This is a genomic window from Bacillus sp. C30 (genome assembly GCF_040838255.1).
Classification (GTDB): Bacteria; Bacillota; Bacilli; order Bacillales; family Bacillaceae_G; genus Bacillus_A; species Bacillus_A mycoides.
Window position 1 is genome coordinate 1 of sequence record NZ_JBFPJH010000009.1, and the last position, 42,206, is coordinate 42,206.

The window sequence follows — 42,206 nt, forward strand, 5'->3', positions numbered from 1 at the left end:
CAATAGGTAATTGTTGGGTTTCTCTCGAAGATAGGGATACGTAACGAATAAATAGGATTAAGGAATGTGAGTATATGAAAAAATTAAGTAAAGTAATGTCATTTTGCTTGGTAGTTAGTATGTTTGTTCTAGCAGGTTGTGAAAAAAGTGAAAACAAAGTTCAAGTAAATGAAAAGATTGAACAGCTTGATGAAGCACCAGAAGTGACAGGAAAAGAAGCGAAAAAGATTGTACGAAAGAGCGTAGATAGGATAGCAAACGCTTTTAGTGAGATGGAAAAAGAAAATGGATGGAGCCGAAATAATCCTGGAGATATGGAGACAGTGAAAAAAGGAGTTAAGGGATTAGTTACAGATAAGTTTGTAGAAAATCAGCTTCCTAAGTCGCTTGACACATTTAATAGGTCTAGAGAGACGGATATGTTGCCATTCCCAATTCATATTGAGCCAGACGTGAGAATAACTTGTTCACAGAAAAATGATGTTTTAAAGATTGAGACGCTTATCCTTGCAAATGATATGGGGAATGAAGCGGAGACGTGGGAATTTGTTTTAGTTTATACCGATGGAAAATGGTTAATGGATAAATGGTCATCAAATACGCCAGTAGATTTAAAGTTAACTAAAGAAGAAGCTAACGAAATTCTTAGAGTTCAAGGTTTCAAGAATGTCTCTTTCGTTAGAGAAGAGAATAGTGGAAATAAGAAATATATTTTTCAAGAAAGTAACGGAGTAGTTGCTGTGGATGCCCAAACATCTGTTATTACTCACAATGTAGATGATGAAGAGCAAGAAAAGGTAACGAAACAAGATTTTATTCAAGAGCAAGAAACAGCTAAGGGAAATGATTCCAGTACGTATACTAGTTCAAAAGAAGAGAAGCAGCCAAAAAAAGAATCTTCTTCAGTATTAGGTAAAACTAAGGCTCTAAATGAGTTAGTTGCTCTAGAAAACGAAGAAAAACATACAAATGTTATGTCAACAAATGACATAGTAAATGAAATAGAAGGAAATTATCAACTATGGGATAATAAACTAAATGAAATTTACAGTACATTAAAAAATACGATGTCAGCTGATGCATTTCAGTCATTAAAAACAAAACAGATTGCATGGGTTAAAGAAAAAGAAAGTAAAGTTACAGCGATTGGTACAGATCCAAATAATGGAACGATGAGACGTATAGAGGCTTCGGAAGAGAAATATAAGATGACAAAAGAAAGATGTTACGAATTAGTTAATGGATATATGAACTAAATTAAAGAATGCGTTGCTAGCAAGCAACGCATTTTTTAATTTACGCTTTTAATTTCATTACTGTATCAGCATCTGGTGTTACATATAATGTTTGTTGATTGTCATATGTAACAAATCCAAGTTTTGCACCGCTCGTTTTTTTGACATGGCGTACCTTTGTGAAATCTACAGGAACAGAACTAGAATCTTTTGCTTTACTGTAATAAGCAGCGATTTTAGCGGCCTCTTGTAAAGTCTCTTCCGTAGGTTCAAGAGAACGAATGACAACGTGGGACCCAGGTATGTCTTTCGTATGTAACCAAATTTCATCACGACGGGAGAATTTCGTTGTTAAATAATCATTTTGCTTATTGTTTTTACCGACGAAAATTTCTGTGCCATCACTAGCTAAATATTTGTCCAATACTGGTTTTGTCGGTTTTTTCTTTGTGTTTTTCTTCTTACGATTACGTACATAACCTTCTTCGGTCAGTTCTTCACGAATCTCTTCAATATCTTTTGAAGAAGCAACCTCCATTTGTTGAAGTAAGCTATCGAAATAAAGAATTTCTTCATTTGTTTTTACGATTTGTTCTTCTACAATAGCAACTGAATTTTTCGCTTTTTGGTACTTTTGGAAATAGCGTTGTGCATTTTCAGATGGTGTTTTTAAAGGATTTAATGTGATTTTTACAGTCCCACCATTTTCGTCGTAATAGTTAACGACTTCTATCTCTTTATCACCTTTTTTCAAAGCGTACATATTGGCTGTAAGTAGCTCTCCAAATAGTTGATATTTATCTGCTTTTCCGGCATCTTGTAATGTTTTTTCTAGTTTAATTAGCTTCTTTTCGTTTTTTGTTTTTTCATTTTGCATAAAGCGTTCTAAATCGTGAGCTTGTTGTTTTACACGATCGCGCTCTGCTTTACCAAAGAAGAAACGATCTAATAATTCACTAACAGATGAAAATGTTTTTTCGTTTCCTTGTAAGTGAGAAAGAGGGAATAGGTAAAAGAACTCTTTTCCATTTGCTGTTATCATGGCAGGCACGTACTGATGTGTTAGCAAAGGTTTTTGCAAGCTGAAGAAAGCTTCAGATAATGCTTTTTCATTTGCCATACCTGCTTTATTTACAACTTCTTTTGCAAATAATGGGGAAATTCCCATGAATGCTCCGACAAGTTGTTTGTCCATGTTGCCAGATAAAAAGTCTAGCGGTTTAATAAAATCATCTTCTGTTTCGATAAGAAGCGGATTAACTTTATGTTGTGCCGGTGGGGCAACATATTCAGCTCCAGCATATACAGTACGATGTCGGTTTACCGCTAAAGAAACGTGTTTTAAGCTATCTAAAATAACATTTGTTTTCGTATCTACTAAGATAATATTACTGTGTCGTCCCATTATTTCGATTACTAATGTTTTTACTGATTCGTCACCGATTTCATTGCGACTGCGGACTGTAATTTGAATAATACGTTCTAAGTCAATTTGTTCGATTTTTTCAATAAATCCACCTTCTAAATGTTTGCGAAGAAGCATACAAAACATCGGCGGTAGCGCTGGTGAATTGTAGTTTTGATTTGTTAAGTGCATACGCGCATATGTAGGGTGAGATGAAAGAATTAGCTTTTGGTTTTTTCCGTTTGCTCGAATATGTAATAAAACTTCATATTTTGAGGGTTGATATATTTTTGAAATTCTTCCTGTTTGAAGAGAATTTGCAATTTCATGTGTAATTGCTCTTGTAAATAATCCATCGAATGCCATGAATGAACACTCCTTTCTAACTAAAAGTTAATTATAGCATTTTTTTGGACGAGGCTGAATAAGCTTTCATTAGAGTATGTCTGGAATCAGGAGGTCGATGGCAGGATGAACTGGTATGAAATGCGAGCACATGAAGTGGAGGAAAGAACGAATACGAATGTGGAGGTAGGTCTTACAGAGCAAGAAGCAGAGGGCCGATTAAAGAAATTTGGTACAAATGAATTGCAAGAAGCAAAGCGGCCTTCTGCGCTTATGGTGTTTTTAGCGCAATTTAAAGATTTTATGGTACTTGTTTTATTTGGTGCTACAATTATTTCAGCTTTTTTAGGAGAGTATATTGATTCGATTGCAATTGTTGCAATTGTTATTATTAATGGTGTCCTCGGTTTCTTCCAAGAGAGGAAAGCTGAAAAATCGTTGGAAGCTTTAAAAGAATTGGCAGCTCCTCAAGTTACTGTACTAAGAAATGGGAAGTGGATAAAAGCGCCGTCAAAAGCGCTTGTACTAGGTGATATTATTAAATTTTCTAGTGGTGACCGTATTGGCGCGGATGTTCGCCTTGTGGAATCTTCAAGTTTATATATTGAAGAATCGGCTCTTACAGGAGAGTCATTGCCTGTACAAAAGAAGGTAGATGCGTTACAAGGTCAAGATGTTTCAATTGGTGATCAAAAAAACATGGCATTTATGGGGACGATGATAACGAGAGGTGCTGGAACAGGGGTAGTCGTAGCAACTGGAATGAATACAGCTATGGGGCAAATTGCAAATATGTTGCAAAATGCTGAGCAAATGGAAACGCCATTACAAAGAAGATTAGAACAGCTTGGAAAAATTTTAATTATTGTTGCTCTTATTTTGACGGCTCTTGTTGTACTAGCTGGTGTATATCAAGGGAATGAAGTGTATCACATGTTTTTGGCTGGGGTTTCGCTTGCTGTTGCAGCTATTCCAGAAGGATTGCCAGCTATCGTTACTGTTGCGCTATCACTTGGCGTACAGCGTATGATTAAAAAGAGGGCAATTGTGCGAAAGTTGCCAGCTGTAGAAACGTTAGGCTGTGCTTCTGTTATTTGCTCAGATAAAACAGGAACAATGACACAAAATAAAATGATGGTAACACATATGTGGTCAGGCGGAGAATTGTGGAAAGTAACAGGTCAAGGCTATGAGCCAACAGGTTCGTTTATGAAAGGTGAAGAAGTAATTGACCCTACTAAGACGAAATCACTGTATCAACTACTTACATTTGGCTGTTTATGTAATAATGCGAATGTTATTCAAAAGAAAAAGACGTATGTGTTAGATGGAGATCCAACAGAGGGAGCTCTCGTTGCTGCTGCAATGAAGGCGGGAATATCACGTGAAGCTCTTAAAGGAAAGTTTGAAGTCATTCGTGAATTTCCTTTTGATTCAACTAGAAAAATGATGAGTGTTATTGTTCGTGATCGTGAAGGTAAAAAATTTGTTATTACAAAAGGAGCACCAGATGTTCTTTTGCAAATGAGCCAAACAATTTTGTGGGGAAATAAGCAGCAGCCTTTAAGTGAAATGTATCGAAAAGAAGTGCAGGCAGCGATTCATAGTTTAGGAAGTCAAGCTTTACGAACGATTGCGGTGGCATTTAAAACGTTAAAAGCTACAGATTCAATTGAACATGAAAGAGAAGTCGAGCAGGATTTTATGCTTGTTGGAATACAAGGAATGATAGATCCACCAAGACTAGAAGTGGCGCAAGCGGTGAAAGAGTGTAAGGAAGCTGGTATTAGAACGGTAATGATTACGGGAGATCATAAAGTGACGGCAATGGCAATTGCGGAACAGCTAGGGGTTTTACCGGCGGGTGGACGCGTTGTTGAAGGTGTAGAACTTGCGAATATGGATGTAGAGGCATTAGAAGATATTGTAGAAGATACGTATGTATTCGCTCGTGTGTCTCCTGAGCATAAATTGAAAATCGTTAAGGCGCTGCAAAATAAGGGACATATAGTAGCTATGACAGGTGATGGAGTGAACGATGCTCCAGCTATTAAAACAGCTGATATAGGGATTGCGATGGGAATTACAGGGACAGATGTTGCAAAAGAAGCTTCGTCACTTGTGTTGTTAGATGATAACTTTGCTACGATTAAATCGGCGATTAAAGAAGGTAGAAACATATATGAAAATATTCGGAAGTTTATTCGGTATTTGTTAGCATCTAACGTTGGTGAAATTTTAGTTATGTTATTTGCGATGTTACTTGCACTGCCATTGCCGATGGTTCCAATTCAAATTTTATGGGTGAACTTAGTTACTGACGGTTTACCAGCGATGGCATTAGGTTTGGATAAGGCTGAAGGAGATGTGATGAAGAGAACACCACGCCATCCGAAAGAAGGGGTGTTCGCTAGAGGGCTTGCGTGGAAAATTATAAGTCGTGGTTTTCTAATCGGAGCAGTGACATTAGTAGCGTTTATTATTGCATTTAACCAGCATCCGAATGAATTGAAGTATGCACAAACGGTAGCCTTCGCAACATTAGTACTGGCTCAGCTTATTCATGTATTTGATTGTCGTAGTGAACATTCTATATTCCACCGCAACCCGTTTGGAAATATATATTTAGTAGGGGCGGTTATTATTTCTTTACTGTTAATGCTTGTAGTTATATATTATCCACCATTACAGCCGATTTTTAGCACAATGCCGATACAAGCACGAGATTGGTTGTTAATTGGAGGATTATCATCTATTCCGACCTTCTTATTAGTAGGATCCTTATTAACAAGAAAAAAGGAGAAAAAGAAAAAGCCGCTGTTATATAAGAAGGGATTAAACTTGAAATAGTCAATGATATGAAAATATGATATAATTTACAGAAGGTAGTAGAGTCGCATCTCTATTGCCTTTTTCATTGAGTTATTTCATGGCTTGGATGTGATAAAGATGATTTGTAGTATGACAGGATTTGGAAGATCGAAGGTAGAAAACGATACTTTTCAAATAACAGTAGAAATGAAGTCGGTGAACCATCGTTTTTTAGAAATGAGTATTCGGTTTCCGAAGCAAATGATGGCGTTTGAAGACAAGATTCGTAAAATAATTGCAAAGCAAGTTCGCCGTGGACGTATTGAAGTGTCTATTAGTATAACAGGTGAAGGGCTTGTTGAAAGAAAATTAACTGTGAATTGGGAACTTCTCAAGCAGTACCAATCCATTATGGAAGATATAAAAGGGAAATTTCAATTACAAGATTCTATTACACTCGGGCAACTAATGGGAATGCCAGAAGTAACGGCAGTTGAAGAAATAGAAAATGTAAATGAACAATTTGAAACCGGTTTATATGAAGCTGTTCGCCAAGCTGCTCATATGTTGAAAACGATGAGAGATGGCGAAGGAGAACGATTACATAAAGATATAGCATATCGTTTGCAAGAGATTAATAATTGTGTAAATGCAATTATTCCACATGCACCAATTGTTACACAAAAATATCGTGAACGATTAGAAAATCGCTTAAAAGAATTACATAATCAAGATTTAGATGAACAACGATTGTTGACAGAAGTAGCAATATTTGCAGAGCGTTCAGATATTCACGAAGAATTAGTTCGATTACAAAGTCATTTAGATCAATTTCGTGAAGCACTGCAAATTACAGAGCCTGTTGGAAGGAAAATGGACTTCATCGTGCAAGAGATGCATAGGGAAGTTAATACGATAGGCTCTAAGGCAAATGACTTAACAATTTCAAAATATGTCGTAGAAATGAAAAATAACCTTGAAAAAATTCGTGAACAAGTACAAAATATTGAGTAGCTTTCAAAAAATATATAAAGTTATACGTGGTGGAGAAATCGGATAGACTTACTAGGAGGCGCAAACTATGGCCATGCGGTTTTTAAATATTGGATACGGAAATATTGTATCTGCTCATCGAATTATTGCTATTGTAAGTCCGGAGTCAGCTCCTATTAAACGGACAGTACAGGAAGCGCGTGAACATAATGCTTTGCTTGATGCTACGTATGGGAGAAAAACAAGGGCGGTTATTGTTATGGATGATGGGCATGTAGTATTAAGTCCAATTCAGCCAGAGACGATTGCACATCGTTTGAATAATAAAGAAGATCTAAGTGAGGAAGGGTAGGTTTTACATATTTATGAGAAGTAGAAGAGGATTGCTCATCGTTCTTTCGGGACCTTCTGGTGTCGGGAAAGGAACGGTTCGAAAAGAGCTGTTTAGCCATGAAGACACACGTTTTCAGTACTCTATTTCAGTAACGACACGTAAACCGCGTGAAGGTGAAGTAGATGGTGTGGATTATTTCTTTAAAGAGAGAGAAGAATTTGAAGAAATGATTCGTAATGAAAAGTTACTTGAATGGGCTGAGTTCGTTGGTAATTATTACGGAACACCGATTGATTATGTTGAAAAAACGTTACAAGAAGGAAAAGATGTGTTCTTAGAAATTGAAGTGCAAGGAGCAATTCAAGTTAAGAAAGCCTTCCCAGCAGGTGTATTTATTTTCTTAGCACCTCCAAGTTTATCTGAACTAAAGAACCGAATTGTCGGCCGTGGTACAGAAACTGAAGATGTTATTGAAAATCGTTTAACTGTAGCGAAAGAAGAAATCGAAATGATGGACGCTTATGACTATGTTGTAGAAAACGATCAAGTTGAATTAGCTTGCGACCGAATTAAAGCAATTGTGGTTGGTGAACATTGCCGCCGCGAAAGAGTGGCAAAATACTATAAAGAAATGACGGAGGGTCTATAATTATGTTAAATCCATCAATTGACTCATTATTAACAAAAATCGATTCTAAATATACACTTGTAACAGTAGCTGCAAAGCGTGCACGTGAAATGCAAATTGCTGACAATTGTGTTATTGAAAAGCCTGTTTCTTATAAATGTGTAGGTAAAGCGTTAGAAGAAATCGATTTAGAAGTATTAAAATATGTACCAAGCGATGACACAATAATTGATTAAGACATTCTTTTCGACAAATTAAAACATAGACTTTATAATTTTCTATGTAACGGTAACAACCTATTTACAAGTAGGTTGTTATTTTTTTACGATAGGGATGAAAAGGAATCGAAAAAGACGGAACGAAATACTGGTACTGACGAGCTGGAAATTCTATTTCAGTAGAATAAGTTTGAAAAAGAAAGAGGACGAGTCATATGCTAAAAGGGAAAAAGATACTTCTATGTGTAACAGGAGGCATTGCAGTTTTTAAAGCGGCTGCGTTAACAAGTAAATTGACACAAGCTGGCGCTCTTGTAAAAGTAATGATGAGTGAGTCGGCAATGAAGTTTGTTACGCCTCTTACATTTCAAGCACTTTCTCGCCATGATGTATATACGGATACGTTTGATGAGAGAGACTCGGCTGTTATTGCTCATATTGATTTAGCGGATTGGGCAGATGTTGTACTTGTTGCACCTGCTACAGCTAATTGCATTGGAAAGTTAGCTGGCGGTATTGCTGATGATATGATTACAACTACTTTGTTAGCTACTACAGCTCCAGTGTGGATTGCACCTGCTATGAATGTGCATATGTATGAAAATAAAATTGTTCAAAAAAACATGATGACGTTAAAAACATTAGGATATACATTTATTGAGCCTGGGGAAGGTTTTTTAGCATGTGGTTATGTAGCAAAAGGAAGACTGGAAGAACCTGAAGCAATTATTGGACGATTAGAAGAGGCTTTCTGGGAACAACAACCATTGCAAGGAAAACGAATATTAATAACAGCTGGACCGACACGTGAAAAGATTGATCCGGTTCGTTTTATGACGAATTTTTCTTCTGGAAAGATGGGGTATGCGATCGCAGAAGTTGCAGCAGGCTTAGGTGCTGATGTCATACTTGTGTCAGGACCGACAGCATTAGAGTCACCATTACATGTCACAACAATACAAGTAGAATCTGCACAAGATATGTTAGAGGCAGTCCTTCAGCATTATCAGAGTGTGGATGTTGTCATCAAAACAGCAGCCGTTGCAGATTACCGTCCGAAATATGTTCATGATAATAAAATGAAAAAGAAAAATGGCGATGCTGTAATTGAATTAGAAAGAACAGTGGATATTTTAAAAACGTTAGGTGAGAAGAAGGACCGACAGTTACTTATCGGTTTTGCAGCTGAAACGACAAACATAGAGGAATACGCAACGAGAAAATTACGTGAGAAAAATGCAAATATGATTGTTGCGAATGACGTGAAAGCGCAAGGAGCTGGGTTTGGTACGGATACAAATATTGTGACAATGTATAGAAAAGATGGAGAAATCATTGAGCTGCCACTTTTAACGAAGAAAGAAGTGGCTCGTGAAATATTAAAGCAAATAGAAATGATGTTAGAAGATGATTATGTATGAAGTTTGCAAGTGTAATTGTTGATGTACCTGCACGTCAAACAGATCGACCGTTTGATTATATTATCCCTAAAAAATGGGAAGATATCGTGCAAACAGGAATGCGTGTAGTAGTCCCATTCGGTCCGAGGAAATTGCAAGGTTTTATTATTGGCATAAAGGATTCGGTTGAACTAGAAAGTAAAAAGTTAAAAGCGTTGTATGAAATATTAGATGTCACTCCGGTTTTAAATGATGAATTATTAAAACTTGGGTATTGGCTTACAAGTGAAACGTTATGTTATATGATTTCAGCTTTTCAGGTGATGCTTCCGACGGCGATTAAAGCAACATATAAAAAGCGTCTGCAACTTCGTAACCGAGAAGAAGTAGCACCAGAAATTCTTTCTTTATTTCAAGGGAAGGAAACGATAGATTGGGAAGTTATCGAAGCACAGCCGCACCTATATCGCACTATTCAACAAGAAATTAAAAATGGTACGACTGAAGTGGTTTATCAAGTAAAGGATAAAGTGCAGAAGAAGAAACAAAGAGTAGTTCAACCGGAGTTGCCGGCAGATAAATTGGAATTAGCAGCATTTGAACTGAAAAGTAAAAAACAACAAGATGTACTCTATTATTTTGTAGAAAACTACAAAAGTGTACCGTTAAAAAATTTAACAGAAGAATTACAAATAACAGATGCTCCAATAAAAGCACTTGTTAAAAAGGGTCTAATCTCAGAAAAGTATGTAGAGGTATACCGGAGTCCGTATGACGATGATGATTTTGAACAAACGAAACCATTTCCGCTTACTGAGGAACAAAAACAAGTAATTACACCGATTTTGTCATCAATTACAAATGAAACTTACAATCCATTTTTACTATATGGTGTTACAGGAAGTGGTAAGACTGAAGTGTATTTACAATCTATAGCAGCGGTGCTCGAGAAAGGAAAAGAAGCAATTGTGCTTGTTCCTGAAATTGCGCTAACGCCCCAGATGGTAGATCGCTTTAAAGGTAGGTTCGGTTCGCAAGTTGCAGTTCTTCACAGTGCGCTTTCTGTTGGCGAGAAATATGATGAATGGCGAAAGATATTAAGAAAAGAAGTGAAAGTTGTAGTTGGTGCGCGTTCAGCTATCTTTGCTCCATTCGAAAATTTAGGAATCATTATTATTGATGAAGAGCATGAATCAAGTTATAAGCAAGAGGATAACCCAAAGTATCATGCAAGAGATGTAGCAGTGTGGAGAGGACAATACCATAAGTGTCCAATCGTTCTCGGAAGTGCAACGCCGACACTTGAATCGTTTGCTAGAGCGAAAAAAGGTGTCTATGGGTTGCTTACAATGGAAAAACGTATGAACAAACAAGCTTTGCCGACTGTAGAAATTGTTGATATGCGTGAAGAGCTTCGTGATGGAAATCGCTCAATGTTTTCAAAGGCACTGCATGAAAAAATAGCAGATCGATTAGAAAAGAAAGAACAAATGGTTCTCTTTTTAAATAGAAGGGGTCATTCTACGTTTGTGATGTGTCGTGATTGTGGGTATGTCGTACAATGTCCGCATTGTGATATTTCGTTGACATATCACAAAATGAACCATCGTTTAAAATGTCATTATTGTAGTCATGAGGAAAATATGCCAACGGAGTGTCCCTCTTGTAATAGTACGTATATTCGTTTCTTTGGTACAGGGACGCAAAAGGTTGAAGAAGAAATCACAAAACTATTCCCTGAGGCGCGGGTCATTCGAATGGATGTGGATACAACAAGCCGTAAAGGAATGCATGAAAAATTATTAAAGGCGTTTGGTGAAGAGAAAGCAGATATATTACTTGGAACACAAATGATTGCAAAAGGGCTTGATTTTCCGAAGGTGACGCTTGTTGGCGTTTTAACGGCGGATACGATGCTTCATCTACCTGATTTTCGGGCGAGTGAAAAGACGTATCAGCTATTGACACAAGTAAGTGGACGTGCAGGAAGACATGAATTGCCAGGTGAAGTTGTAATTCAAACGTATACGCCGGAACATTACAGTGTAGAATTAGCAAAGAATCAACAATATGATGTATTTTATGAGCACGAAATGCAAATGAGGCAAATGAGACAATATCCGCCATATTACTACGTTGTACTTGTAACTGTATCGCATCCAGAATTATTAAAGGCAGTCCAAGTGACGGAAAAAATTGTCGGTCATTTACGAACGCATTGTTCAAGGCAAACAATGGTGTTAGGGCCGGTTGCTTCAGCAATTCCAAGGATAAAAGATAGATATCGTTACCAATGCATGATAAAATACAAACGGGAACCAAACTTAAAGAACGTGCTCAAAATGGTAAATGAACATTATCAAGCAGAAATGCAAAAAGAGCTACAAATCTCAATTGATTTTAATCCAACAATGTTAATGTAGCGGAGGGAAATATGGCAGTTTTAGAAATTGTAAAGCATCCAAATGAAGTGTTAGAAACACCATGCGAAAGAGTAATTAACTTTGATAAAAAGTTAGTGAAATTGTTAAAAGATATGCATGAAACAATGTTAATTGCAGACGGAGTTGGTCTAGCTGCGCCACAAGTGGGTGTAAGCTTACAAGTTGCTGTTGTTGATATAGGTGATGATACGGGTAAAATTGAATTAATTAATCCTGTTATTTTAGAAAAACGTGGTGAACAAGTAGGTCCCGAAGGCTGCTTAAGCTTTCCGGGACTTTATGGTGAAGTGGAGCGTGCAGATTACATTAAAGTACGTGCACAAAATCGTCGCGGTAAAATATTTTTATTAGAAGCGGATGACTTCTTAGCGCGTGCAATTCAGCATGAAATCGATCATTTACACGGTGTTTTATTTACATCTAAAGTGAAAAGGTATTATGAAGCAGGCGAATTAGAATAGGTTTAAAAGGAGCGGTTTTTGAATGATGAAAGTAGTATTTATGGGGACACCGGACTTTTCTGTGCCGGTGCTTCGTCGTCTTATCGAGGACGGATATGACGTAGTTGGTGTTGTAACGCAACCTGATCGTCCAGTTGGTAGAAAAAAGGTTTTAACACCTACTCCTGTTAAAGTAGAAGCGGAGAAATATGGTATTCCAGTAGTACAGCCGTTAAAAATTCGCGAAAAAGACGAATATGAAAAAGTATTAGCACTAGAGCCAGACTTAATTGTAACAGCAGCATTTGGACAAATCGTACCGAATGAAATTTTAGAAGCGCCAAAGTATGGATGTATTAATGTCCACGCATCATTACTTCCAGAACTTCGCGGTGGTGCACCAATTCATTATGCGATCATGGAAGGTAAAGAGAAAACAGGTATTACAATTATGTATATGGTAGAAAAATTAGATGCTGGCGATATATTAACGCAAGTAGAAGTAGAAATTGAAGAGCGTGAAACAACAGGTTCATTATTTGATAAGTTAAGCGAAGCAGGAGCACACCTTTTATCTAAAACGGTTCCTTTACTAATTCAGGGTAAACTAGAACCAATTAAACAAAGTGAAGCTGAAGTGACGTTTGCATATAATATAAAACGTGAGCAAGAGATAATTGATTGGACAAAATCAGGTGAAGAAGTATACAATCACATTCGCGGATTGAATCCATGGCCAGTTGCTTATACGACTTTGGCAGGACAAGTTATTAAAGTATGGTGGGGAGAGAAGGTCTCTATTACAGAGAAAGCTGAACCAGGTACAATAGTAGCTCTTGAAGAAGATGGATTTGTTGTTGCAACAGGGAACGAGACAGGCGTAAAAATCACTGAATTGCAACCATCTGGTAAAAAGCGTATGAGTTGTTCACAATTTTTACGTGGAACAAAACCTGAAATTGGTACGAAGTTAGGAGAAAATGCATGAGACAAAATGTTCGTGAGTTAGCTCTGGATGGCTTAATTCAAGTAGAAAAAAGTGGTGCATATAGCAACTTACTTTTAAATAATTTGATTGAAAAAAATACAATTGACAGAAAAGATATTGGTTTATTAACTGAAATGGTATATGGAACAATTCAACGTCGTGACACACTAGATTATTATTTACAACCATTTTTAAGAAAAAAGGTTGAAGCGTGGGTAAGAGTGTTGCTTCGCCTATCTCTATATCAAATGCTATATTTAGACCGAGTTCCAGAAAGAGCGGCTATTCATGAAGCAGTTGAGATTGCAAAGCGTCGTGGGCATAAAGGGATTTCAGGCATGGTGAACGGAGTATTGCGTTCAATTCAGCGAGAAGGTGTACCTTCGTTAGAAGAAATCGAAAATCCAGTAGAACGACTTGCGATTGCAACGAGTCATCCAATGTGGCTTGTACAAGAATGGGCATCCGAATATGGTTTAGAGACAGCAGAGAAAATGTGTGAAGTAAATATGTTGCCACCTGTACCAACAGCACGTGTAAATGTTGATAAAGTAACGGTAGAAGAAGCGGTTGCGTTATTAGCTGATGAGGGTATAGAAGCAAAACGTGGCGAATTGTCAGAGGATGCAATTCAAATTGAAAGAGGAAATGTCGCACATACAGAAGCGTTCAAAAAAGGTTTCCTTTCTATTCAAGATGAAAGCTCAATGCTTGTAGCACGTGCTTTAGAACCGAATAAAGGAGATACAGTTCTAGATAGTTGTGCTGCTCCTGGCGGAAAAACAACTCATATTGCAGAGCGTTTGGACGGAACTGGTAAGGTAATGTCGCTTGATTTACACGCACATAAAGTACGTTTAATTGAACAACAGGCGAAGAGACTTGGTTTAGAAAATGTAGAAACGATGGCTTTAGATGCTAGAAAAGTTCAAGAGCATTTTGCAAATGAATCTTTTGACAAAATATTAGTAGATGCACCATGTTCTGGATTTGGTGTTATTAGACGTAAACCTGATATTAAGTTAGGTAAAGATAAGGGCGATAGTGAAAGGTTATCAACGATTCAACTTGCGATACTAGAAAAAATAGCACCATTGTTAAAACAAGGTGGTCGCCTTGTTTATAGTACGTGCACAATTGAAAAAATAGAAAATGAACAAGTAATAAAGCAATTTTTACAAGAGCATCCTGAATTTGAATGGGATACTACGATAAAAGATCGCATGCCAGAAAAGTTAAATCCGTATATTGATGAAGGTCAAGTGCGAATTTTACCGCATTATTTTGCAACAGATGGCTTTTATATTGCTTGTTTAAGAAAGAAGGTGTAGCATCATGGAAACGACTGTAAAAAAACAAAAGAAAAATCTAGAAACAAAGAAACCATCAATTTATTCTTTACAACTTCATGAAATGCAAGATTGGTTAAAGGAACAAGGAGAACCTAAGTTCCGTGCAGGACAAATTTTTGATTGGCTATATAAAAAACGTGTAAAAAATTATGAGGATATGTCAAACCTTGCTAAAGGATTGCGCGATAAATTGTCGAATTCCTTTGATATTACTACTTTAAACACTTTAGTAAAACAAACGTCTTCGGATGGAACGATTAAATTCCTATTCCAGTTATACGATGGATACTCTATTGAAACTGTACTAATGCGACATGAATATGGAAATTCCATTTGTGTAACAACACAGGTGGGTTGCCGCATTGGCTGTACGTTCTGTGCTTCTACACTTGGTGGGTTAAAACGAAACTTAGAGGCTGGAGAAATTGTAGCGCAAGTAGTAGAAGTTCAGCGTGCGCTTGATGAAACAGAAGAACGTGTAAGTTCTCTTGTTGTTATGGGAATTGGAGAACCATTTGATAATTATGATAACTTAATGTCATTCTTACGCATTGTAAATCATGAAAAAGGAATTCATATTGGTGCAAGACATATGACAGTTTCAACAAGTGGAATTGTTCCAAAAATTTATAAGTTCGCTGAAGAAGATATGCAAATTAATTTTGCGATTTCATTGCATGCTGCAAATACAGAGATACGTTCAAAATTAATGCCGATCAACCGTGCTTATAAGCTACCTGATTTAATGGAAGCTGTTAAATACTATGTAAATAGAACAGGGCGTCGTATTACATTTGAATATGGCTTATTTGGAGGAGAAAATGACCAAGTTGAGCACGCTGAAGAACTTGCTGCGCTCTTAAAAGGTGTAAAATGTCATGTAAACTTAATTCCGGTAAACTACGTGCCAGAACGTGATTATGTACGTACGCCACGAGAGCAAATTTTCTTATTTGAAAAGACGCTAAAAGATCGTGGAGTGAATGTAACCATTCGCCGTGAACAAGGTCATGATATTGATGCAGCCTGCGGTCAGTTGCGTGCAAAGGAGCGCAAAGAAGAGACGAGGTGACTAGATGAAAGCCGTGTTTCTATCGGATAAAGGAAAAGTTCGTCAACATAATGAAGATAGTGCAGGAGTTTTTCGCAATTTAGATGGAAATATTTTAGCGGTAGTAGCAGATGGAATGGGAGGTCATCGAGCTGGCGATGTAGCTAGCTCGATGGCTATTCAATTATTCCATGATTATTGGAAGCAAACGCATAATATGAATGAGCCTAAAAAGGTAGAAAAGTGGTTACATACTAACGTTGGAATTATTAATGAGCGCATATATGCTTACTCTAAGCAGCATGCAGAATGTAATGGCATGGGAACAACACTTATAATAGCCATTTGTACATCGAATTTTGTGACGATAGGTCATATAGGAGATAGTCGGTGTTATATGGTATCAGAGGGGAAAATGACGCTTGTAACGGAAGATCATTCGCTTGTAAATGAACTTGTGAGACATGGCGAAATTTCAAAGGAAGATGCAGAATATCACCCGAAAAAGAATGTTTTGTTAAGAGCATTAGGAAATGAAGAAACAGTTGGATTAGATGTTAAAACATTGGTGCTTGAAGAAGATGATCAATTACTTCTTTGCTCGGATGGATTGTCTAACAAAGTTTCTATTGCTGATATGCAACAAATTTTACAATTGAATGAACAGCTCGAGGCGAAGGGAGAGCATCTCATTCAATTAGCAAATGATCGTGGTGGAGAAGATAATATTACCCTCGTTATTATTGATTATACGGATTCGACAAACGAAAGTAGGTGAAGTGCAACGTGCTGATTGGAAAACGCTTAAATGACCGTTATAAGCTGCTGAAAATGATTGGTGGTGGAGGAATGGCCAATGTATATTTAGCTCATGATGATATACTCGGCCGAGATGTAGCGGTAAAAATATTAAGACTCGACTATTCAAATAATGAAGAGTTTATTAAACGTTTCCATCGAGAAGCGCAATCTGTTACAACGTTGTCGCATCCAAATATTGTGAATATGTATGATGTTGGGGAAGAGGATGATATATATTATCTTGTAATGGAATATGTACCTGGACGAACATTGAAGCAATACATAATTGATCGAGGGATGTTACCGATAGGAGAGGCTCTTGATATAATGGAGCAGTTAACGTCCGCTATGGCACACGCCCATCATTTTGAGATTGTACATCGTGATATTAAACCGCACAATATTTTGATTCGAGATGACGGAGTGGTCAAAGTAACAGACTTTGGAATTGCGACAGCTACAAGTGCAGCAACGATTACACATACAAATTCGGTGCTCGGTTCGGTGCATTATTTATCACCAGAACAAGCGCGCGGCGGTATAGCGAATAAACAATCAGATATTTATTCACTTGGGATTGTTATGTTTGAATTGTTAACAGGAAGACAACCGTTTTCTGGTGAATCTGCTGTTGCAATTGCGTTAAAACATTTACAAAATGAAATGCCATCTCCAAAAAGATGGAATGAAAATATTCCACAAAGTGTTGAAAATATTATATTAAAGGCAACTGCGAAAGATCCGTTCCATCGATATCAATCTGCTAACGCGATGAAACGAGATATTGAAACAGCACTATACCCAGAACGAATAAATGAACAACCATTTTACATACCAGAAGATATGGAAGCAACGAAAGCGATTCCAATTATTCAACAAGAACAACTATTTCAAAATGTAAGTGATGAAACGATTGTATTAAAAGGAAGTAAAGTGGATGAACAAGTAAGAAAAGAAGAGACCAAATCAGGTAAGAAGAAAAAGCGAAATAATAAATGGCTGAAAGTTTTAATTACAACATTTTTACTTTTAGCGATAGGGATAACATTAGCACTTACTGTTATTCCAGGCTTCTTTATTCCGAAAGATGTGAAGGTTCCTGATGTGGCTGATATGAAATATACGACAGCTGTAAATACATTAGTTGAAAAAGGTTTTGAAGTTACTGAACCTAATCTTGTATATACAGATGATGTTGAAGCCGGAAACGTGATAAAAACAGATCCTATAGCAGGAAGAGTAGTGAAAGAAAACTCTAAAATTACTATCTATCAATCAGGTGGGAAAAAGAAAAGTAAGATGCGTGATTTGACAGGAAAAGATTTCGAGAGTATAAGAGCTGAGTTAGAAGAAAAATATAAACAAGTTACAATAAATTATATTGAAAATGATAAGCCGAAAGGTGAAATTGTAGAGCAAATACCAACGCCTGATCAAATGGTTATAGAGACAGAACAAGAGCTGAAAATTTGGGTAAGTAAAGGACCTTATCAAATAAGACCAGGTGATTTTTCAGGATGGACTGAAAATAGTGTAAAAGGTTATTTAAATGAAAGAAAGCTTGTTTCTGATATACAAAGAGAGTATTCAGATAAGGTTGATAAAGGTCTTGTTATTTCACAGTTACCAAAGCCTGGGACACCTTTAAAAGAAGGAGATAAAGTATCGATTGTTATCTCCGATGGTCCGAAGCCTAAAGTGACGAAAACGGTAAAAGTGGATAACATTTCTATCCCATATGAAGCTTCTGCAACAGGTGAGAAAAAGCCGCAAACAATAGAAATTTATAAAGAAGATATGCAGCAAAAAATGGATAAACCAGTTGAAACGAGAACAATTACTGAGTCAGCGATTATTTCTTTAGAATTTGTAATTCAAGAAGGTGCAAAGGGACACTATAAAATTGTCCGAGATGGAGTAACGATTATGGACAAGGAAGTACCATATCCAGCTCAATAATAGTGAATTCCATCGTCCTTATATAGAAGATGGAATTTATTACTCTTGCCTGTTATGCTGTCTACATCGTGGACTGTATAACAGGCAAAAATATATGATTCAAAAAGCTGTAAAAGTGATACTGTTGTAAATAATATTTCAAATTTGATGATAGATTAAATATATGAACCTGGATATATATTTGGTGGGCTTTGAACTAATTGTTTAAAGAACGCTAGTCTATTCATATTTAATTGCAGTTTCATTTTATACAAAATAAAGGAGAATTATATGCCAGAAGGAAAAATTGTAAAAGCTCTAAGTGGGTTTTATTATGTGCAGAATGAGGAAGGGATTACACAATGTCGCGGGCGTGGTGTATTTAGAAAGAATAAAATTACGCCACTTGTAGGAGACCAAGTTGTTTTTCAAGCGGATAATCCGAATGAAGGTTATGTGTTAGAAGTATTTGATCGGAAAAATGAACTTGTTAGACCTCCTATTGCTAATGTTGATCAAGCTATTCTTGTTTTCTCTGCGGTAGAACCAGATTTTAATCCAGGACTGTTAGATCGATTTTTAGTATTAATTGAATATCATAACATTAAACCAATTATTTGTATTAGTAAGATGGATTTAGTAGATGAAAAAATGAGAGAAACTGTTGAATCTTATGCAAATGATTATCGTGAAATGGGTTATGATGTGTTGTTTACTTCTATAAATACATCGGAAAGTATTGATATTCTGAAACCATTCTTAGAAGGTTGTATTTCCGTCGTTGCAGGCCAATCTGGTGTTGGGAAATCTTCAATGCTAAACGTATTACGTCCAGATTTAGAATTGAAAACTAATGATATTTCTTCACATTTAGGACGTGGAAAGCATACGACAAGACACGTAGAATTAATTACAGTTGGAAGCGGACTTGTTGCGGATACACCTGGTTTTAGTTCGCTTGATTTCATAGATATAGAGGTAGAAGATCTTACATATTGTTTTCCAGAGTTGAAAGAAGCGAGCCAATACTGTAAATTTAGAGGGTGTACACACCTTGCTGAACCGAAATGTGCGGTGAAAGCTGCGGTTGAAGAAGGAAAGATTACCGAATATCGTTATAAGAATTACAAACAATTCGTAGAAGAAATTAGAGAGAGAAAGCCGAGGTATTAGTCATGATTAAAATTGCACCATCGATTTTATCAGCAGATTTTTCAAGATTAGGGGAAGAGATTAAAGATGTAGAAAAAGGCGGAGCTGACTACATTCACGTCGATGTAATGGATGGGCATTTCGTACCAAATATTACGATTGGACCATTAATTGTAGAAGCAATCCGTCCGATTACATCATTACCGTTAGATGTACATTTAATGATTGAAAATCCTGATAACTATATCCCAACTTTCGCAAAAGCGGGAGCGGATATTATTACTGTTCATGTAGAAGCGTGTCCTCATTTACATCGTACAATTCAGTTAATTAAATCTCATGACATTAAAGCAGGGGTTGTATTAAATCCGCATACTCCAGTTTCAACGATTGAGCATGTATTAGAAGATATAGACATGGTATTACTTATGACAGTAAATCCTGGATTTGGCGGGCAGAAGTTTATTCATTCTGTATTACCGAAAATCAAACAAGTTGCAGAAATGGTTAAAGAGCGAAATCTAGAAGTGGAAATTGAAGTTGATGGTGGTGTCAACGCTGAAACGGCAAGACTTTGTATTGAAGCAGGAGCGAATGTTCTTGTAGCGGGATCAGCAGTATACAATCAAAAAGACCGCGGTGAAGCAATTCGTGTAATTCGCGGATAAAGAATGAACGAACCTTTATCCTAGTGAAGCTTCTAGTTCATTAAGACTTCACTATTTATACATGTTAGAGTGGCAAATAAGGAGAAAGGCAATCTACCGAATGGCAGATTGCCTTTTTACAATAGAAGGGGAAGGAAAAATGATTATTCATATTTTAGCGGGAGGACCTGCAGAATACTGCGCAGATTTTTCGCGGTATGAAAATGAAGAAGTAGTTTGGGCGGCCGTTGATAGAGGAGTGTACCGTTTGTTGAAAAGAGGAATCACTCCGGCTGTTGCGTTTGGGGATTATGATTCAGTTACTGATGAGGAATTAGCATGGATGAGGCAGCAAACAAATGAATTACATATCGTCCCGCGAGAAAAAGATCAAACAGATTTAGAAATTGCAATTAGCTGGGCTTTAGAACAGAAACCAAAATTAATTCGTATTTTTGGTGCTACTGGTGGAAGACTTGATCATGGTTTAGCAAATATTCAGATGCTTTTAAAGGGATTAGAAGTAAATATAGAAATGTGTATTGTGGACAATAAAAATGAAATAATGGTGAAAAAGTTTGGTATGTATATAATTGAAGGAAACGAACATTTTCCATACGTATCATTTGTACCAGTTACTGAAAGGGTAGAAGGTATTACACTTCACGGTTTTAAGTATCCCCTTACTAATAAAACAATAGAGTGGGGATCGACACTTTGTATTAGTAATGAACTCGTTGAGGAAAAAGGTACTTTTTCATTCACTTCTGGCATATTAATGATGATAAGAAGCACTGATTGAAGAAACAATTTTGCTCCTTGCATCATATAGTGAACAAGTGGAGTAATGGGGATTAGGAGGGAAACCATGAGATTTTATACAATTAAGTTACCTAAATTTCTTGGTGGAATTGTTCGTGCGATGTTAAATACCTTCAAAAAAGACTAAAAAAAGCACCTATTACGGTGCTTTTTCCAATGGTATAATAAAAAAAGAGCCTAGCGGCTCTTTTTTTTATTATTAAACACGTTCGATTTTGCCAGATTTTAATGCTCTAGCAGAAACGTAAACACGTTGAACTTTTCCGTCGATGCGTACGCGAACTTTTTGAAGGTTAGCGCCCCATTTACGTTTTGTAGCGTTCATTGCGTGAGAACGAGAGTTACCAGAACGAGCTTTTCTTCCAGTGATAGCACAAACACGAGCCATTTATATTTCCCTCCCTTAACTACCGTAACATACGTAATTTTTCAATATTAGTCTTTTATGCGATGCTAAAAACACTACTATAATTTAACACAACTAAAAAGAGAATGCAACACCGTAGGAAAAAGAAATCAAGAAAAAATACTTGACACTATATGTCAATGAAGAAAAGGTGAAATCAAGAAAAATTGCTTGACATATTATAGTGGTACATGTTGTATAATAACAATGGACTATTTTGCTCATCATAAAAAAATGTAATTTAAAACATAAAATATGAGAGTGAAAAAGAAAGAACGATGGAATTTTCTTTAAAAAGATTATATGATAGTAACTAAAGTAGTCTAGCTCACTTTCACCATTTATGAAGGGGGAAACGAGATGTCAATTGAAATTAAAACGAAGTACGGTCAAATTGATATTAGTACAGATGTAATTGCAACAATTGCTGGAGGTGCCGCAGTAGATTGCTACGGTATCGTAGGTATGGCATCAAAAAATCAGTTAAAAGATGGATTAACAGAAATTTTACGAAAAGAAAACTTCACTAGAGGCGTTATTGTTCGTGAAAATGAAGATGAAGTACATATTGATATGTATATTATTGTGAGCTATGGTACGAAAATTTCAGAAGTAGCACATAACGTGCAGACTAAAGTGAAATATACATTAGATCAAACTGTAGGACTAGCAGTAGATTCTGTAAACATCTACGTACAAGGAGTTAAAGTAATAAACTTGTAATGTGCATTAAGGAGGAAAATCTGTGTCAATTCAAAAAATTGATGGAAAACGTTTATCACAAATGATCATTCAAGGAGCCAATAATTTAACAAATAATGTTCAGCTTGTTGATGCATTAAACGTATTCCCAGTTCCAGATGGCGATACCGGTACAAACATGAACTTATCAATGACTTCAGGCGCACGTGAAGTGAAAGCAAATCCTTCGCAGCATGCTGGTAAAGTCGGTGTAAGTTTAGCCAAAGGATTATTAATGGGAGCTCGTGGTAACTCTGGGGTTATTTTATCTCAGTTATTCCGTGGTTTCTCTAAATCCATTGAACAAAAAGAAGAATTAACGACAGTTGATTTTGCTGCAGCTTTAGAAGCTGGAGTAGAGGCAGCTTACAAAGCGGTTATGAAACCAATTGAAGGAACGATTTTAACGGTTGCAAGAGAAACGGGTAAATATGCAGTGACAGTTGCGAAAAAACAGCGCGACTTTGTTTTGTTTATGGAAGACGTTGTAAAAGAAGCAAACGCATCGTTAAATCGTACGCCAGATTTATTACCTGTATTAAAACAAGTTGGCGTTGTAGATAGCGGTGGTAAAGGTCTTGTTGTTGTATATGAAGGATTTTTAGCTGACTTAAAAGGAGAAACGATTTCTTCTGATATGCCTGCCCAACCATCTATGAATGACATGGTACGTGCAGAACATCACCGTAGTGTACAAAGCCAATTGAGTACAGAAGATATTAAGTATGGATATTGTACGGAGTTCATGGTGAAATTAGAGCCTGGAAAAATGAAGAAACATAATTTCTCTGAACAAAAATTCCGTGAAGATATTAGTGTGTACGGAGATTCACTACTTGTTGTATCGGATGATGAGGTTGTAAAGGTTCATATTCATGCGGAACATCCTGGAGATCCTATGAACTATGGACAACGTTACGGTAGTCTAATTAAGATCAAAGTAGAAAATATGCGTGAACAGCATACTGCTTTATTAGATGAACCTAGCATGGTACCTGAACAAACGAATCAGCCAATAGAGAAACAACCGTATGGTATTGTAACTGTAGCTATGGGATCGGGTATTAAAACTCTATTTGAGAGCATTGGTGCAACGAAAGTTATCGAAGGTGGCCAAACGATGAATCCGAGTACGGAGGATATTGTGAAGGCGATTGAAGAGGCGAATGCTGAAAAAATCATCATCTTACCAAATAACGGGAATATCGTGATGGCAGCAGAACAAGCAGCGTCAGTTGTAGAACAAGAAGTTATTGTTATTCGTTCAAAAACAGTTCCTCAAGGTATGGCTGCAATGTTAGCATTTAATCCAGTTGGAACGCTAGAAGAGAATGAAGAAAACATGAAAGAAGCTTTAGCTCATGTGAAAACAGGTCAGATTACGTATGCTGTTCGTGATACGGAAATTGACGGTGTAGCGATTCAAAAAGATGATTTCATGTGTATTGCAGATGGGGAAATTGTATCTACAAATGTTGAGAAAGTAGGAGCTGCAAAGCAATTACTAGAAGCGCTAATTGATGAGGATTCTGAAATCGTAACGATTCTACAAGGTGAAGATGCAACAGATGAAGAAGTGGCTAAATTAGTTGCGTTTGTAGAAGAGAACTTTGAAGATGCAGAAGTAGAAGTACATGCAGGGAACCAACCGGTGTATTCTTTCATCTTCTCTGTAGAATAAGAAAAGATTCGATTTGAAAATAAATGGGTTACTTACTTGCTAATGGATAAGAAATAGTGATATGAAGTTTATTACTAGTTTTTATTCAAAAGGCTAGCATATTGATGATAGAAAAGAGCCTTGCTGCTAATAGTGAGGCTCTTTTCTTACGTATTGTACAACTTTGTTTTATCCCGCTATTTGTGGGCAGTAAAACTTCCACCCCCTATATTCGGCTGGAGCAAAGAAGTTAAGTGGGAGATTAATTGCCCGTAAACGCCCACTGATTATAGTTTCACTTTATATAGAGGGATTAGAGTAGTTTCTCTTAGAATGCCTATGATAGAATATATAAGGTGAAAGAGAGCGATTACAGATGTCAATGATAATAATGGATAATCAATAGAATGAATCAAAGAAAATAATGTGACGGAGCGTGAGAATCTTGAATGAAGTTGTACAAGTTCCTGTTACGGATGTAAAGGGAATCGGAGGAGAAACATCTGAGTTGTTACACGAGATGGGAATTTATACAGTTTCTCATCTATTAGAACATTTTCCGTACCGCTATGAAGACTATGCGATGAAAGATCTTGCTGAAGTAAAGCATGACGAGCGTGTAACGGTTGAGGGGAAAGTTCATAGTGCTCCTTTACTGCAATATTATGGGAAGAAGAAGTCACGTCTTACAGTTCGTGTTCTCGTCGGTCGTTATTTAATTACAGCTGTATGTTTTAATAGACCATACTATAAACAAAAGTTAAATTTAGATGAAACGGTAACGATTACTGGTAAATGGGATCAGCATCGCCAAACAATTGCTGTATCAGAACTGAATTTTGGACCGGTTGTACGACAACAAGAAGTAGAACCTGTATATTCAGTGAAAGGAAAACTGACAGTAAAACAGATGCGCCGGTTTGTTGCACAAGCATTTAAGGAGTATGGAGATTCTATAGTCGAAGTGTTACCAGATGGTTTGTTAAGTCGATATAAATTATTATCACGCTATGAAGCGCTCAGAGGGTTACATTTTCCAGTGGGACAGGAAGACTTAAAGCAAGCGCGTCGCCGTTTTGTATATGAGGAGTTTTTCTTGTTTCAGTTGAAAATGCAAACATTACGGAAAATGGAAAGGGAAAACTCGAAAGGGACGAAAAAGGAAATTTCATTAGTAGAATTGCAAGAGTTTACTGATGCGCTTCCGTTTCCATTAACTGGTGCACAACGCCGGGTTGTAGATGAAATAATGAAAGATATGATATCTCCGTACCGAATGAATCGATTATTGCAAGGGGATGTAGGTTCTGGGAAAACAGTTGTTGCTGCGATTGCTCTTTATGCGGCGAAATTGGCTCATTATCAAGGTGCTTTGATGGTTCCTACAGAAATTTTAGCCGAGCAACATTATCAGTCGCTCGCGGAGACGTTTTCACATTTCGGTATGAAGGTTGAATTGCTAACAAGTTCTGTTAAAGGTGCGAGACGTCGAGAAATTTTGTCGAGATTAGAACAGGGAGAAGTAGACATCCTTGTTGGAACGCACGCTTTAATTCAAGACGAAGTTATATTTCATAGGTTAGGTCTCGTTATTACCGATGAACAGCATCGATTTGGTGTGGCGCAGCGCCGGGTTTTACGTGAGAAAGGTGAAAGTCCAGATGTATTGTTTATGACGGCGACCCCAATCCCGCGTACGTTAGCTATCACTGCATTTGGAGAGATGGACGTTTCTATTATCGACGAAATGCCAGCTGGTAGAAAGGTAATCGAAACGTACTGGGCAAAACATGATATGTTAGATCGTGTCCTCGGCTTTGTGGAGAAAGAGATAAAAAAAGGAAGACAGGCATATGTTATTTGCCCTCTTATTGAAGAGTCTGAGAAGCTGGATGTACAAAATGCTATCGACTTACATAGTATGCTGACTCATCATTATCAAGGGAAATGCCAAGTTGGATTAATGCATGGGAGACTATCATCTCAAGAAAAAGAAGAGATAATGGGACAGTTTAGTGAAAATAAAGTGCAAATTCTTGTGTCGACAACAGTTGTTGAAGTAGGCGTGAATGTACCAAATGCGACTGTTATGGTTATTTATGACGCGGAACGTTTTGGTTTATCACAGCTCCATCAGCTGAGGGGGCGTGTTGGGCGTGGTAGTGAACAATCATATTGTTTATTAATTGCGGACCCGAAATCAGAAACGGGAAAAGAAAGAATGCGCATTATGACTGAAACAAATGATGGATTTGTATTGTCAGAAAAAGATTTAGAGTTACGAGGTCCTGGGGATTTCTTTGGAAGTAAGCAAAGTGGTCTACCAGAATTTAAGGTTGCTGATATGGTACATGATTATCGGGCGTTAGAAACAGCAAGACAAGATGCAGCGATACTAGTTGATTCAGAAGTGTTTTGGCATAATGATCAGTATGCTTCGCTGCGTACTTATCTTGATGGGACAGGTGTGTTCCAGGGAGAGAAGCTCGATTAAAAGTAGTCTGCAAAAGTTTTTGTTGCATTCTACTTTTAATGATTATATACTACTTTTAGTACCTAGTCATAAAAATGGATGGTGCGGTATGAAAAAAAGAAGAAGTAAAAAAGAAAGACAAGAATTATTACAACAAACAATAGAAACGAATCCTTTTATAACGGATGAAGATTTAGCGGAAAAATTTCAAGTGAGCATACAAACTGTTCGTCTTGATCGTATGGAATTATCTATTCCTGAATTAAGAGAACGAATTAAGCATGTGGCTACAAAACAACATGAAGAAGATGTGAAATCTTTACCGTTAGAAGAGGTTGTCGGAGAAATTATTGATATAGAATTAGATAGACATGCGATTTCTATCTTTGAAGTAAAGGTAGAACATGTATTTAAAAGAAATCAAATTGCTCGTGGGCATCATTTGTTTGCACAAGCAAACTCACTAGCTGTTGCGGTTATTGATGAAGAATTAGCTTTAACTGCAAAGTCCACCATTCGATATATTCGTCCTGTAAAATTAGGAGAGCGTGTTGTTGCAAAAGTACGTGTTGAAGATGTAGAGAATGATAAAGGACGGACGGTTGTCAAAGTGCGTAGTTTTGTTGGAGAAGAACTTGTCTTTACAGGCACTTTTGAAATGTATCGATCTAGTAATTATAGTGAGGAAGGTAACAACTTATGAAAATCGCAATAGATGCAATGGGCGGCGATCATGCACCAAAGGCTGTAGTATTAGGAGCAATGAAAGCTATTAAGGAATACTCAGATTTACATATTACGTTAGTAGGGAAAGAAGAGAGGATTCGTCAATATTTAACGAGTGAAGAGCAAATTACTATACTTCATACGGACGAAAAAATTGAATCAACAGACGAACCAGTAAGAGCGGTTCGTCGAAAAAAACAAGCTTCAATGGTACTAGCGGCGCAGCAAGTAAAAGACGGCGTAGCGGATGCTTGTATATCAGCAGGTAGTACAGGAGCTTTGATGGCGGCTGGATTGTTTGTTGTTGGTCGTATGGAAGGAATTGAACGACCAGCTTTATCACCTACAATGCCAACTGTTGATGGAGAAGGTTTTGTTATGTTAGATGTTGGAGCCAACGTTGATGCAAAACCAATTCATTTATATCAATATGCAGTAATGGGCTCTGTTTACGCAGAGAAGGTAAGAGGAATTAAAAATCCACGCGTTGGACTTTTAAACGTTGGAACAGAGGATGGTAAAGGAAACGAGCTTTCAAAACAAGTCTTTGCTATGCTCAAGGATGCACCAATTAATTTCGTTGGAAACGTTGAATCAAGAGATTTATTGCAAGGTGTAGCAGACGTTGTTGTATGTGATGGTTTTACGGGTAATGTAGCGCTAAAATCATTAGAAGGAACAGCACTTGCGTTATTCTCTATGTTAAAAGAACAATTAATGAGTTCGTTTACGAGCAAATTAGCAGCAGCGGTATTAAAACCAAAACTTATGGTATTGAAAGATAAAATGGATTATTCGGAGTATGGGGGAGCGGCGTTGTTTGGATTGAAAGCTCCTGTCATTAAGGCTCACGGTTCTTCTAATGACCAATCGATATTTAGTGCGATTCGTCAAACGAGAGAAATGGTAGCGAAAGAAGTAATTCCTACAATCTCAAGTGTAATGGAGAAGGAGCCGCTTCAATAAGAGGAGGATTTGAAATGGGAAAAATAGCATTTCTTTTTCCGGGCCAAGGTTCACAGGCAGTTGGAATGGGTAGACAGTTAGCGGAGAATAATAAAGAGGTTGCGAAAGTGTTTGCAAAAGCGGATGAGGTTTTGCATGATTCTCTTTCAGAAGTGATTTTTGAAGGACCGCAAGAAAAGTTAACATTAACAACAAATGCGCAGCCGGCACTATTAACAACGAGCTTTGCAATTTTAACAGCTTTGAAGGAGTATGATATTACACCTGATTTTGTCGCAGGACATAGTTTAGGTGAATATAGCGCTCTTGTAGCTGCTGGTGCATTAACATTCGAAGACGCTGTATATGCTGTAAGGAAACGCGGGGAATATATGGAAGAAGCTGTTCCAGGCGGGGAAGGTGCAATGGCAGCTATTTTAGGTGCGGATCCGGATATGCTGAAACGAGTTACAGAAGAAGTAACAAGTGAAGGATATGCAGTACAAATTGCTAATATGAATAGTACGAAGCAAATTGTTATTTCTGGAACAAAGCAAGGAGTAGAACTTGCTTCTCAAAGCGCGAAAGAAAATGGTGCTAAAAGAGCAATTCCGCTCAAAGTAAGTGGACCGTTTCATTCCTCGCTTATGAAACCAGCTGCTGAGAAATTCCAAAGTGTTTTAAATGAAATTACAATTCAAGACACGAATATTCCTGTTATTGCAAATGTTACGGCAGATGTTATTACGCGTGGTACAGATATTCAAGCAAAGCTAATTGAACAGCTCTATTCGCCTGTATTATGGTACCCATCTATTGAGTATATGGTGAATCAAGGGGTAGATACATTTATTGAAATCGGACCTGGAAAAGTACTTGCTGGTCTTATGAAGTCGATTGATTCTTCAGTGAAAGCATATGCGGTATATGATGAAGAGACATTAAAAGATACCATTTCAAATTTGAGAGGAGAAAGCTGATGTTAAAAGGGAAAGTAGCATTAGTAACTGGTGCTTCACGTGGGATTGGTCGTGCGATTGCTATTGATTTAGCGAAACAAGGGGCAAATGTTGTAGTAAATTATGCTGGTAATGAGCAAAAGGCGAATGAAGTAGTTGATGAAATAAAGAAATTAGGTTCAGATGCCATTGCAGTAAGAGCAGATGTTGCAAATGCTGATGATGTTACTGCAATGGTGAAACAAACTGTAGATACGTTTGGACAAGTTGATATTCTTGTAAATAACGCTGGTGTAACAAAAGATAATTTATTAATGCGTATGAAAGAAGAAGAATGGGATACAGTTATTAATACAAACTTAAAAGGTGTTTTCTTATGTACGAAAGCAGTATCGCGCTATATGATGCGTCAACGTCATGGACGTATTATTAATATCGCTTCTGTTGTTGGTGTAACAGGAAACCCAGGACAAGCAAATTATGTTGCTGCTAAAGCTGGTGTAATTGGATTAACAAAAACATCAGCAAAAGAATTAGCGAGCCGAAATATTACTGTAAATGCAATTGCTCCAGGGTTTATTGCAACTGATATGACGGATGTATTAGATGAAAATATAAAAGCTGAAATGTTAAAATTAATTCCTGCAGCTCAGTTTGGAGAAGCACAAGATATCGCAAATACTGTAACGTTTTTTGCTTCTGATCAAAGTAAATATGTTACAGGTCAAACGTTAAATGTTGATGGCGGTATGGTAATGTAATAAAAGAATCGATTTCACCTAGTTTTTTTGGACAATATTTTATATAATATTTGAGGGGAGGTGAATAGAATGGCAGATGTTTTAGAGCGTGTAACCAAAATTGTCGTTGATCGTTTAGGAGTAGAAGAAACTGAAGTAGTACCAGCTGCAAGCTTCAAAGAAGATTTAGGCGCAGACTCCCTAGATGTAGTAGAACTTGTAATGCAATTAGAAGATGAATTCGAAATGGAAATTTCTGATGAAGATGCTGAAAAGATTGCTACTGTTGGCGATGCTGTGACTTACATAGAGAGTCATCTATAATGCTTAAGTGAAGTCCCGTTTTTTAACGGGGCTTCTCGGCTTATATCTGGAGGGACCTATGCCGTACCGAAAACATAGAGAAAAAAAATACGAAGCAAAATATCGTGAAGCTTTTAAAGTATTTCAAGAAGAGATAGGTATTACGTTTACAGATGAAAAATTATTGATTCAAGCGTTTACGCATTCATCGTATGTGAATGAGCATCGAAAAAAACCGCATGAGGACAATGAGCGTCTTGAGTTTCTTGGCGATGCTGTATTGGAACTCACTGTATCACAGTATCTGTTTCAAAAATATCCGACAATGAGCGAAGGAGAGTTAACAAAACTACGTGCAGCTATTGTATGTGAGCCATCTCTTGTTCGTTTTGCAAACGAAATGTCATTTGGTAGCCTTGTTCTATTAGGGAAAGGTGAGGAAATGACGGGTGGACGTGAACGACCAGCTTTATTAGCGGATGTCTTTGAAGCGTTTATTGGTGCCCTTTATCTTGATCAAGGGCTAGAAACAGTTTGGGGATACTTAAAAGAAGTTGTATATCCAAAAATTAATGAAGGTGCTTTTTCTCATGTGATGGATTATAAGAGTCAATTGCAAGAATTGATTCAGCGTGATGGTAGTGGCAATATTGAGTATCAAATTTTGCAAGAAAAAGGACCGGCCCACAACCGAGAATTTGTGTCCCGTGTAACTTTAAATAATGAGGCATTAGGTCTTGGAAGTGGTAAGTCAAAAAAAGAGGCAGAGCAACAAGCTGCTGCAGAAGCATTGAAAAAATTAAAAGAACAATCATGAGGAATCCCCCTTTGAATGAGGGGGATTCCTTATGCATAGAATGAAACTTTCCTTTTATTTATAAATAAAAGGAGTGGGAAATCCGTATAGTAGTTTGTTTTCGTACAGACAACGTTTACAACAACGGAGAATAGGAGGAAGGCCTTTCGTGTTTTTAAAAAGATTAGAAATAGCAGGATTTAAGTCTTTTGCTGAGCGTGTATCTGTCGATTTTGTTCCAGGTGTAACTTCTGTAGTAGGACCTAACGGGAGCGGGAAAAGTAATATTACTGATGCAATTCGCTGGGTACTTGGTGAACAATCTGCAAAGTCATTACGCGGTGCAAAGATGGAGGATATTATTTTTGCCGGCAGTGATACGAGAAGAGCGGTTAATGTTGCTGAAGTTACATTAACTTTAAATAATGAAGACCAACGCTTACCGATTGAGTATAACGAGGTGTGTGTAACGCGTCGTGTATCTCGTTCGGGTGATAGTGATTTTTATATTAATAAACAATCTTGTAGATTAAAAGATATTATTGATTTATTTATGGACTCTGGTATGGGAAGGGAAGCTTTTTCGATTATTAGCCAGGGGAAAGTCGAAGAGATTTTGAGTAGTAAATCAGAAGAACGTCGTGGTGTATTTGAAGAAGCTGCGGGAGTGCTGAAATACAAACTTCGTAAAAAGAAAGCTGAAGGGAAATTGGCGGAAACACAAGAAAACTTAAATCGTGTACAAGATATTATTCACGAATTAAGTAGTCAAGTAGAACCACTAGAAAGACAAGCTTCTATTGCGAAAGATTATCTTGAGAAAAAAGAAGAATTAGAGAAAGTAGAAGCTGCGCTTATTGTACATGAAATTGAAGAATTACATGAAAAGTGGGAAGCGCTTCGAAATCAATTTGGGCATAATAAAGATGAAGAAGCTAAAATGTCGGCGAACTTACAAAAAAGTGAAGAAGAGCTTGAGGAATTACGCGGGCAATTACAAGCCGTTGATGAATCTGTAAATTCCTTACAAGAAGTTCTACTTCTGTCTAGTAAAGAACTAGAAAAACTAGAAGGGCAACGCGAGCTGTTAAAGGAAAGAAAGCAAAATGCAACGACACATTGTGCGCAGCTTGAAAAGCTAATTGTTGAGTTAACAGAGAAAACTACAAGTTATGATGGCGAAATTGAAACAAGTACAGAAGCTTTAATGCAATTTGTGAATCAAGTAAAAGAATTGGAGAAGAAATTGCATGATAACGAGCAATTACTTGCGACTTTTGCTGAGAATTTAGAGGAACAAATTGAGAATTTAAAAGGTGACTATATTGAACTTTTAAATCAACAAGCAAGTCTTCGTAATGAATTATCTATGATTGAAGAACAATCAAAACAGCAAAACTCTAAAAACGAACGACTTGATGAAGAAAATGAAAAGTATGTACAGATGCGTGTGGAAATTACAGCGAAAAAGGCGAAACTTGTAGACAGTTATGAGCAAGCGAGAGAGAAAATAGCTGGCATTATTTCTAACATACAGAAGACAGAAACGGCACTTGGGAAATGTAAGTCACAGTATAGTGAAAATGAAACGAAACTGTATCAAGCGTATCAATTTGTGCAACAGGCGCGCTCTCGTAAAGAAATGTTAGAAGAGATGCAAGAGGACTACTCTGGCTTCTATCAAGGGGTACGTGAAGTATTAAAGGCTAGAGAAAATAGACTACAAGGTATTGAGGGAGCTGTTGCAGAACTTCTGACTGTGCCGAAAGAATATGAAATCGCAATGGAAATCGCCCTTGGGGCAGCGATGCAACATATCGTAGTACAAACAGAAGAGCATGCTCGTAATGCAATTGCATTTTTAAAGCAAAATAAACATGGCCGTGCAACGTTTTTACCTCAAGCTGTTATTAAAAGCCGATCGCTATCATTTGATCAATTACGCATTGTGAATCAGCATCCATCGTTTGTCGGTGTAGCGGCAGAACTTGTGCAGTACAATAATAAATATGAGAATGTAGTTTCAAGTTTATTAGGTACAGTTGTTGTTGCGAAAGATTTACGCGGAGCAAATGAGTTAGCGAAACAACTGCAATACCGCTATCGTATTGTAACACTCGAAGGTGACGTAGTGAACCCGGGTGGTTCTATGACGGGTGGAGCTGTAAAACAGGCGAAATCCTCTTTATTGGGACGTCAACGTGAACTTGAAGAGTGGACTAAAAAACTAACTGACATGGAAGAAAAAACAACAAAGCTAGAAAACTTTGTTAAAGCAGTAAAGCAAGAGATTCAAGAAAAAGAAGTACAAATACGAGAGCTACGCCAAGGTGTAGAGACCGAACGTGTAGATGAACAGAAGCTAAGAGAAGAAATTAATCGTTTAGAATTAGATGAACATCGTATTAATGATCGTTTATCGATTTACGATTTAGAGATTGAAGGATTTTTACAAGATCAAGTAAAAATGCAAGGGCGCAAAGAAGAGTTAGAAAAGATTTTAGCGACTCTTCAAGCTGAGATTGGGGAATTAGATAGTAAAATCGTCATTTTAACGAAACAAAAAAGTGAACAATATTCTTCAAAAGAAAAAGTTCAGAAGGAAATGACGGAGCTAAAAGTACAAGCTGCTGAACAACAACAACGATTGTCTAATCAAAAAGAAAAAGTCGAACGATTGACGAAGGAAAAAGAAGAGACTGATGCGACGCTTGTAAAAACGAAAGAAGATTTAGCGTTCTTAAAGCAAGAGATGACATCTAATTCAAGTGGCGAAGAACAAATTACGAATATGATTGAGAAGAAAGCGTATGATCGTAATCAAACTTCGGAGTTAATTCGTTCTCGTCGTGAACAACGCGTATCATTGCAAGAAAGAGTCGAGCATTTAGAGCGCGGTGTGAAAGAAACAATAGGTAAACATAAGTATATTCTTGAGATGCTGAAAGATCAAGAAGTGAAAATTAACCGACTTGATGTAGAGCTGGAAAATAGATTGCAACATTTACGTGAAACATATACTATTTCATTTGAAGCAGCAAAACTTAAGTATACAATGATGATGCCTGCAGAAGATGCACGTAAAAAGGTGAAACTAATTAAACTATCCATTGAAGAGTTAGGCGCAGTAAATTTAGGGGCAATTGATGAGTATGAACGTGTAGCAGAGCGCCATACATTCTTATTAGAGCAAAGAGATGACCTAGAAGAAGCGAAATCGACATTGCATCAACTTATTACGGAAATGGATGAAGAGATGAAAAAACGCTTTTCTACTACGTTCGAAGGGATTCGAACAGAGTTTCAATCTGTATTCTCTGAATTATTCGGAGGTGGAAGAGCGGATTTAGTAATGACAAACCCAGAAGATTTACTAAATACGGGTATTGATATTGTAGCGCAACCACCAGGGAAGAAACTACAAAATTTAGGTTTACTTTCAGGGGGAGAGCGTGCTTTAACGGCAATTGCGCTCTTATTTGGTATTTTAAAAGTACGCCCAGTTCCATTCTGTGTTCTAGATGAAGTGGAAGCAGCTCTTGATGAGGCAAACGTTGCTCGTTTTGCGCAGTATTTAAAGAAATTTAGTGATGAAACGCAGTTTATTGTAATTACACACCGAAAAGGTACAATGGAAGAGTCTGATGTATTGTACGGTGTAACAATGCAAGAATCAGGGGTGTCGAAGCTTGTTTCTGTTCGTTTAGATGATGGCGAAGAACTTGTTGCAAGTAGATAGGAAGGATGGGAAGTATGAGCTTTTTAAAAAAATTAAAAGAAAAAATTTCAAAACAAACGGATACGGTAACAGAGAAGTTTAAACAAGGATTAGAAAAAACGAGAAATTCATTTGCTGATAAAGTAAATGACTTAGTGTACCGTTACCGCAAAATAGACGAAGATTTCTTTGAAGAATTAGAAGAAATTTTAATTAGTGCGGATGTCGGAGTTTCGACAGTGATGGAATTAATTGATCAGTTGAAAGAAGAAGTGCAACGTCGTAACATTCAAGATCCGAAAGAAGTACAGGCTGTTATTTCTGAAAAGCTAGTGGGCATTTACAAAGGTGACAGCGATTTTAGTAATGAAGTTAATATACAAGAGGATCAATTAACAGTAGTTTTATTTGTTGGTGTGAATGGTGTGGGGAAAACGACGACGATTGGTAAGCTTGCACATAAATTTAAATCAGAAGGTAAGTCTGTCCTATTGGCGGCAGGAGATACATTCCGTGCTGGGGCGATTGAGCAATTAGAAGTATGGGGCGATCGTGTTGGTGTAGAAGTAATTAAACAAGGGTCAGGATCTGATCCAGCGGCTGTTATGTATGATGCTGTACAAGCGGCAAAGGCCCGTAAAGTGGATGTATTGCTATGTGATACAGCGGGACGCTTACAAAATAAAGTAAACTTAATGAATGAGTTAGAGAAAGTGAAGCGCGTAATTGAGCGTGAAGTACCAGGGGCTCCTCATGAAGTATTACTTGTTATTGATGCAACAACAGGGCAAAATGGTTTAAGTCAAGCGAAAACATTCCGTGAAGCCACGAATGTTACTGGTATTGTTTTAACGAAGTTAGATGGAACTGCTAAAGGTGGTATCGTCTTAGCGATTCGTAACGAAATGGATGTTCCGGTGAAATTTGTTGGGCTAGGAGAGCAAATGGATGATCTGCAACAGTTTGATCCAGAACAATATGTTTATGGTTTGTTTGCGAACGTAGTAGAAACAGAAGAAGTGTAAGTGAAAGAAGCGGTATTTCCGCTTCTTTTTTTTATAAAAATATGTGATGTTAAGAAAAAAACTTGACACTCTTTTATACTCCATGTAAACTAAGTCATGTAAAGGGAAATCACTTAACAAAGGATGATCCAACATGCTCGAGAAAACAACGAGAATGAACTATTTATTTGATTTTTATCAATCGTTGTTAACGCAAAAACAAAGAAGTTATATGTCGCTTTATTATCTAGATGATTTATCTCTTGGTGAAATTGCGGAAGAATTTGATGTAAGTCGCCAAGCCGTGTATGATAACATTAAACGGACTGAAGCGATGCTTGAAGAATATGAAGATAAATTAGTATTACTTCAAAAGTTTCAAGAGCGACAGCGACTTGTTGCAAAGCTAAAACAGCTAATCAGCGAAGAAGAGCATGTAAATGAAGAAATGAAACAAGTTGTTGAAGCTATCGAAAAATTAGATTAGGAGGGCGGCAATATGGCATTTGAAGGATTAGCCGACCGACTTCAACAGACAATGCAAAAAATCCGCGGCAAAGGAAAAGTTTCTGAAGCCGATGTAAAAGAAATGATGAGAGAAGTTCGTCTAGCTCTTTTAGAAGCGGATGTTAACTTTAAAGTAGTAAAAGATTTTATAAAGCGTGTGTCTGAGCGTGCTGTCGGACAAGATGTAATGAAAAGTTTGACACCTGGACAACAAGTAATTAAAATCGTACAGGAAGAACTTACAGAACTTATGGGCGGAGAGCAAAGCAAAATTGCTGTTGCTAATAAGCCACCTACTGTTATAATGATGGTTGGTCTGCAAGGTGCGGGTAAAACAACGACGACAGGTAAGCTTGCAAATTTGCTTCGTAAAAAGCATAATCGTAAACCGATGCTTGTTGCAGCGGATATTTACCGTCCAGCAGCGATTAAACAGCTTGAAACATTAGGGAAGCAATTGGACATGCCTGTTTTCTCCTTAGGAGATCAAGTAAGTCCGGTTGAAATTGCGAAACAAGCGATTGCGAAAGCAAAAGAAGATCATCACGATTACGTTTTAATCGATACAGCGGGTCGCCTGCATATTGATGAAGAACTAATGGGTGAATTAGCGAAAGTCAAAGAAGTTGCGAAACCGGATGAAATTTTCCTTGTTGTCGATGCGATGACAGGACAAGACGCGGTAAATGTAGCACAAAGTTTCCATGAACAGTTAGGATTAACAGGTGTTGTATTAACGAAATTAGATGGTGATACGCGCGGTGGTGCGGCATTATCTATTAAGGCTGTAACAAATACACCAATTAAATTTGCTGGTATGGGTGAAAAACTAGATGCAATTGAAGCGTTCCATCCAGAACGTATGGCATCCCGTATTTTAGGGATGGGCGACGTCTTAACATTAATTGAAAAAGCGCAAGCTACAGTTGATGAAGAGAAAGCAAAAGAACTTGAGCAAAAAATGCGTACGCTTTCGTTTACGCTTGACGATTTCCTAGAACAACTTGGACAAGTGCGTCAACTTGGACCGCTTGACGAATTGTTAGGAATGCTTCCTGGTGCAAATAAAATTAAAGGGCTGAAAAATGCACAAGTTGATGAAAAACAAATTGGGCATATTGAGGCAATTATTCGTTCTATGACTAAAGTAGAACGAGAACAACCGGAAATAATCAATGCTAGTCGTAAAAAGCGCATTGCCAAAGGTAGCGGTACAACGGTACAAGAAATCAATCGTCTAATCAAGCAATTTGATGATATGAAAAAAATGATGAAGACGATGACGGGAATGCAAAAAGGTAAGAAAAAAGGACTAGGTGGATTGAAGTTTCCATTCATGTAAGGAAAAAAGATGGCTCTGTTAAGAAAAAATACTTTACAAAGCAATAGTCTTTTTGCTAATATAATTATCTGTGTGAAATAAATTCGGAGGTGCTTTATAAATGGCAGTTAAAATTCGTTTAAAACGTATGGGAGCTAAAAAAACTCCTTTCTATCGTGTAGTTGTTGCAGATTCTCGTTCTCCTCGTGACGGACGTTTCATTGAGGAAATCGGTACTTACAATCCGGTTGCTCAACCAGCGGAAGTTAAGATCAACGAAGAAGCAGCATTAAAATGGTTAGGAAATGGTGCTAAACCATCTGATACAGTTCGTAACCTTTTCTCTAACCAAGGTATCATGGAGAAATTCCACTTATCTAAACAAGGTAAGTAATTGAGGCAATGACAATGAAAATGTTAGTCGAGACAATTGTTAAACCTCTTGTGGATCATCCTGGAGATGTAAAAGTTACACAGGAACTTTGCAACGGAGAAATAAAGTATCGATTAACTGTACATCCTGAGGATGTTGGAAAAGTCATTGGAAAGCAAGGGAAAGTTGCGAAAGCGATTAGAATGCTCTTGTATTCAGTGGGACATCATAATGATGAGAACGTCACACTGGAAATTCAATAAACGTAAAAAGGGCGAGGAGTTATTTCCTCTCCCTTTTTTAACATTTAAAGAGAAATTGCATGTTCCATATATAAAATGGAAATGCTTAATTTATATAGAAACCAGGGGTGACATACTATTTATGACAAAATGGTTTAATGTAGGGAAAATTGTAAATACTCATGGCGTAAAAGGAGAAATTCGTGTTATTTCTCGTACTGATTTTCCAGAAGAGCGATATAAAGTAGGGAACACGTTATACATATGGGATGAGAAAGGTACAGACTATCTTACAGTGAAGGTAACTTCTCATCGTCAACATAAGACATTTGATTTATTAACACTTGAAGGATACAACAATGTAGATGAAGTAGAGAAGTTAAAAGGTTCTTTAATAAAAGTACCAGAAGAGCAGTTAGGCGAACTAGCTGAAGGTGAATACTACTACCATGAAATTATTGGTTGCAACGTTGTAACGGAAGAAGGAGAAGCGTTAGGGACAATCAAAGAGATTCTATCTCCTGGTGCGAATGATGTTTGGGTGATTAAACGTCCAAAGGGTCAAGATTTGTTAATTCCTTATATTGATGACGTTGTACTTCAAGTTAACATTGAAAATAAATTAGTAACCATTCATGTAATGGAAGGGCTACTATAATGAAAATTGACATTTTAACATTGTTTCCAGATATGTTTACGGGTGTATTTGGTTCTTCAATTTTAAAGAAAGCACAAGAAAAAGAAGCGGTAGAGCTTCGTGTTGTCAATTTTCGTGAGTATACAACTAGTAAGCATAATAGTGTAGATGATTATCCGTATGGTGGGGGCGCTGGTATGGTATTAACCCCACAGCCTATCTTTGACGCAGTAGAAGAGTTAACGAAGGAAACAGACCGTAAGCCGAGAATCGTCTTAATGTGTCCACAAGGAGAGCGTTTCACGCAGAAGAAGGCAGAAGAGCTTGCTGGAGAAGAGCATGTTATTTTTGTATGTGGCCATTATGAAGGATACGATGAACGAATTCGTGAGCATCTTGTAACAGATGAGATTTCTATTGGGGATTACGTATTAACGGGTGGAGAATTGGCTTCTATGGTAGTCACTGACAGTGTTGTACGTCTTTTGCCAGGAGTGCTTGGGAATCAAACGTCACAAGTGGAAGACTCTTTTAGCACAGGTTTGTTAGAACACCCACATTATACACGTCCTGCTGATTTTCGTGGTATGAAGGTACCGGATGTACTAATGTCAGGAAATCATAAAAACATTGATGAATGGCGCCATAAAGAGTCACTACGTCGTACGTACACACGTAGACCGGATTTACTGGAAGAACGAGAATTATCTAAGCAAGAAGAGAAATGGCTGGAACAGATTAAAGAAGACCGATAAGGGCTTGATATATTTTCTATTGCAACAGTCCTAGCAATATGCTATTATAACATTTGTGCTACTGAAATCAGTAGCCGTATTAACGATGTTCCGCTGTAATTTAATAAGACTTTATAAGAGCATCTGTTTAAAGGAGAGAATTTAATATGCAACAATTAATCACAGAAATCACAAAAGGCCAATTGAAAACTGACCTTCCTTCATTCCGTCCTGGAGACACTTTACGTGTACACGTAAAAGTAGTTGAGGGAACTCGTGAAAGAATTCAGCTTTTCGAAGGTGTTGTAATTAAACGTCGTGGTGGCGGAATCAGTGAAACATTCACAGTTCGTAAGATTTCTTACGGTGTAGGTGTTGAGCGTACATTCCCAGTTCACACGCCAAGAATCGCGAACATCGAAGTACTTCGCCGTGGTAAAGTACGTCGTGCTAAGTTATACTACTTACGTAACCTTCGCGGTAAAAAAGCACGTATTAAAGAAATTCGATAAGACATGTATGGGAGCTTGTAAATACACAAGCTCCCTTTTTCCAATCTATATGAAATTTTGGTATAATACGAGCAGCTTACATAACAGTGGAGGGGAAAGCATGAAGAAAGAGAAGAGCTCACTTTGGGAATGGATCAAAGCAATTTTGATTGCTGTTGTATTAGCGGGCGTAATTAGACAGTTTTTCTTTGCCCCAATTCTCGTAGACGGTGTATCGATGTCGCCGACTTTACATGACCGTGATCGAATGATTGTTAATAAAATTGGCTATCACATAGGTGATCCGAAACGCTTTGATATTATTGTATTCCGAGCGACGGAAGAAAAAGATTATATTAAGCGTATTATTGGCCTGCCAGGCGACGAAATCGAATACCGTAATGATAAACTATATGTTAACGGGAAACCTTATGAGGAGCCGTATTTAGATAAGCAGAAAAAACAACTTGCTGACGGACCGCTTACATATGATTTTACTCTTGAAGAAATGACAGGAAAGAAAACTGTTCCAGAAGGTCAATTATTTGTTTTAGGCGATAATCGTCGTTTTAGTAAAGATAGCCGTTCGATTGGTACAATTTCAATGGACCAAGTGATTGGTAAAGCAAATATGCTATATTGGCCGTTAAAAGATGCACGTATTGTGAAATAAAAGAAAAAGAAGGTGGCAACATGGTAATTCAATGGTTCCCAGGACATATGGCAAAGGCTAGACGCCAAGTAACAGAAAAATTAAAGTTAATTGATGTTGTAATTGAGCTTGTAGATGCTCGATTACCTTTATCTTCTCGTAATCCAATGATTGATGAAATTATTACACATAAACCAAGGCTTGTTGTTTTAAATAAAGCGGATATGGCGGATGATCGTCTTACAAAGCAGTGGATTGCATATTTTGATGAAAGAGGTCAAAAGGCAATTTCAATTAATGCGCAAGCTGGACAAGGTATGAAAGAAATTGCAGCAGCTTGTAAAGTTCTTGTCAAAGAAAAATTCGATAAAATGGTTGCTAAAGGCATTAGACCAAGAGCAATTCGTGCTTTAATTGTAGGTATTCCAAACGTTGGTAAATCTACACTAATTAATAAATTAGCGAAGAAGAATATAGCAAAAACAGGAGATCGTCCTGGTGTGACAACGGCCCAGCAGTGGATTAAAGTTGGGAAAGAAATGGAATTATTAGATACACCAGGTATTTTGTGGCCTAAATTTGAAGATGAATTAGTTGGTCTTCGTTTAGCGACGACTGGTGCAATTAAAGATTCTATATTAAATCTACAGGATGTAGCTATTTATGCGTTACGTTTTATGGAAAAACATTATCCGGAACGTTTAAAAGAGCGATATAATTTAAATGACATTCCAGAAGAAATTGTGGAGTTATTTGATGCAATTGGAAAAAATAGAGGTTGCTTAATGGGCGGCGGAATGATTGATTATGATAAAACATCTGAGCTTATACTTCGTGAGCTTCGTGGTGGAAGATTTGGAAAAATGACATTTGAAACACCAGAAGAGTTTGCAGAGCAGGTAGAAGATGCGGAAAAAGTAGAAGAAGTATAAGACGTGCGTTTGTACGTCTTTTCTTTTTGGTTACGTTTAAAAGGAGTGTAAATAGATGCAAAAAATGACTATTCATGAAGCGGAATGTTTGCTGCAAGAAATTATGAATGAAGAAGACGAGCGTTTTCAAATGTTAGTGAAAGATGAGCGGAAAGGTGTTCAAAAACTAATTTTGAAGTGGTATAAACAAAAAGAGTTAGCGCAAAAAGAAAGAGAAAAATTTCTAGAAATGTCAAAGTACGAAAATGAGTTACGTGAAAAAGGGCTCACATACATTGCTGGTATTGATGAAGTGGGTCGTGGGCCGTTAGCGGGACCGGTTGTGACGGCGGCAGTCGTCCTTCCGGAAGATTTTTATATTCCAGGATTAAATGACTCGAAAAAATTAAGTGAAGCGAAACGTGAGCGTTTTTATGATGAAATTAAAGAGCATGCAATTGCGATTGGAGTTGGAATTATATCACCACAAGTTATTGATGAAATAAATATTTATCAAGCGACGAAGCAAGCGATGTTAGATGCCGTTGCTAATTTATCATGTACACCAGAATATTTATTAATCGATGCGATGAAGCTTCCTACATCAATTCCGCAAACATCAATCATTAAAGGTGATGCGAAAAGTGTCTCTATTTCAGCTGCATCTATTATTGCGAAAGTGACGAGAGATCGCATGATGAAAGAGTTAGGAGGAAAGTATCCTGCATATGGATTCGAACAACATATGGGATATGGGACGAAACAGCATTTAGAAGCGATTGAAGTACATGGAGTATTAGAGGAACATCGAAAATCATTCGCGCCAATTAAAGATATGATTAAAAAATAAGCTGTATATTCAC

Annotated in this window: 41 protein-coding genes; 39 read left to right on the plus strand and 2 right to left on the minus strand. The window is 37.3% G+C overall.

Annotated elements, in window-relative coordinates:
- The first annotated feature begins 74 nt into the window (after positions 1 to 74).
- Positions 75 to 1,256 (plus strand): lysozyme inhibitor LprI family protein, encoded by a 1,182-nt coding sequence (locus tag AB3X49_RS02215; protein WP_367960299.1) that lies wholly within the window; start codon positions 75 to 77, stop codon positions 1,254 to 1,256.
- 40 nt (positions 1,257 to 1,296) lie between these two features.
- Here the strand turns inward: AB3X49_RS02215 and AB3X49_RS02220 are convergent, their stop codons facing one another.
- Positions 1,297 to 3,006 carry an Rqc2 family fibronectin-binding protein gene (locus AB3X49_RS02220; protein WP_367960301.1) on the minus strand — a complete coding sequence of 570 codons (1,710 nt, stop codon included), beginning with the start codon at positions 3,004 to 3,006 and terminating at the stop codon, positions 1,297 to 1,299.
- A gap of 105 nt (positions 3,007 to 3,111) precedes the next feature.
- Here AB3X49_RS02220 and AB3X49_RS02225 point away from each other — a divergent pair, with 105 nt between their 5' ends.
- From AB3X49_RS02225 to spoVM, 17 genes are all read left to right on the plus strand, one after another.
- The gene (locus tag AB3X49_RS02225; RefSeq protein ID WP_367960303.1) at positions 3,112 to 5,835 is read left to right on the plus strand and encodes a calcium-translocating P-type ATPase, SERCA-type; all 2,724 of its coding nucleotides are present in this window, start codon (positions 3,112 to 3,114) and stop codon (positions 5,833 to 5,835) included.
- A gap of 99 nt (positions 5,836 to 5,934) precedes the next feature.
- Positions 5,935 to 6,810: a YicC/YloC family endoribonuclease gene (locus tag AB3X49_RS02230; RefSeq protein ID WP_367960305.1), complete on the plus strand. Its 876-nt coding sequence runs from the start codon at positions 5,935 to 5,937 to the stop codon at positions 6,808 to 6,810.
- A gap of 67 nt (positions 6,811 to 6,877) precedes the next feature.
- Entirely contained in the window at positions 6,878 to 7,141 is a 264-nt protein-coding gene (gene remA, locus AB3X49_RS02235) for an extracellular matrix/biofilm regulator RemA (protein ID WP_001251456.1), read from the plus strand.
- 13 nt (positions 7,142 to 7,154) lie between these two features.
- Positions 7,155 to 7,772: a guanylate kinase gene (gene gmk / locus AB3X49_RS02240; protein WP_002014492.1), complete on the plus strand. Its 618-nt coding sequence runs from the start codon at positions 7,155 to 7,157 to the stop codon at positions 7,770 to 7,772.
- A 2-nt stretch (positions 7,773 to 7,774) separates the two neighbouring features.
- Entirely contained in the window at positions 7,775 to 7,987 is a 213-nt protein-coding gene (rpoZ, locus tag AB3X49_RS02245; protein WP_002014493.1) for a DNA-directed RNA polymerase subunit omega, read from the plus strand.
- A gap of 197 nt (positions 7,988 to 8,184) precedes the next feature.
- A complete protein-coding gene (gene coaBC, locus AB3X49_RS02250) occupies positions 8,185 to 9,390 on the plus strand; it encodes a bifunctional phosphopantothenoylcysteine decarboxylase/phosphopantothenate--cysteine ligase CoaBC (RefSeq protein WP_367960308.1) in 1,206 nt (401 codons plus the stop codon).
- Positions 9,387 to 11,792, plus strand: a complete 2,406-nt coding sequence (gene priA / locus AB3X49_RS02255; protein ID WP_367960310.1) for a primosomal protein N' — start codon at positions 9,387 to 9,389, stop codon at positions 11,790 to 11,792. Before coaBC ends, priA begins: the two co-directional genes overlap by 4 nt.
- A gap of 11 nt (positions 11,793 to 11,803) precedes the next feature.
- Positions 11,804 to 12,274, plus strand: coding sequence for a peptide deformylase (gene def / locus AB3X49_RS02260; protein WP_002014496.1), 471 nt, complete (start codon positions 11,804 to 11,806; stop codon positions 12,272 to 12,274).
- Between the two features lie 22 nt (positions 12,275 to 12,296).
- A complete protein-coding gene (gene fmt / locus AB3X49_RS02265; RefSeq protein WP_367960313.1) occupies positions 12,297 to 13,241 on the plus strand; it encodes a methionyl-tRNA formyltransferase in 945 nt (314 codons plus the stop codon).
- Positions 13,238 to 14,572, plus strand: coding sequence for a 16S rRNA (cytosine(967)-C(5))-methyltransferase RsmB (rsmB, locus tag AB3X49_RS02270; RefSeq protein WP_002128834.1), 1,335 nt, complete (start codon positions 13,238 to 13,240; stop codon positions 14,570 to 14,572). The genes fmt and rsmB overlap by 4 nt, the downstream gene beginning before the upstream one ends.
- A 4-nt stretch (positions 14,573 to 14,576) precedes the next feature.
- The gene (gene rlmN, locus AB3X49_RS02275) at positions 14,577 to 15,665 is read left to right on the plus strand and encodes a dual-specificity RNA methyltransferase RlmN (RefSeq protein ID WP_002014500.1); all 1,089 of its coding nucleotides are present in this window, start codon (positions 14,577 to 14,579) and stop codon (positions 15,663 to 15,665) included.
- A 4-nt stretch (positions 15,666 to 15,669) separates the two neighbouring features.
- Positions 15,670 to 16,422, plus strand: a complete 753-nt coding sequence (locus AB3X49_RS02280) for a Stp1/IreP family PP2C-type Ser/Thr phosphatase (RefSeq protein ID WP_002014501.1) — start codon at positions 15,670 to 15,672, stop codon at positions 16,420 to 16,422.
- An 8-nt stretch (positions 16,423 to 16,430) separates the two neighbouring features.
- Positions 16,431 to 18,404 (plus strand): Stk1 family PASTA domain-containing Ser/Thr kinase, encoded by a 1,974-nt coding sequence (pknB, locus tag AB3X49_RS02285; RefSeq protein WP_367960316.1) that lies wholly within the window; start codon positions 16,431 to 16,433, stop codon positions 18,402 to 18,404.
- 270 nt (positions 18,405 to 18,674) lie between these two features.
- Positions 18,675 to 19,556 carry a ribosome small subunit-dependent GTPase A gene (rsgA, locus tag AB3X49_RS02290; protein ID WP_002014503.1) on the plus strand — a complete coding sequence of 294 codons (882 nt, stop codon included), beginning with the start codon at positions 18,675 to 18,677 and terminating at the stop codon, positions 19,554 to 19,556.
- Positions 19,557 to 19,558: 2 nt separating this feature from the next.
- Positions 19,559 to 20,203 (plus strand): ribulose-phosphate 3-epimerase, encoded by a 645-nt coding sequence (gene rpe / locus AB3X49_RS02295; RefSeq protein ID WP_002014505.1) that lies wholly within the window; start codon positions 19,559 to 19,561, stop codon positions 20,201 to 20,203.
- A 100-nt stretch (positions 20,204 to 20,303) separates the two neighbouring features.
- The gene (locus AB3X49_RS02300; RefSeq protein WP_002014506.1) at positions 20,304 to 20,984 is read left to right on the plus strand and encodes a thiamine diphosphokinase; all 681 of its coding nucleotides are present in this window, start codon (positions 20,304 to 20,306) and stop codon (positions 20,982 to 20,984) included.
- A gap of 66 nt (positions 20,985 to 21,050) precedes the next feature.
- On the plus strand, positions 21,051 to 21,131 hold the full coding sequence (gene spoVM, locus AB3X49_RS02305) for a stage V sporulation protein SpoVM (RefSeq protein WP_001213599.1): 81 nt from the start codon (positions 21,051 to 21,053) through the stop codon (positions 21,129 to 21,131).
- 72 nt (positions 21,132 to 21,203) lie between these two features.
- Here the strand turns inward: spoVM and rpmB are convergent, their stop codons facing one another.
- Positions 21,204 to 21,392, minus strand: a complete 189-nt coding sequence (rpmB, locus tag AB3X49_RS02310; protein ID WP_000124776.1) for a 50S ribosomal protein L28 — start codon at positions 21,390 to 21,392, stop codon at positions 21,204 to 21,206.
- Between the two features lie 378 nt (positions 21,393 to 21,770).
- Here rpmB and AB3X49_RS02315 point away from each other — a divergent pair, with 378 nt between their 5' ends.
- From AB3X49_RS02315 to rnhB, 21 genes are all read left to right on the plus strand, one after another.
- Entirely contained in the window at positions 21,771 to 22,133 is a 363-nt protein-coding gene (locus tag AB3X49_RS02315) for an Asp23/Gls24 family envelope stress response protein (protein ID WP_367960319.1), read from the plus strand.
- A 22-nt stretch (positions 22,134 to 22,155) separates the two neighbouring features.
- Positions 22,156 to 23,832, plus strand: a complete 1,677-nt coding sequence (locus AB3X49_RS02320) for a DAK2 domain-containing protein (protein WP_367960321.1) — start codon at positions 22,156 to 22,158, stop codon at positions 23,830 to 23,832.
- A 424-nt stretch (positions 23,833 to 24,256) separates the two neighbouring features.
- Complete coding sequence (gene recG / locus AB3X49_RS02325) at positions 24,257 to 26,305, plus strand: ATP-dependent DNA helicase RecG (RefSeq protein WP_367960323.1); 2,049 nt, start codon at positions 24,257 to 24,259, stop codon at positions 26,303 to 26,305.
- An 88-nt stretch (positions 26,306 to 26,393) separates the two neighbouring features.
- Positions 26,394 to 26,987, plus strand: coding sequence for a transcription factor FapR (fapR, locus tag AB3X49_RS02330; RefSeq protein WP_000747354.1), 594 nt, complete (start codon positions 26,394 to 26,396; stop codon positions 26,985 to 26,987).
- The gene (gene plsX / locus AB3X49_RS02335) at positions 26,984 to 27,976 is read left to right on the plus strand and encodes a phosphate acyltransferase PlsX (RefSeq protein ID WP_367960325.1); all 993 of its coding nucleotides are present in this window, start codon (positions 26,984 to 26,986) and stop codon (positions 27,974 to 27,976) included. The genes fapR and plsX overlap by 4 nt, the downstream gene beginning before the upstream one ends.
- A gap of 14 nt (positions 27,977 to 27,990) precedes the next feature.
- A complete protein-coding gene (fabD, locus tag AB3X49_RS02340; protein ID WP_367960327.1) occupies positions 27,991 to 28,935 on the plus strand; it encodes an ACP S-malonyltransferase in 945 nt (314 codons plus the stop codon).
- Positions 28,935 to 29,675 carry a 3-oxoacyl-[acyl-carrier-protein] reductase gene (gene fabG, locus AB3X49_RS02345; protein WP_002014514.1) on the plus strand — a complete coding sequence of 247 codons (741 nt, stop codon included), beginning with the start codon at positions 28,935 to 28,937 and terminating at the stop codon, positions 29,673 to 29,675. Before fabD ends, fabG begins: the two co-directional genes overlap by 1 nt.
- 69 nt (positions 29,676 to 29,744) lie before the next feature.
- On the plus strand, positions 29,745 to 29,978 hold the full coding sequence (gene acpP / locus AB3X49_RS02350; RefSeq protein ID WP_002014515.1) for an acyl carrier protein: 234 nt from the start codon (positions 29,745 to 29,747) through the stop codon (positions 29,976 to 29,978).
- Between the two features lie 58 nt (positions 29,979 to 30,036).
- Positions 30,037 to 30,774 carry a ribonuclease III gene (gene rncS, locus AB3X49_RS02355; protein WP_002066788.1) on the plus strand — a complete coding sequence of 246 codons (738 nt, stop codon included), beginning with the start codon at positions 30,037 to 30,039 and terminating at the stop codon, positions 30,772 to 30,774.
- A gap of 148 nt (positions 30,775 to 30,922) precedes the next feature.
- Complete coding sequence (smc, locus tag AB3X49_RS02360) at positions 30,923 to 34,492, plus strand: chromosome segregation protein SMC (RefSeq protein WP_002066789.1); 3,570 nt, start codon at positions 30,923 to 30,925, stop codon at positions 34,490 to 34,492.
- 14 nt (positions 34,493 to 34,506) lie between these two features.
- Positions 34,507 to 35,496, plus strand: a complete 990-nt coding sequence (gene ftsY, locus AB3X49_RS02365; protein WP_002088200.1) for a signal recognition particle-docking protein FtsY — start codon at positions 34,507 to 34,509, stop codon at positions 35,494 to 35,496.
- A gap of 133 nt (positions 35,497 to 35,629) precedes the next feature.
- A complete protein-coding gene (locus tag AB3X49_RS02370) occupies positions 35,630 to 35,962 on the plus strand; it encodes a putative DNA-binding protein (RefSeq protein ID WP_000891061.1) in 333 nt (110 codons plus the stop codon).
- 12 nt (positions 35,963 to 35,974) lie between these two features.
- The gene (gene ffh / locus AB3X49_RS02375) at positions 35,975 to 37,324 is read left to right on the plus strand and encodes a signal recognition particle protein (protein WP_002014519.1); all 1,350 of its coding nucleotides are present in this window, start codon (positions 35,975 to 35,977) and stop codon (positions 37,322 to 37,324) included.
- 100 nt (positions 37,325 to 37,424) lie between these two features.
- On the plus strand, positions 37,425 to 37,697 hold the full coding sequence (gene rpsP / locus AB3X49_RS02380; RefSeq protein WP_000268750.1) for a 30S ribosomal protein S16: 273 nt from the start codon (positions 37,425 to 37,427) through the stop codon (positions 37,695 to 37,697).
- Positions 37,698 to 37,711: 14 nt separating this feature from the next.
- Complete coding sequence (locus AB3X49_RS02385; RefSeq protein WP_002088196.1) at positions 37,712 to 37,939, plus strand: KH domain-containing protein; 228 nt, start codon at positions 37,712 to 37,714, stop codon at positions 37,937 to 37,939.
- Positions 37,940 to 38,060: 121 nt separating this feature from the next.
- Positions 38,061 to 38,576 carry a ribosome maturation factor RimM gene (rimM, locus tag AB3X49_RS02390; protein ID WP_002014521.1) on the plus strand — a complete coding sequence of 172 codons (516 nt, stop codon included), beginning with the start codon at positions 38,061 to 38,063 and terminating at the stop codon, positions 38,574 to 38,576.
- Positions 38,576 to 39,310, plus strand: coding sequence for a tRNA (guanosine(37)-N1)-methyltransferase TrmD (gene trmD, locus AB3X49_RS02395; protein WP_002014522.1), 735 nt, complete (start codon positions 38,576 to 38,578; stop codon positions 39,308 to 39,310). The genes rimM and trmD overlap by 1 nt, the downstream gene beginning before the upstream one ends.
- Before the next feature lie 146 nt (positions 39,311 to 39,456).
- A complete protein-coding gene (gene rplS / locus AB3X49_RS02400; protein ID WP_002014524.1) occupies positions 39,457 to 39,801 on the plus strand; it encodes a 50S ribosomal protein L19 in 345 nt (114 codons plus the stop codon).
- Between the two features lie 100 nt (positions 39,802 to 39,901).
- On the plus strand, positions 39,902 to 40,453 hold the full coding sequence (lepB, locus tag AB3X49_RS02405) for a signal peptidase I (protein WP_002066791.1): 552 nt from the start codon (positions 39,902 to 39,904) through the stop codon (positions 40,451 to 40,453).
- A gap of 20 nt (positions 40,454 to 40,473) precedes the next feature.
- Complete coding sequence (gene ylqF / locus AB3X49_RS02410) at positions 40,474 to 41,364, plus strand: ribosome biogenesis GTPase YlqF (protein ID WP_002128821.1); 891 nt, start codon at positions 40,474 to 40,476, stop codon at positions 41,362 to 41,364.
- 55 nt (positions 41,365 to 41,419) lie between these two features.
- On the plus strand, positions 41,420 to 42,193 hold the full coding sequence (rnhB, locus tag AB3X49_RS02415) for a ribonuclease HII (RefSeq protein WP_256490957.1): 774 nt from the start codon (positions 41,420 to 41,422) through the stop codon (positions 42,191 to 42,193).
- Positions 42,194 to 42,206 lie beyond the last annotated feature (13 nt).

Coding starts and splice junctions, on each gene's coding strand:
- AB3X49_RS02225 (WP_367960303.1), top strand. CDS start 3,112: ATGAACTGGTATGAAATGCGAGCACATGAAGTGGAGGAAAGAACGAAT.
- rpsP (WP_000268750.1), top strand. CDS start 37,425: ATGGCAGTTAAAATTCGTTTAAAACGTATGGGAGCTAAAAAAACTCCT.
- ftsY (WP_002088200.1), top strand. CDS start 34,507: ATGAGCTTTTTAAAAAAATTAAAAGAAAAAATTTCAAAACAAACGGAT.
- AB3X49_RS02370 (WP_000891061.1), top strand. CDS start 35,630: ATGCTCGAGAAAACAACGAGAATGAACTATTTATTTGATTTTTATCAA.
- AB3X49_RS02280 (WP_002014501.1), top strand. CDS start 15,670: ATGAAAGCCGTGTTTCTATCGGATAAAGGAAAAGTTCGTCAACATAAT.
- acpP (WP_002014515.1), top strand. CDS start 29,745: ATGGCAGATGTTTTAGAGCGTGTAACCAAAATTGTCGTTGATCGTTTA.
- rnhB (WP_256490957.1), top strand. CDS start 41,420: ATGCAAAAAATGACTATTCATGAAGCGGAATGTTTGCTGCAAGAAATT.
- fabG (WP_002014514.1), top strand. CDS start 28,935: ATGTTAAAAGGGAAAGTAGCATTAGTAACTGGTGCTTCACGTGGGATT.
- remA (WP_001251456.1), top strand. CDS start 6,878: ATGGCCATGCGGTTTTTAAATATTGGATACGGAAATATTGTATCTGCT.
- spoVM (WP_001213599.1), top strand. CDS start 21,051: ATGAGATTTTATACAATTAAGTTACCTAAATTTCTTGGTGGAATTGTT.
- AB3X49_RS02230 (WP_367960305.1), top strand. CDS start 5,935: ATGATTTGTAGTATGACAGGATTTGGAAGATCGAAGGTAGAAAACGAT.
- def (WP_002014496.1), top strand. CDS start 11,804: ATGGCAGTTTTAGAAATTGTAAAGCATCCAAATGAAGTGTTAGAAACA.
- AB3X49_RS02315 (WP_367960319.1), top strand. CDS start 21,771: ATGTCAATTGAAATTAAAACGAAGTACGGTCAAATTGATATTAGTACA.
- rpe (WP_002014505.1), top strand. CDS start 19,559: ATGATTAAAATTGCACCATCGATTTTATCAGCAGATTTTTCAAGATTA.
- rlmN (WP_002014500.1), top strand. CDS start 14,577: ATGGAAACGACTGTAAAAAAACAAAAGAAAAATCTAGAAACAAAGAAA.
- gmk (WP_002014492.1), top strand. CDS start 7,155: ATGAGAAGTAGAAGAGGATTGCTCATCGTTCTTTCGGGACCTTCTGGT.
- AB3X49_RS02300 (WP_002014506.1), top strand. CDS start 20,304: ATGGCAGATTGCCTTTTTACAATAGAAGGGGAAGGAAAAATGATTATT.
- rsmB (WP_002128834.1), top strand. CDS start 13,238: ATGAGACAAAATGTTCGTGAGTTAGCTCTGGATGGCTTAATTCAAGTA.
- trmD (WP_002014522.1), top strand. CDS start 38,576: ATGAAAATTGACATTTTAACATTGTTTCCAGATATGTTTACGGGTGTA.
- lepB (WP_002066791.1), top strand. CDS start 39,902: ATGAAGAAAGAGAAGAGCTCACTTTGGGAATGGATCAAAGCAATTTTG.
- coaBC (WP_367960308.1), top strand. CDS start 8,185: ATGCTAAAAGGGAAAAAGATACTTCTATGTGTAACAGGAGGCATTGCA.
- ylqF (WP_002128821.1), top strand. CDS start 40,474: ATGGTAATTCAATGGTTCCCAGGACATATGGCAAAGGCTAGACGCCAA.
- rsgA (WP_002014503.1), top strand. CDS start 18,675: ATGCCAGAAGGAAAAATTGTAAAAGCTCTAAGTGGGTTTTATTATGTG.
- AB3X49_RS02220 (WP_367960301.1), bottom strand. CDS start 3,006: ATGGCATTCGATGGATTATTTACAAGAGCAATTACACATGAAATTGCA.
- AB3X49_RS02215 (WP_367960299.1), top strand. CDS start 75: ATGAAAAAATTAAGTAAAGTAATGTCATTTTGCTTGGTAGTTAGTATG.
- fapR (WP_000747354.1), top strand. CDS start 26,394: ATGAAAAAAAGAAGAAGTAAAAAAGAAAGACAAGAATTATTACAACAA.
- AB3X49_RS02385 (WP_002088196.1), top strand. CDS start 37,712: ATGAAAATGTTAGTCGAGACAATTGTTAAACCTCTTGTGGATCATCCT.
- rpoZ (WP_002014493.1), top strand. CDS start 7,775: ATGTTAAATCCATCAATTGACTCATTATTAACAAAAATCGATTCTAAA.
- rimM (WP_002014521.1), top strand. CDS start 38,061: ATGACAAAATGGTTTAATGTAGGGAAAATTGTAAATACTCATGGCGTA.
- rncS (WP_002066788.1), top strand. CDS start 30,037: ATGCCGTACCGAAAACATAGAGAAAAAAAATACGAAGCAAAATATCGT.
- priA (WP_367960310.1), top strand. CDS start 9,387: ATGAAGTTTGCAAGTGTAATTGTTGATGTACCTGCACGTCAAACAGAT.
- plsX (WP_367960325.1), top strand. CDS start 26,984: ATGAAAATCGCAATAGATGCAATGGGCGGCGATCATGCACCAAAGGCT.
- fmt (WP_367960313.1), top strand. CDS start 12,297: ATGATGAAAGTAGTATTTATGGGGACACCGGACTTTTCTGTGCCGGTG.
- ffh (WP_002014519.1), top strand. CDS start 35,975: ATGGCATTTGAAGGATTAGCCGACCGACTTCAACAGACAATGCAAAAA.
- fabD (WP_367960327.1), top strand. CDS start 27,991: ATGGGAAAAATAGCATTTCTTTTTCCGGGCCAAGGTTCACAGGCAGTT.
- rpmB (WP_000124776.1), bottom strand. CDS start 21,392: ATGGCTCGTGTTTGTGCTATCACTGGAAGAAAAGCTCGTTCTGGTAAC.
- rplS (WP_002014524.1), top strand. CDS start 39,457: ATGCAACAATTAATCACAGAAATCACAAAAGGCCAATTGAAAACTGAC.